This window comes from Pseudomonas sp. NFX5, assembly GCF_049132125.1.
Classification (GTDB): Bacteria; Pseudomonadota; Gammaproteobacteria; order Pseudomonadales; family Pseudomonadaceae; genus Aquipseudomonas; species Aquipseudomonas marginalis.
In genome coordinates this window covers 167,198-224,868 of sequence record NZ_JAFMZG010000032.1, presented here as the reverse complement: position 1 = coordinate 224,868, position 57,671 = coordinate 167,198, and the positions used below count along the sequence as shown (strand labels likewise).

Below are 57,671 nucleotides of genomic sequence, written 5' to 3'. Positions count from 1 at the left end.
TCGAGTCGGTGTGCCCTCATCCCTGATGGGTAAGCTGCGCGTACAATCAACCGGCGGCACGCTGTACCTGCGCGCGTCGGAAGCCATTGCACCGACTCGACTGCAACTGCAATCGGTCGCGACGGGCGAGATCATCCTGCTGGATATCGCGGCCACGCCTGGTGATCTACCGCTGGAGCCCGTGCGTATTCTCAAGAATGCTCCGGTGCAGGCTACCGAGACGGAATCTAGCACCGTCCCTGTTCCAGAACGTACGCCGGTCCCGGTCGCCTTGACGCGCTACGCCGCGCAAAGCCTGTACGCGCCGCTGCGCACTGTAGAATCCCTGCCCGGCGTCCGCCGCGTATCGCTCAAGCTGCGCACCGAACTGCCGAGTCTGCTGCCGACTGAACACGTGTCCAGCACACCCATCACCGCCTGGCGACTCGGTGATTACTGGGTGACGGCGGTGAAGTTGCGCAATCGTGGTTCAGAGACGGTGCAACTCGACCCGCGTCGGCTTCAGGCCAAGCTGTTCGCCGCGGCCTTCCAGCATGCTTTCCTCGGGCCTGTCGGCAGTGCTGAAGACACCACGATTGCCTACCTCGTCACCCGCGGTGCTGGCCTCGAGCAAGCCGTGCTGCTCCCGCCCGTTGCGCGAGGTGCTGACGATGAAAGCTAACGCCTTGCTCAAATGGCTGGTACCGGCTGCGCTGCTGGCCGTGGTGTTGATCATCCTGAAAACCTGGGTCGCGGGGAGTAACACTCCCTCTCCAGAACACCCGGTTGATCAGGGCAGCCTTCAGTTATCCGCCGAGCAAGCCCAGTCGCTCGGCATTGCTGGCGACACTCCACGCGACACGGTCGCCACCCTGGTCGGTCAGGTGAAGGCGATGCGCAGCGACATGCTCGGCTTGAAGAAACACAACGATTCGCTGCAGACGGAGAACAATCGCCTGCGCGAGCGGGAAAACAGTGTCGATTCGCGCATCCAGACGGTGCTTGGCAGCGTGACCCAGCAGGTCGACGAAGGCCGCCGACAAGCCAACGAGGCCCGACTCAAAGCAGAACAAGACAGTCGCCAGGCCCGTGGTCTGCTGACGCAATTGCAGGACCAGTTGTCGGGGCTGACCGGCAAAGGCAAGGACATGCCGATCGGATTGGGGCTTGAGCCGGGCGACGGGACCCAGTTCGAAGGGCAGCATTCCGCCAATGATGCGCTGCAGTGGATTGAGCCCTCGGATGCTCCACCCACCGACACCCGAGGCAAAACCAAGACCGCCTCCGCCCTGAGTCTGCCTACCGCCTTCAACTCACTGGAGGGCTTGAACGATAACGCGATTGATCGCAGCCAGAAACAACTGCGAGCCGTCACCCAGGGTGAGCGCGACCTGACGCGATCCGTTGATCGTACCGAAGGCGCGAAGCCGGTCTACACGATTCCCGAAAACGCCACACTGATGGGCTCGGTCGCGATGACCGCGCTGATCGGTCGAGTCCCGGTGGACGGCACCGTGAATGATCCCTACCCCTTCAAGGTGCTGGTCGGCCCGGAGAACCTGACGGCCAACGGCATCGACCTGCCGGACGTCGCGGGTGCCGTGATGAGCGGCACGGCGTCCGGTGACTGGACCCTGTCTTGCGTGCGCGGACAGGTCGAGTCGATCACCTTTGTGTTTACCGATGGCACCATCCGCACGGTGCCTCAGCCGAAGGCGGTGGCCAGCCGCAATGCTTCCACCACCCAGAGCTCAAACACCGACAAGATCCGTGGCGGACTCGGTTACCTGTCCGATCCGTATGGCATTCCTTGCATTGCCGGCGAGCGCCGCTCGAACGCCCAGCAGTACCTCGGCAGCCAGAGCCTGATCACTGCGGCCGGCGCGGGTGTCGCCGCCTTACTTGGGGATGAGCAGAACAACAGCAGCGTGATCAGTTCGGGCGGCAGTACGCTCGGGGTCACCAGCAGCAGTGGCAATAGCGCACTGAACTCAATTCTCAGCGGTGGGGTCAGCGACATCCGCGAGTGGGTCAACAAACTGTATGGCGAAGCTTTTGCCGCCGTATACGTGCCACCGGCCGCCCAAGTTGCACTGCACCTCGACCAAGAAATTACCATCGACTACGAGCCCAAGGGCCGGAGCGTTCGCTATGAAAAAGACCCTGCCTCTCTGCCTGACCTGGATTAGCGTGTTCTGCTGGGTTTTGACGGGCTGTTCCACCGACAAGGACACGCTGCTGCCCCATGGCGAGCAAACCACGCTGGACATCTGGAACGGCGCCGGTTCGCAAGGTACTCAGCAGCAACTGCTGGATGCTCGACAGCAGTTACGCCGCCCGCTGGCTCTGGCAGATGTCTCCGCGGCTCTCCAGGAACCGTACACGCGCACAGCGGCGAACGAGATCCGCAATCTGTTCCCGCGCCTGCCCAATCCCGATCTGGTGCTGTACGTGTATCCGCATTTGAGTGGTACCGAGCAGGCACCGGTTCCTGGTTACTCGACCGTCTTTCCGTTCTACCAACGGGTGCAGTACGCATTACCCGGTGAACGTCAGGAAGACTTGTAGTGCGTACCAGCGATGCGGGCAACCGCACTTCTGCATGGAAAGCCTGGCGCCCCCCATTGCGTCCTCGTGCCACCTTGGCCGATGAAGCTGCACTGTATGCGCACAGCCCCAGCTTCACCGATCATCTACCTTGGGTCGAATACCTCGACACCGAGCAGTGCTTTCTACTGGATGACAATCGCTCGGTGGGTGCGGCGTTCGAGTTGCTGCCCATTGGCACTGAAGGGCGCGAACCCGATTGGTTGATGGCGGCCCGCGATGCCCTTGAGGATGCCCTGCAGGACAGCTTTGACGAGCTGGATCAAGCGCCTTGGGTGGCGCAGTTTTTCTGCCAGGACGACAACGACTTCACCCCCTACCTGACCCGGCTCACCGATTATATTCAGGACAGCGCGCGAGGTACGGTGTTCACCGAAGCGTACCTGGAACTTACTCGCCGACATCTGAAGGCCATCGCCAAGCCCGGCGGTCTGTTCGAGGACAAGGCAGTCACGCGCCTGCCCTGGCGCGGAAACAACCGCCGGGTGCGCCTGGTGGTCTATCGCTGGCTTGAGTCTGACGGCGAGGAGACGAGACTCACCCCGGTGCAATCCCTGCAACAAGCTTGTGAACGTATCGCGGCTTCGTTGCAGGCGTGCGGAGTGCAATCGACGCGAGTCGATGGCCGAGGTTTGTATGCCTGGTTGTTGCCCTGGTTCAATCCTGCGCCCAAGCTCACCGATGAAGCGCCCGAGGAGTTCTACCGCCGCGTGGCCTATCCGGAGTCAGGTGATGGCGAGTCGCTGGAACTGCCCTTCGATCATGACTTTGCCGAACGGCTGTTCTTCAACGAACCGCGTTCGGATGTGCAGCATGGGCTCTGGTTTTTCGACGATCAGCCCCACCGGGTAATGGTGGTGGACAAGCTGCGCCGGGCGCCCTTGATTGGTCAACTCACCGGAGAAACCCGCAAGGGCGACGCGGTGAATGCCCTGTTCGACCAGTTACCCGAAGGTACGGTGATGAGTCTGACCTTGGTGGTCAAACCGCAGGATGTACTTGAGGATCAGTTGAACCGCCTGGCCCGCAAAGCCATCGGTGAAAACCTGGCCTCGACCCAGACCCGTCAGGATGTCGAAGAAGCCCGCTCGATCATCGGCCGCCAGCACAAGCTGTACCGCGGCACGCTGGCGTTCTACGTGCGCGGTCACGATGAGCAGCAATTGCACCAGCGCTCGGTCAGCCTGGCCAACGCGCTGCTGGGTGCGGGGCTGCAACCGGTACGCGAAGGCGATGAAGTCGCCGCCTGCAACAGTTACCTGCGTTGGCTACCGATGGCTTACAACCCGGCCCGCGACACACGCAACTGGTACACGCGGCTGATGTTCGCCCAGCACCTGGCGAACCTGGTTCCGGTGTGGGGTCGCAGCACCGGCACCAGCCACCCGGGCATCACCCTGTTCAACCGCGGCGGTTCGCCACTGAGCTTCGACCCTCTGTCACGGCTGGACCGGGCCATGAACGGCCATCTGCTGTTGTTCGGCCCCACCGGTGCCGGCAAGTCGGCCACCCTAGTCACCCTGCTGATGCAGATCATGGCGGTGTACCGCCCACGCTTATTTATCGTCGAGGCTGGCAACTCATTCGGCTTGCAGGGCGACTACTTCGCGACACAGGGCCTGTCGGTCAATAAGGTCCAATTGAAACCTGGCGCTTCGGTCAGTCTCGCCCCCTTTGCCGATGCCTGGCGCCTGGTCGAGCAGCCGGATCAGGTGGCGAGTCTATCGATCGATGAGCTGGACGATGAGGCGGTAACCAGTCGCGAAGACCAGCGCGATGTTCTCGGCGAACTGGAAATCACCGCCCGGCTGATGATCACCGGCGGTGAGGCCAAGGAAGAAGCCCGACTGAGCCGAGCCGACCGCAGCCTGATCCGCGAGTGCATCCTGGATGCGGCACAGACCTGTGTCGCGGCGGGTCGCCAGGTACTGACCCGCGACGTGCGCGACGCTTTATTATGCGTCGCCGCTGACCCGCACTTACCGGAGAAACGTCGTGAACGTGCCCAGGAAATGGGCGAGTCCATCGACCTGTTTTGCCAGGGTTTCGAGGGTGAACTGTTCGATCGCGAGGGCACGCCTTGGCCCGAGAGCGATGTGACCATTGTCGACCTGGCCACTTACGCTCGCGAAGGCTACGAGGCACAGATGTCCATCAGCTACATCAGCCTGATGAACACCGTGAACAACCTTGCCGAGCGCGACCAGTACCTAGGTCGACCGATCATCATGGTCACCGACGAGGGCCATATCATCACCAAGAACCCGCTGCTGGCGCCATTCGTGGTCAAGGGGACCAAGATGTGGCGCAAGCTCGGCGCTTGGTTCTGGCTCGCCACGCAAAACCTTGCCGATTTTCCCACGGCTGCGCAGACCATGCTCAACATGATCGAATGGTGGATTTGTTTGAACATGCCACCGGCCGAAATCGAAGAGATTGCTCGTTTCAAGAAACTCACGCCGGCGCAGAAAGCCTTGTTGCTCTCCGCCAGCAAGGAACCAGGTAAATACACCGAAGGAGTCGTGCTGTCGAAGAAGCTCGAGACGCTGTTTCGAGCCGTTCCGCCCAGTCTTTACCTCGCCCTGGCCATGACGGAGCCCGAGGAAAAAGCCGAGCGCTGGACACTGATGCAGGAAAACGGCTGCTCGGAGTTGGAGGCGGCTTACCGGGTAGCTGAACGGATCGATAGAGCGCGAGGAATAGAATCAACATAGGAATAGCTATTCAGATATTGCTCTTCCAGAGAGTGAACTCTGCGATTGCATCGCAACTGACCAGACGTTTGCACGACAACTGAACAGTTGATTGCATTCGTATTCCACACTTAGCCGGGCGGTCTGTTGCTGGCCATCGCCCGCGCGGGGCCACTTCAAATATTTTTATATCCGCCAAATGCAACACCACTTTCTATTATTAATGATGCGACCCTAGTTGTGACCTTGCTTTAGCAGCCTTCTTCACTTCTGATTCCAAGCTGTTTATCAGATAACTCAAATCATGCTTCGAAATACGCTTCGGTCTGGCCACACGTACTGGGTCATTTATTCGCACCTTTGTTTCATCCGAAAGCGCGCGATCTAGACGAGTGGAAAATTCCATCTCATCGTCGAATATAGCTTCTACTTTTCGAGCCTCATCATGAATCAAAAGCGCCCTCAGAGGACAGCTCTTAATGGCTTTTAACAAACCATCATCAAGCGTAGTTACAACAGGAATCATGAATTGATTACCCTTCTTTTCTGTCATAAGCGTTTCGCAATGTCGAAACATATAAAGGTCCCACGCAAGCGCGGAAATCCTATTATTCGAATCCCCGTTCGGGTTCCGCAACGCTGGCTCGTCAAAGATAGGCATTCTATTCTGCTTATCAGCGAATCCGCTCAGGGCCTTCCATCCGAAGTAAAGTTCCTTTAGGGGCATGACGTCAAAATTATCAAGACAAAAATTCACCAAGCAGCGAATACCATCATCTACGCTTTTGCCATTCCAGCACTCCAGCATCGCGCGTAAAATTATGGACTGCATCATATCTCGCCGTTGGATACAGGCCCATGCCTCCCGATTGGTCAAGAATGCATCCCACATTTCCTCAGCTGCGGGTATGTAGTCCTGAATCTGTTCGGCATGCCCGTTCAGCACCCTCTCCCTAACTTCGGGGATATGCATCATGGCATCAAACATCTTTGCTGCCGCAACTTTCTGGTACGGCCAAGGGTTATTAGGTTTTACAACTTCACGTAGGTTTTCCAGTGCCGCAAACGTCCAATCAAAACCACGCCCGCCTTGATCTTCAATGAACTGCAAGGTCGCCCGCACCTTTTCGCGGTGCCTCGAATCCTCATGACGAAAAAAACCAGGTAACTCAGTAAGAAAGTTTGTATCGAGTAGTGAGAAAAAGGGAAACTCCAAAGGCGCACTACCGCTCCTCATCTGCCTCTCGATAGCATCGGAAAATGCAAAAATTCCCTTTCCAGCAAATAGAGGAACCACGGGCACGTTTGGATTATCTGACCGGCCCAAAGCTTGCAATGGAACCCCTCCCTCATCACTCGCGAACAACACACGAATGCCCGAGAACGCTTCACGATCAGAAGCGACGATGTCTGCGAGGGAATCACCTGGTGAGCGACGTAGAATGGCAGTCTTTACGCGTAGCATCTTTTTCATTTCGTGATGCAGATCGAGTTTGTTTACCATCGTGATGTGCCCTCTTGAAGATATGCTGGTGCGGTTGCCGACGCGGAAAATGAGAGAGATCGGTGGGTTGCTGCCACATATCTAGACTCCTTGCGCAACCTGATGCCCGCTCGCTTTCGTCGAGGGCAGCGCGAGTCGCAGAGCAAACATCGGGACAAAAACGCCGCACCTAAAAACCAAAAGTGATTTAGGACCGAAACCTGCTGGCCTGTGCCAATGCGATGGGCCAGGCTAAATGCAAACGGGTGGTCAAGTCGATACAGGTATCCGTGTACCGCGCTGAAGCCGCTGCTGAATCCTCAACAAGAATCCGGCTTCAAAAGCATCTTGGCAGTCACCGACAGGAAAGGTCTTGCGGGTTTGCGCCAGCGTCCACCACAGTGGAGTCTCCCCGGGCGTATCAAGCCAAGCCTGAGCACATTGCACGCCACGTTCGATCATCGAGGCAAACTCGCTGCCCCAAGGCGTCAGAAGACTAGAGCATCCATCCGCCGCCGGAATTGAAATGTAGTTTTCGTCCATATACACCCTAGATGTCTGAATTATTGTTAGATGTGGAATCCAACCTCGGAAAGCTTAACGACACCAAATGAACGCTCGATAACAGGCATGAACATCAAATGGCCTAGTTGGATGCTAATGTAGACTATATCCCGTGGATTGAGAGTCCCTCAAGGCGCAGTTTGCGCGCATGACTCAAAACTACGAACAGCTTCGTCTGCATCTGTCGGAAAACATCCGCTTGATGAGACGCGTGAAAAATCTGACCCAAGAGCAACTGGCGCTCATGGCCGAGGTGGATCGCACCTACGTCAGTCAAATCGAACGATGCACGGGCAATCCATCGCTGTTGGTCCTGTGCAAACTCGCCAATATTCTCGAAATCACCACAGATCAACTGCTTGCAGAACCCTACACCCTGCGCAGCGCCCTTCACGTCAAATAATAGTCTCACAGCTCACAAATCCGATAGATCCGCCTTCATAATTTCCACTGACAGTCTTCCGCCCGAAACCGAACCTGACCTGGCCATTTACCTTATTGAGCCTGGTTCATGCTTGCTGCCTGCTCGTCAATCACGCCCACAAAGCTACGGCCCTTGGCGCTGAGCATCCTGCTGGCGTGCGGCCCAAGCATGGCGCTGGATACCGGCAGAATCACCGCCTCTGTGCTTTCGCCAAATTGCCTCGCATACAAGGTCGTCGGTATTTGTTTCTGGCTCCTCTGCACGCCCTTCGGCTGCACAGTCAAAACCTCAACCAAGGTTCGTCATTTCATTCCTGAACTCGTGGTCTCGAGCTACGCCACCACCGGCAATAACCCCTGGACCGAAATGACCACCCTCTCTTCCCCCATCAGCGGCGCGGAGGGCGGCGGCAACCTGATCACGCCGAACACCCACCGCGACAACCTGCCCCGCTTCAAGAACGTCGATGGTATCGGCCACCCCGGTGGCTGGGCCGCAACGCAACTGGCGTCGCAGTCCGGCTACGCCTGCACCAGCGGCGCTACTGCGTTCATGCCCTACTACCTGAGCACCCTGGACTCACTGGCCTGGCGCCAGGGCATACCGGAAAGTTTTTACCCCGAGTCGCTCGTGCCGGGGATCCGTGAAGTCGGTGGTCAGGCCTCGGGAAACATGTGGGGCAACGTCTATCCCCGGCAGGGCTTTATCGTACAACCCGACGACTTCAAGGCGGCCGCAGTCATGGCGCAACGGGCTGGCGATGTGATTACCCGCAACGGGCAGCCGCATGTGTACTTACCCCTCACGCCCGCCAAACGCGACGGCTACTGGCCGCCTGGCCCGATCATTGAAAACGACGCTTCGACCCACAAATGGCAATTGCTCTACCCCCAGGTGCAGCCCACATGCGCCATCTTCCCCAGCGATCCGGTACAGAGCGCGGATGGCGGCTACGCCTGGTCGCTGTGGCGTCCCTATAGCTGCTGCAAACGTGAGGGGCAGACCTTCCTGTTCAGCATCGACTTCGAAGGCGGTGCTTCATGAGCCGGCTTCACGCGCGACCCTGGTTGGGCACGATGAGTCTGTTGCTCTATGGACTACTCGCCATGGCCACGTATGCCGACGCCGCCGAAGGCGATTACCGCCTGGGTACTCAGGGCGAAGTACTCGACGACCGAGTGATGTACACCGTCGGCGGCGGCTCGGCAGTCGGCTCACCGAGTTCGCTCTACCGACCCAGTGGTATCGGTGTCGGCGGGTCATGGCGAGCGAACATGATGTGCGGAAACATGAGCCTCACCAACACCCTGCAAAACCAACTGAATGGCGCCACCGAAGGTTTCCAGCAGATCATGGGCAGCATCGTGCAGAACGCGACCCAAGCGGTGATGTCGCTGCCGGCGTTGATCATCCAGCGCGCCAACCCCGGTCTCTATGAGTTGCTCAGTAACGGGGTGATGCAGGGGCGCATCGACTTCGACCGCTCCAAGCTGACCTGCCAGGCCATGGCCGAAAAGATGGCGGACAAGGTCGGTCAAGCCGGTTGGGGCGCGCTGGCCAAGAACCAAGAAATGCAAGGCAATCTGGAGCAAACCGGCGGTGATGCGGTGGCTGCGGTGAAAAACACCGAGGCCCGAAACGGCAACAATGGGGTGTCCTGGGTCGGCGGCTCAAAGGCCGGAGGGAACGGACAGACGCCCATTCACGTGACTGCCGACGTGGTGCGCGCGGGCTATAACCTGCTGCATAACCGGTCGGTGGATGACAGCACCTCGATCAGTAGCAGCGACTGCTTAGGCGGGGCTATTTGCCAGACCTGGGCTTCGCCCCAAGAGGAATCCGAATGGGCTGTTCGGGTGTTGGGCGAGACCGAAGTCTCGACCTGCGACACCTGCGAAACCCTGCGTGCTACCGCTGGCAGCGGATTGACGCCGCTGATCCAGGAGGCCTACAGCGAACGTCTCAAGACCCTGCAAGGGCTGCTGTCCGGCTCTCTGCCGCCTACCCCTGACAATCTGACTAAAGCCTCGAGCCCAATGCTGCCGGTGACCCGTGGTGTGATTGAAGCCCTGCGCGACGATCCCGACCAGGATCTGTTGGCACGGCGCCTGGCCAGTGAGACGGCCTTGTCCAGCGTACTCGACAAGGCACTGCTGCTACTGCGCACCCTGCTGGCGGGCAGTCACGAACCGAACATTGCCTCCGCCGAACCGGCCCAGATCGCCTTGACGAAAAACATCGACGCCTTGGAGCGCGAAATTCGCCTGCTGCAGACCGAGCTGCAGGTCAGGCAGATGCTGACGACCAATACCGCCAGCCTGGTGCTCGACCGGCATGCCGGTGGCGCTGATGCTTCGCGCACCGTCGAGCAAGGCGACCCCGAGCCCGGTCGACTTAATGACGCTGACGCCAGGCGCAAGTGAGCCATGAAACGCTCACCGCTATTCACTCTGCTTTCAGGTCTAGGGATTGCCGCGGTGATGATCCTCACCGCCGCACTGGTCGCCTGGATCGGCCGCACTGCGCTGGGTAGTTTCGAGGTCTGGCAGCAGGCATTCGAATCTGTACGGCCCTATCTGCTGTGGTGGCGTGCCCTGCTCTACGGGGCCCTCTTTGCGCTCTGGCGGGATCTGCTTCGACGCTACCGACATCGACCACAGGATCGACTGCGCGTGAAACGCATCGGGACATTAGGGCTCGTGCTCTTTATCTGCGTCGAACTCACCCGACTGTGAGGTCACCACCATGCTCATGAGCACCAACAGCTACCTGGAATTTTACCTCTCCCTGCTGGCCTGGATCATCAACAACGGCCTCTGGAGCGTCCTGTCCGATACTGGGCTGTTTGCCGCGCCCTTCGGTGCAATCATCTTGCAGGAATGGTTGTCTGCTCGTCAGCAAGGCGCGGATGAAGGCAACAAGGGACTGCTCTCGGTGCCACGGATCGAGAACCGGTTGTGGCTGGCCTACATCGTCGTCTTGTTCGGTTGCGCCCCCGTCTTTCCGTTGAGTCTTGCATCAATGGCGTTCGACGATGCGGCGAGCCAGCGCTGCGGCGTGAGTGTGGCCAAGCCTGCGGAAACCGCCTGGGGGACGACCTTCAATACCATCGGCGAACGCTCTGCCAACGTGCCGATCTGGTGGTTTCTGGTGCATGCCTTGAGCAAAGGTGTGACTGCGGCGGCCACCGCCTCCATCCCTTGCGCACCGGATATCCGGCAAATGCGCATGGAGATCGACAGCTCGCGCATCGACAGTCAGGTGCTGCTGCAGGAAGTCGCCGACTTCACTCGCGACTGCTACGGCTATTCCCGTTCTCGGTTGTTTACCAATCGCCCGCAACTGGACAAGTCACAAAGTCACGACGCATCCTGGATCGGCTCAAGCTATTTTCTCGACACACCCGGCTACTACGACACCGATCGCTCACGAACGCCGCGAGTCAGTTGGCCGTATGACGACAACCGCGATGTTTCCCTGCCGCGGCTGGAGAATGGCGCGGGCTACCCCACTTGCAAACAGTGGTGGAGCGACAGCGGTGTCGGGTTGCGCGAGCGCTTGATCGAGCAAGTCGATCCTTCGCTGCTAACTCAGCTAAAAGGTTGGTTGACTGGCCGATCGAGCAACGAGATCGAGGATGCCACCCTGCGTGAGCTGGTCAGTCCGCGCCAGCAATCGATGACCATGTCGCCCGGACAGGTGTACCAGGACTATGGCTCCAGCGCCCGTGGCGGCTCGATCAATCAGGGGCTCAATAATCTGGCCACCAATACCGGGTTAGCACTGGGCTCCTTCAGCAACTTCCCGGCGCTGAATGCGCTACGCGCCGCCCTACCGATGGTGCAGGCGTTCCTGATCATGGGCATCATCATCAGCTTGCCGCTGATTCTATTGGTCAGTACCTACCAGTTGAAGACCGTCATGACGGTGACGTTCGCACTGTTCACACTGCATATGCTGAGCTTCTGGTGGGAACTGGCCCGCTGGGTCGACTCCAGCATGCTCGATACCTTGTACAACCAGGTTTCGGCGTCCAATCAGATGCTGTTGTCGCTGCCCACATCCGGACTTATGGATGGGACGGTCACCGCGCAGGTGATCGAGTACGTGATGGGGGCAATGTTCGTCGTGCTTCCGATGTTGTTTTTGGCTGCAATGAGCTGGGCAGGATATAGCGTTGGCTCAATTGCCGACGGCATGCTTAGCAAAGGAGCAGCTCAAGCGCAGGACGCTGGTGCAAGGGGCGCTGGAGCTCTGATGTCTGCTGGAAAGGCCTTAAGGAAGGGGTGAAGAACTCGACTACAGGTCTTTTAAATCAGGCTGACCGGGCGCGCGGCCATACTCATACTCACCATATGGGTCGCCATATGCCTTGTACCGGAGAGCATCCTTAGGTTTGATAGGCGTTCCATTGGCGATGGCCCAACACAAGACAATAAGGATCATCACCGACACTGTGAACCATAAGCTAACTAGAAGGAGTCCGGCGGCTATTGCCAACTTGATAACTAGAAAACCCCCGCGAACAAGTAATTTACCTGCGGGCATTCCTGCCGTCTCCGCACCCTCAACCACGCGGGACTCAAGCGCTTTCAACTTACGGTAACCACGCTTCACCGACAGACCACAGGCGTACGCCCAGCGGTGGGCACGTGAACTTTGAACAGGTTGCTGAGTCGGCATGGTCTCGCCCTCTTCTGAGCGTTTTCATGGTTGAGGCAAGAGTATTAGCCTACTACTGAAAGCGGTCCATATCTGACCGTTTATCAGTTTGATCAGACGGCGCCGCGAGCGTTGATATGGGCTGCGCGTTGAAAACAGCCCCCATATCCTAATCCGCCAAGAATAGGACCCGTAAACGGCTAGTAACCTTTCGGTATGCGATAGGTCTTGCCCTTTTTTGTGCGGTCTTCGAAAAAGTCCGCATGCTCCGATTCGTCCGTGCGTATGCAATCGCGCGTCTGACCATTCCCAACATTGCATTTCGACCACTCAACCCGACTGCCTAATTCGTCCAGCCTCGCCACCTCGCCTCGACGCGCTTTTATTTCGTCTAACGACGGCACCCACAGATAGAGAGACACTACTACCAATGTAAGGATCGTAGCCTGCGCCGACAGGAAGTAGAGCCAACGCCTGCTATTCAATTTCTTTGCTGCCATGTTGTACAGTTCAGCAGCCCGCTGAGCGGCAGCATCTGCCTCCGTGAATCTCTTGCTCAACAGCTCAGCGGCTTGATTCGCAGTTGACTGTGCAGAACTCTCGATGCTCTGTTTGACGCCCGCCTCCAGTCGAACCAGCTTCTTTTCGACGCTATCCTGCAGCTCACGCAACGCATCAGTAGCCCGTCGAGACTTGCTCTCATCGATCTCTACAGCTTCGAGAACTTTGCGAGCCGCGCCAAAGAGGGCCTGAAAATTTCGATCGTGCGCTTGCTCTTGACTTGTTCCGGCCATCAATATCTTCCTAAAGTTGGACCTTTTAGATCGGGCATCTCGTGATCTGGTTGCTTCATCTCTCTCTGAAGGGAAAGATATCGCTCCTGGCTGTACTCGATCCATTGTTTGTGGGACAGGTTCAAATCCATCAAATCCTGTAAGGCGGCGAAATGCAGACCTCCACCGCTGCCGGCCACCAGCACCAATCCGCCTGTTCCGGTCTCCTCTGGCCCTTGAGCAAGCCGCACCAGATCGATGTAGTCGCGCTCAGCCCTTGTGATCTCAGCCGATCTGCGTTGCAGAATGCCAGCAGCCAGCTCCTCGATAAAATTTTGGAACCTCTCGCTTGACTTAGGCCGTTGCCTGGCGCCTTCGCCAAACGCATCGAGATAGGGCTCAATGCGTGCCGACAGTGCAGCGCTGGGAAGAGGCGCCGTTTCGATGTACCAATGCACCCGCCGCGAGGTACCTGGCAGGTCAGGCAATTCGTCCAATTTTTCGGAAAAAATTCTAGATAGAAACTGGTGACGACCAGCCTCTTTTTTTGACTTGTTAGCCTCAGTCTTAAACTCGATCAAACGTACTGTGCCAGGGAATGCCATCAGCAAATCCCCCAATCGTTTATCGTCTGGCGTTTGTTGAAGCAAGTTCACCATGCTTGGTAACTGACCGGATCTCAGCTGTGAACCAAGAGCGAACCCCAACCCGTAGAGAAAATTTCCGATAACCACATTTTCATACAACTTCATTGAACATCATCACCCTAGTATTACGCCCTTTAGAAGCTTGCCGGTAGCGCTCCAAGCCTAACCGTTTGTCAGTCAATCCGGTCGAAAAAACAAGGCTGGCTTTCAGTAGACTCAGTTCGTCTAACGCGTTGGTTTATCTCGTTGCTATTCACGAACAGCTCGGCTAAACCCGAGGTACGGATCGCTGTTATCGACAGCACTTTCCCAGGTAGCCAGAACCTTCAAGGCTACGTTACTTCGATGATGGTTCTCCCCAAGTGCGATTAGCGTTCGGTGGCTCGCACGGTGACCGTTGCTACGGTGATGAACGCCTACTGCTCTCATGAGCGCCTTTCGAGCTCTGTTCGTCAGGCAAACCTTCTTGTTTTTCTTCAACCCACCGCGGGGAAGTTCTTTCCCCCACGGGACAGGTTTCTTCGCGCTTTCAACGGAGGCACACCATGTCCGACTCACTTACACCGGAAGCACTGAACACCCTTCGGTTGCCCATCGTGTTCACTCCTGGCGCTTGGCAACGCGCAGTTCTGCTCGAACTCTCAGGTCCTCCTGAGAAGCTGCAGATCGATCGGCTGAGCCACGTATTGCGCGCAGCCTTCGAGGCTCACCTCGCCTCTCCACACGAGCCCTATGTACTGTTCAAGGTAGTAAACATTCAACCAACAGATCACTTACACCACGATCCGTTGCTGCAATTGAGTCTCAGCCTGCTCCAAGGGCCGGACCAGCCTGACGCCTTACTGATAGCGCTTGCAGGAGAGGCCAACGCTAAACGCACATAACCGTACTCGGCACTCAAAATCCACATTCGGACAGTATGCAAGTCCTGCATCAATCCAACCCATCACTTACCGGGGAACCCTCCCCGACGGGCAAGGCGTTCCCCCGTTTTCTCTCGAGGAAAATGCCATGCGCGATATCTACCAAGACGTGACTGACAAGATCGTTACCGCTTTGGAACAAGGCGTAGCCCCCTGGATCAAACCCTGGTCCTCAAGTGGCTCAGCTCACGTCGGTCATCATCACCCCTACCCCATTAACGCCATTACGCGGCGTCCCTATTCGGGCATCAATTTACCGCTGCTCTGGGCCGAGGCCAGGTTGCAGGGGTTCACTCAAGATCGTTGGCTGACCTTCAACCAGGCCAAAAAAGCCGGTGGGCACATCCGCAAGGGTGAGCACAGCACTCTGGCGGTGCTCTACAAGCCGATGGAGCGCGAGGAACAGACCGAGTCAGGCCAACCCGTACTCGATGAAAACGGTCAGCCCAAGGTCGCTCACTTTGGCATTCTCCGGACGCATTTTCTATTCAACCTCGAGCAAACGGAGGGGCTCGAAGCGCTCAATGAAACCCTGTTCGAGACGGAACCGAGTGATCCCTTCCAGGCCAACAGCTCTGCGGAAAGTCTACTGTTACGTTCGGGTGCACAAATCGTTCATCGGCCTACCGACGAAGCCTTTTACCTTCCGGTTGGGGATCTCATCCAACTGCCGACAAAAGCGCAATTTCACGATGAAGGTGGGTACTACGCCACCGCACTGCACGAGCTGACGCACTGGACCGGGCATCACACTCGGTTGCAGCGCGAAGGCGTGACGTCAGCCTGTCCGTTCGGCTCGCCAGGCTACGCGTTTGAGGAGTTGATCGCCGAAATGGGTGCTGCGTTTTTATGTGCCTACGCCGGTATACAGGGGGAGCTGCGGCACGAGGGCTACATCGACTCCTGGCTCGGCCTGCTCAAGGCTGACAAACGCGCGATCTTTCGCGCCAGTGGTCACGCCCGAAGCGCCTCGGAGTATGTACTCAACCTGGAGCAGCAACTGAAACAGACGGTAATGGATGACTCACGATGCATGAACGATGGAGTTTGATCATTATCTCACCGCTGCAAACGATTCACAGGGCCCAACGTGAGTTGAGCCCTTTTCTGAGCGCAGAAAAATCCCCATGCCTCTGAATTATGACGCGAAAAACCACGACAGGGCCAATGAACCAACTCCGTGGATACCTGGAAAAGGCAGCCCGCGATGACGATACTTATGAGCCGCCTGCCGCGCTGAGCACGGTCGATGCCGAGGGCGCGACGTCCGTGCGCGTGGCTTTGCTACGGGAGGTCACGGCGTATGCGCTATCCCAAACTGGGGCGCACAATCGATAACGCCTTGATGATTCTCTCCTCGAAATCAGACATATCAGCCGAATGAGTCACCTCGCCTCCCGCTCATAAACCAGTGCGTCGCACACGCCATGCCTTCCTGAAACCCGCGCACCCAGGATTATTTCGACACGCTCAAATCCAGCCGCTTCGGCCAGTTTCTGACTGGGGATGTTGGCCGATGATGTTATCAAACGCAGCGGATGACCTGAAAGCCTCGATACTAGCGCCGTCAATGCCTCTTTCATTAGCCCGCGGGCGGCGTGGTTTTGGCTCACCCAATAGCCAATTTCGAAACCATGGCTCTGGTCTGCGATTGGACTGACCCAAATACACCCCACCAGTGACTGATCGTCGTCTCGCTGCAGGAGGAAATATCGTTTCTTCGCATCGGCGGTGCAGAAGTCTTCAGACACGCGCTTGAGGCTTTCTCGTGCGTCCTCCAACGTAAAATGAGGCCTGCTCCACACCAGGAAGTCACGGTGCAGTTCGTAGCTGGCGTTCAGCGCATCTGCAAGCTTTTCAGCAAATCCGACATCGGGCGCCACCAGTTTTAACCGCGCGGTCTGTAGCGTCGTGGGTAAGCTTGCCTGTTGTTCTATGGTTTGCACCCATATAAACCCTTCGCTTTCTGTGGGAGGTTCAAGCAGGCCGAATACACTGTTCACCGCATCCTCTGGCACTCGTTTGTCAGCGCTGCGTCGGGCATTGCGTGACAACGCCAGGTTAAGAGAAGTCTTCACGAAGATAGCGATGACCGGCACGTGATGTTCGCGGGCAACGCCAAGCACCCGTTCCCTGTGGCGCCGCGCAGGTAATGCCGCATCGAAAACGATCGCGTGATGACCAAGCCTGCCCAGATTCTCCGACACCCAGCGCGATTTACCCGCGCCCTGCACGCCCATCACCAGATAAACATGCGCCCCTCGCGAGGCTTTCGACAGCTCGTCGCTCAACCGGGCATACGCCAGCTCCCACGCCTGGCGGTTGCGCTCGGCCGAAAACTCCCTGCCGAATTCGGTTTCCAGATAGTCGTCCGGGTTGATCACCAAAGGCGAGCCCACAGCATCGCTATCTGCGTGCTTATGCAGCAGGTGAACATCGCAGCTGTTCTCATGCAGTCCTAGATCCTGCCATCCGCTGTGGCGATAAAAGCTCCATGCCGACACGTTGGTGGGACTGGCGGACAACCGCAAGGACTGGCAACCCAACCGGCTCAGAAAGGACCAGGCGTAGGCTTCAAGCAACGCACCCAGTCCCTGCCCTCGCAGTTCGGGAATAAGATAGAAGAAGTTAACGTAACCAATCGAGGGGTCGCTCGCCACCCTGCCCATTTCGATCTGGCCAATGATTTCGTCATTACGCCATACATGCACCAGGCAACCCGGCAGGTTTATCGCCATCTGCCGCAACCAGGCGGCGTAACCCTCGGCCCCGTAGTTGAGGCTGTGATACAGCCCTGCCGAACCGAAAGCGCAAGCATGCGCGTCGAGTCGAAAGCGCTGGCAAACGTCGAGATGGGCATCCAGATCAACAGGCGCGAACGCGAGGGACAGCATGTGGGAGGTTTTCATCATGGAAGTAGATTACCTGCTTGGCCTACATCTTTCGCTGAGACGCGGTTGATCAGGCCAGGAACCGTACCAATAACCTCGAACAACGAATCGCTGTCCAGACTCGAGTGCGCTTCGCCCCGGGCTGGTCGATTGCCGTTCAGAGCGGTGACGAAGCCCACGGCATTAAACAGAGGAATCGAAATACACCGCAGGCCACCTGACAAAAAGTGCATCGCTACCATCTATTTAATGCCTTGTCGAAGAGTCTGGCCATGAATCTTATTGCCTCTCCCTTCGAATCCATCAAACACGCCGTCGTCTGGCTGTTGATTATCTTCTTCCGCGCGACCTGGTCTGGGGCCTGCTCAAGGGCTCCTAAAGACCCGCCAATCTGATAATACGACCTTGCAAAAATCCTGCCAACCCAACAGGCGCGTTGCGTCAGGTCAGAAGCGGAGGGCTACCCCCGTGGTCACGTTAAACGCATCACCCACATAGAAGTTGGCCGAGTCCTGGCCCTTGGCGTCGTACGCGGTGTTGGTGGCCGTGGCGTAGCGTTTGTTGGTCAGGTTGCGCGCATCGACGAACACCTCCCACTTCTTGCTCGGGGCCTCGTAGCCCAACTTGGCCCCCCACAACGTATAGGACGGCGCACTCAAGGAGTTGGCAAAATCGACGTAATAGCTGGACGCCGCCCTGGCGTTGAGCTGCGCGTAGAAACCGCTGCCCTGGCGATACTCCAGCTCCGCCTGGTAGACCTGACTCGGCAAGCCCGGCAACTGGTTGTCGCCGAACACCCCATCATTGCGGTAGTGGAAGTCGTTAAAGGTGTAGGCCTGGCGCAGGGTCACGGTGTCGCCATTGCCGCCGTCCCACAGTTGCGCATTCAAGCCGGCTTCGATGCCCTGGTGAATGGTTGCGCTGCCATTGGAGGTGGCCACCAACTGGTCCTGGGTGGCGGTTGCCTGGCGCACCACCACCGACAACAGTTCTTTCTGCACCCACGACCGGTAGACCGTCAGGCTGCCGTCGAAAATGCCGTGGCCGCCACGAATACCAAACTCCACGGTGTTGGCTTTTTGCGGCCGCACATCGCGAATATAGGGCGTGCCGGTGCTGCCCAACTGCCAGGTAACGGGTGGATCCACCGAGCGGCTGACGTTGCCGAACACTTCGAATTCCGGAGTCAGCTGGTAGCGCAGGCCGATGCGCGGGGCGACGTCGGTCTCGTCGTATTCGACGCCACTGGGAAACGCGCTGGTATTGGTGCTGGTGCTGTATTCGATCTGAGCCTTGCGCTTGATATCAATCAGCGACAGCCCGGTGGACAGCCACGTACGGTCATTCAGTTGCAGTTCGTTGCCAAGGGAAAACACCGTGTCCCGAGAGCCGGTGTAGTTGGTTTTCTGCTGTGTGATGCCGGTTGCCTTGCTGTGGGATTTCACATCGGCCAGATACGCCAGCGTATTGCTGAAGGTCACGCTGCTGTCGCTGCGCAGGCCGAAGAAGGTGTCTGCGGTGCGCAGGTAGCGCAGGGTCAGGTTGACGTCCTGGGAGCGCCATTCCTGGGGTGTTGGCGAGTAACGCCAGCCGTTGTCCAGCGGGTAATCGTTGTAGCCCAGGCCGACTTCGAGCTTGGAATTGTCGTCGAAGGTGTAGGTGGTGGTGCTGCCCAGCAGGGTCGAACCGTCCTTCTTGCGCCCGATGGGCACGAGGTTGCTCGTGGGGTCGTGCTTGAGTTGGTATTTGGTCAGCGTGTTGCCCTGGCTCAGGGTCTCTTCCTTGTAGCGAATGTAGAAGCGCGTCTCCAGTTGCGGGCTGAACACGTGGCCGAAGTTGGCGACGATCCCCTGCCCTTTGTTCGGCGTATTGTCCTGATAACCGTCGCGCTCGTTATGCTGGATGCTGACGTAGTAGTCGTTGTCCCCCTCTACACCACCGGTGCTCAGTTGCTGCTTGCGGTAGCCGAAGCTGCCGGCTTCGAAGCGTGCGTAGTTGCCCGGATCGGTGCGGCCGGTCTTGCTCACGAAGTTGATCGGCGCCGCCCAATGACAAGGCCGAATAACGGAAGGCGTTGGCGCCGTAGAGCACTTCGGTGTGGTCCACGGAGGCCATGTCCAGCATGTCTTCCTGGGTGCCGCCTGGGCCGGTCAACGGCAGGCCGTCGTAGAGGAATTTGATCCCCAGCACATAGCCTTGATAGAAGGTGTTGAGGCCCGAACCACGGATCGAAATCTTGTTGGCGCCCGAGCCGCTGGTGGCCTGGGCGAATACTCCCGGTTGCAACGCCAGCACGTCCTCGGCATTCGCCGCCCGGCCCTGCTCGATTTTGCGGTTGTCGATCACCGCGGTTTTGCCGGGCACCTTGGCCAGTTGCTTCTCGGCCTTTTGCGCTTCGGTGGCTTCGGCACCGGTGACCACCACCGTGGCCAGGGTCGGGTCGGTCTGGGCCGCAAAAGCCGCGCCGTGTATCACCATCAACAGCACGCCAAGGCTGGACGCCGTAGCCAGTGACTCAAAACGACGAGCGCGTGGTTCAAACAGTTGCCGCATGGATTAAATACTCCTGGGGTCTCTAATTAGTTGGAGCATCTATTTGTATAGTCGCGCTCTGAATCCAACTTTGCAGGGTTCGTGCCACTTCAAAACATCAACAAACCCGGGACCACAACCGTATTTAATCGGCACAGGCGCAACACTTTGCTGGCGAAATGTTCGATTCCCAACAACCGTTAAAAAGACAAATTACTTATATGCTTAACCGATAAAAGCATAACCGGCGCCAGGCCACGCGGGCCTTGGCACAACTGTCCGAAACCCAACACCTGCGCAACAAAAGTGTGCTTTTGATAATAGTCGGCCCGGCCCGTAAACAAGGATCCGCAAGTTTCCAGCGTATTTTTACTTGGTATGGCTCTTGCTCTATCAACGGTTGAATAAACCCACTCAAACACGCTCGACTATTAAGCAACGAGGTATTCACGCGTGACGGTCAACTTACTCTGCACCCGCAGGACGCCGCTGGAGATTGCCCGTGACCTGGCGAGCGAATTCGCCCGCACCGCCGTCGACCGCGATGCCTGCGGCGGCACACCCAAAGCCGAACGCGACAAGCTGCGCAGCAGCGGCCTGTTGTCCCTGAGCCTTCCCGGGCAATTCGGCGGGATGGATGCCAACTGGTCGGAAACCTTCGAAGTGGTGCGCGAATTCGCCCGGGTCGACAGCTCCATCGCCCACGTATTCGGCTTTCATCACCTGATGCTCGCCACCGTCCGGTTGTTCGCCACGCCCGCACAATGGCAAACCTGGTTCAGCCTGACGGCCAGCAACAACTGGTTTTGGGGTAACACCCTGAACCCGCTGGACACCCGCACGGTGGTCAAGCGCCAAAGTGGCTGGCGGGAATTCTCGGGGCAGAAGAACTTCTGCTCCGGCGCCAACGACTCGGAGATGCTGATCGCCTCGGCCATCGATGAAACAGCTGGCGGCAAGTTGCTGATCGCGGCGATTCCCAGCGCCCGCAGCGGGATCATCCTGCACAACGACTGGAACAATATGGGCCAGCGCCTGACTGACAGCGGCAGCGTGACTTTCAAGCGCGTACGCGTGGAAGAGTCCGCTGATTGCGCAACTGCACTTCGCGAATATCTTCCTCGGCATCGCCGAGGGCGCATTCGAAGAGGCGCGTCAATACACCCTGGAAGAAGCCCGCCCGTGGTTCCACTCCAGCGCCAGCGACGCCACCCAGGATCCCTACATCCTCAGCCACTACGGCGATTTCTGGGTGGCCCTGCAAAGCACCCGCCTGTTGGTGGAGCGCGCAGGTGAGGTATTGGACGCGGCATGGGCCAAGGGTTCCGCGCTGACCAGCGAGGAACGCGGCACCGCTGCCATTGCCATCGCCACCGCCAAAGTCGCCGCCAGCCGCAACGGCCTGGAGCTGTGTAGCAAGGTCTTCGAGGTCACCGGCGCACGGGCGACCAACGCCTCGGTGGCCCTCGACAGGCACTGGCGCAACTTGCGCACCCAGAGCCTTCATGACCCGCTGGACTACAAGCTTCATGAACTGGGCGAATGGGCGCTGAACGGTACCCCGCCCATCCCGACGTTTTATTCGTAGAGACTGCCATGCAACTGCTGACCCTACCGCCCTCGCCCGCCCTTGCCACCTCCATCCGCGCCACCGCGCAGGTGTTTGAAGACCCCAGGTCCAAAGCCTTGCTCAAGCATGTGCAACAAGTCGCCCCGAGCGAAGCCAGCGTGCTGATCATCGGCGAAACCGGCACCGGCAAAGAGCTGGTGGCTCGGCATATCCACAACCTCAGTGGCCGCAAGGCACAGCCGTTCGTGGCGGTGAATTGCGGCGCGTTCTCCGAATCATTGGTGGAAGCCGAGCTGTTCGGCCACGAGAAAGGCGCGTTCACCGGCGCCCTCAGCGCCAAGGCTGGCTGGTTTGAAGAAGCCAACGGCGGCACGCTGTTCCTCGATGAAATCGGCGACCTGCCGATGTCGATCCAGGTCAAGTTGCTGCGGGTATTACAGGAGCGTGAAGTGGTGCGCCTGGGGTCGCGCAAAACTATTCCGATCAATGTGCGGGTGCTGGCGGCGACCAACGTGCAGTTGGAAAAAGCCATCAACGCCGGGCATTTTCGCGAGGACCTGTTCTACCGCCTGAACGTGGTCAACCTCGAACTCAGCCCGCTTCGTGATCGCCCCGGCGATATCCTTCCGCTGGTGCAGTATTTCATCGACACCTACACCCGCCGCCTCGGCTATGGCGAGGTCATCCTGAGCAAGGACGCCGAGCAACGGCTGGCCACCTACAGTTGGCCGGGGAATATCCGCGAACTGGAAAACGTCATCCACCACACCTTGCTGATCTGCCGTGACGGCGTGATCCAGGCCGATGACTTGCGCATGTCCAACCTGCGTATCGAACGCCAGGAAGACAGCACCACCGCCCATGACCTGCTCGACTTGGCCTTCCAGCGCCTGTTCGAGGAACAGATCGACAACCTCCACGAACAGGTGGAACGCAGCCTACTCACTGCCGCCTACCGCCTGTGCCACCACAACCAGGTGCACACCGCCGAATTGCTGGGGCTGAGCCGCAACGCGACCCGCACCTTGCTGATCAACCTGGGTGAGCTGAAGGTCAACAAGCGCCGCCCGCTGGCCGGCGCCAAAGACGAGCGGGTGCTGCACCTGTCGATCTGAACCGCATCGCTGAACTGGCGACTCCACAAGCGTGCATATTGCCCACCCTGACGCAGCAGCTGTTCGTGGCTGCCGTCCTCGATCACCCGGCCATTGTCGAACACCAGGATTCGGTCCAGATGGACCACGGTGGACAGCCGATGCGCCACCACCAACACGGTCTTGTCCTCCATGATTTCGTCGAGCTTGTCCTGGATAAAGCGCTCGGTGATCGAGTCCAGGCTGGAAGTGGCTTCGTCCATCACCAGGATCGGTGCGTTCTTCAGCAACACCCGGGCGATCGCAATGCGCTGGCGCTGCCCCCCGGACAACTTGACCCCACGCTCGCCCACCAGCGATTCGTAGCCGTGCTCCATGCTGTCGATAAACTCACTGGCGCCGGCGCGGTGGATCGCCTCGGCGACTTCATCCATCGAGGCATCCAGGCGGCCGTAATGGATGTTTTCGCGAATGCTGCGGTGGAACAGGCCGGGCTCCTGGGGAATCAGGCCGATCTGCTGGTGCAGCGAATGCTGGGTGACGTCGCGCACGTCCTTGCCATCCACCAGCACCTGGCCTTGCTGCACGTCGTAAAGGCGCAGCAGCAGGCTCAGCAACGTCGACTTGCCGGAACCCGAGGCGCCCACCAGGCCGACTTTCTGGCCGGCGGGAATCACGATATTCAGGTGTTCGAAAATCGGCCGGCCGGCGCCGTAACTGAAGCCTACGTCGCGAAACTCGATATCCCCGCGCTTGACCTGTAGCGCCTTGGCACCGGGTTGGTCGATGACTTCATGGGGGCGAATCAAGGTGCGCACGCCATTGGCGATATTGCCGGTGGCTTCGAAAAATTCGAGAAAGCGTCGCGACAGGTTTTCGACATCGCTGATGATCAACAACGAAAGGCTGGTGGACATGACAAACGCAGCAATGTCGATACGATGACTGCGCCACAGGTAGAGCGCCAGCAACAACAGACCCAGCTTGAGCACCACGCCACAGCTGGCCTGGAACCAGCGAATTTTCTCCATGTACCCCAGGGATCGATAGGCAGCCGCCACCTCCTTGTCGAGGAAGGTGCCGAGGTAACTGTGCTCGAACGCATGTCGCGCAAACAGACGGATATTGGCCAGGTTGGAGACCGCATCCACCACCTTGCCGGTACTGATGCTGCGCGCTGCCGAATACTGTTGGGCCAGAGGATGGCTGCGGCGTGCGAGCACGTAACAGATGGCGATGAACGCCACCGACCAACCCGCCATGAACAACGCCAACAGTGGTGATGCGGTCCATAGCAAGGCCGTGGCCAGGCTCAGCGTCACCAGCAGCGGGATCAGATCGAACAACAAGATGCTCAGGGTCTGATTCACCCCCAGGGTAATTTCCGCAACCCGATGCGCCAGGGCCCCGGCGAACTCATTGCTGATGAAACGATGGGAATGCTGTTGCAGATAAGCGAACACCACATGTGTCACCGTGCGCCGCTGCAACGGCAAAACGTGGATATGGCAGCCTGCGGATGCACGGGTAAACAGTACCTGGCACACCAGTAGCGCGCTTAGCAATGTCAGTGGCCATTGCAGCACTTCAAAGGCACGCTCCGCTTCTAGCCCGTTGCTGACGGTACGCGTAATCTGCCCCAGTCCCCAGGGCGTCAGAATCGAACACACCACCGCAGCAATCTGCAGCAGCAGGATCGCCAGGTACCACCCTTTGAAATGACCGATGAAATGCCGCACAAAAGCCGCCGGCGTCGACGGCAAGTGTTGGACATTCCAGGTGCGAAACAATGAAAAAGACGAGCTCATGGCCAATGACATTCCTGAATGACGCCTGTGGCCGCGCAGCTTTCAGGCAAAAAAGATCGTTCCCACGCTGATCATTCCCACGCTCTGCGTGGGAATGCATCCGATGACGCTCTGCGTCACGATTTTAAGAGCGGACGCGGAGCGTCCAGAGCGGCATTCCCACGCAGAGCGTGGGGACGATCTCAGTTCGCTCCTACATAGCGAATTTCCTCCAACTCACAACCGCCCCGGGTGAGGGTCCGGCTTGACTCGGCCTGCGCTATCCATCCTACGTTTTGGTAAAAGCGTATTGCCCGGCGGTTTCCGGCGAGCACCCACAACGTCGCCGTCTCCAGGCCCAGGCTGGCGAGATGTTCCAACCCCCTGAGCCACAGCGCCCTGCCCACACCGGTTCCCCAATGCTCGGCAAGCACATACAGAGCCTGTACTTCACCGGTTTCATCTGGATTGGCATCCTCATCACGGCTCGGGCTGACGACAATCCAGCCCACCACACGCCCATCGACCTGCGCGACAAACACGGCTTCGTTTCCCTGCTCGATCGACTGCCGCCAAAAGGCTTCGCGCCGAGGCTGCGTTGCCTCCAGCGAAGCCAGGTAATCCGCGGGCATCAGCTCACGACAAGCCTGTTGCCAACTGCGAATATGCACCCAGGCAATGTCACCTGCGTCCTCGAGACGTGCCGTGCGAATCATCCAATACCCTCTGCGCGTTTTGCATAAATCGCTGAGCCCGCCTGCGGCGACAGCCTGCGATAAACCAGCCCGGATAATCCACACAGCAATCCGGCACCCGCCATGATCCAGGCAATATCACTCTGCTCGACCGTGGCATGCCCGCGCACGGCCATGATCAAACCGAGCAACGCCGCCGCGATGCCCACCGACAAACTCAAGGTCAGTTGAATGGTCATCGCCGACAGGCTGCTGGCACGGCTGGATTGCTCCGGCGGCACGTCGGCATAGGTCAATGCCCCCAGGGTGCTGAATTGCAGCGAGCGAATGATCCCGCTACCAAATAACACCAGTACCACAATCCAGTAAGGCGTTGACACCTCGAACAGGCTGCACGCCAGGATGGTTGCACCGGTGAGCACGGCATTGCTGATCAAGGTGCGCCGGAAACCAAAGCGGCTGACAATCCGCACCGCCAGCATCTTCATCAGGAACGCGCCCACACCACCGGCCACGCTCAGCAGCCCGGCCTGCAACGGGTTGAGCCCGAAACACAGCTGAAACAGCAGCACCAGCAAAAACGGCTGTGACGCACTGCCGATTCGCATCAGGTTGCCGCCCCAGAAGCTCACCGCGAAGGTCGGTATTTTCAACAATGAAAAATCGATCAACGGGTGCGCCGTCCGCCGCGCATGCCGGACATACAGCCAGGCGCTCAACAACCCGCCGCCAATCAGCAGCAACGCCCACTGGCGCGGCAACAGGCCGTGGCCCAGCACCTCGAAACCGAACACCAGCCCGCCCAGCGCCACACCGCTGAGCAACAGGCCGGGAACGTCCAGTGGCTGGCCGGGCGCCCCGGAATAATCCGGGATATAGCGCAACACCAGCATCACCCCGAGCACGCCGATGGGCAGGTTGATCAGGAAGATCCAGTGCCACGACAACACCGTCACCAGCAGCCCGCCCAACGGCGGCCCCAGCAGTGGCCCCACCAGCGCCGCCACTGTCAGGTAGGACATGGCGCGCAGCAGGTTTTCCCGCGCCGACCAGCGCAGCAGGACCACCTGCCCCACCGGCACCATCATGGCGCCCGCCGCGCCCTGGGCCAAACGCGCCAGGGACAACTGCAGCAGCGAGCCCGAGCAGGCACAGGCCACCGACGCCAAAGTGAACAGCACGATCGCACTGATAAATACCCGGCGCGGCCCGAACCGGTCGGCCGCCCAGCCGCTGACCGGCACGAACAGCGCCACCGCCAGCAGGTACAGCGACACCACCAGGTTCATGCGCACGCTCGGCTCGCCGAAGTCCTGGGCCATCTGCGGCAGCGCCGTGAGTACTGCCGTGGCGTCGATCAGTTCCATGAACAGCGCACAGCCGATGATCATCGGCACCCGGCGAGAATGACCGTCAGCCACCTCGCCCACGGCGTGCGACACGTTACGGTCTGGTGCTTTGTTCAAAACAGCCCCGAGGTCGGAGGCGGCGTGCCCTTGAGTTGCCAGGCGCCCACGGCCGCGGCTTTCCAGTGCCGGGGATTGTGGTTGGCCACGGTACGCGCGTTGCGCCAGTGCCGGTCCAGGTTGTGGGCACGGCCAGTGGTGGAGGCTCCACCTACGTCGAATACCAGCTCGGCGGCCTTGAGCGCCGATTCCGCCGCGATGTATTGCGCTTGGGCCACATCCACTGCCGCCTGGTCGACGGCCACCGCCTCAAGATCCGCAGCCCAGGCGCGGTCGATGGAGTCCGCCGCGTGCAGCACCACCGCTTCGGCGGTAAACGCCCGCGCCGAAACGTCGCCCACGCTCAGTTCCACGTATGGGTCGTCCACCGAGCGCGTGGCGCTGCTGTGCTTGATCGGCCGTGCATGTTCGCTGGCAAAGGTCACCGCATCGTTCAGCGCATTGCGCGCAATACCGGCCAGCACCGCCGCGAGGAATATTTGCAGGAACGGCGTGACAATCGTGCGCTTGCCCTCTTCGACGGTGCGGGTGCGGATCTCGCTCGCCAACACTTGCACATCATGCAGATGGGTGGTACCGCTGGCCGTCAGGCGCTGGCCCATGGCGTCGAAATCATCCAGCAACTCCAGGCCCTGGCGGTCGCGAGGCAGGATGAAGGAGACAGGCTGGTCATTCTCGTCCAGGGCCACCGCGCTGACCCAATCGGCATACAGCGAACCGGTGCTGTAGTACTTGCTGCCGGAAGCGCGAAAGTGCTCGCCGTCACGCACGATGCGCGCGCTGATGGAACCGTTGGCGCCGCCAACTTCCCAGCCGGCATTGCCGATCACGGCGCCTTGCCGGTAGCGCTCGAACCAGCGTTCACGCTCCTCCTCCGCCCCTTCGGCGCGGGACGCCAGCAGGCCTTCGACAAACCCGAAACCCGGGCGCAATGCCTGGGCCACGTTGGAGTCGGCCGAAGCGATGCGAATCAGCAAGGCAATCACGTCCTTGACCGAACCACCGGCGCCGCCAAACCGCTTGGGAATCCGCACGGTAAACAACCCGGCCTTGGCAATCTGCGCCACGGCCTCATAGGGCAGTTGGCGGTCGCGTTCGCGTTGCGCAGCGCCAGCGGCAATCTGCGGCAGGATGCGGTCGGCACGGGCGTTCAATTCGGCCACCGTCACAACCGGCGGCGTGGGTATAGCAGACAACTTGCTCATGGCACTTCCTTGATTCAGGTCTAGATGGCGATTTTCCACAGGCGCGACTCATCAAACAGCCAGCCGGGGTTTTCCGGCTCCAGGGCCGGCACCACCAGTTGCGTACCGCTGCCGGGCAGGCGCGGCACGGCGCCCAACAGGCGTTGGGTGTATTCGTGTCGAGGGGATTCAAACAACGTCTCGACGCTGGCGCTTTCCACTACCTGGCCGTGGCGCATCACCAACACCTCGTCGCTGACGTGGCGAATCACCCCGAGGTCGTGGGAGATAAACAGGTAGGCCAGGCCCAGCGAGGCTTGCAGGTCAGCTAGCAAATCGAGGACCTGGGCCTGCACCGACACGTCCAGCGCCGACACCGGCTCGTCACAGATAATCACTTTGGGGTTGCTGGCAATTGCCCGGGCAATTGCCACGCGCTGGCGTTGCCCGCCCGACAGTTGCAGCGGCCGGCGCTCGGCCAATTGCGGCGCCAGGCGTACCTGGTCGAGCAACTGCGCCACTCGCGCCGCCTGTTGCTCGAGAGCGATACCGGCGACGTCCAATGCATCACTGAGAATCTGCCCGACCGTCCAGCGCGGATCGAACGAACTCAGCGGGTCTTGATAGATCACGCTGATGTCGCGGCGATGCAGGCGTCGGGTTTTCTCCTCGACCCGTTCGGTGCCTGCCGCGGCCCATGGCTGGCCGAGAAAACGCACCTCGCCCGCATCCGGTTGCAGCAGCCCGAGGGCGATACGCGCCACCGTGGTTTTGCCCGAGCCGGATTCACCGACGATGCCCAACGTACGGCCAGCGCGCAGCTCGAAGCTGACGCCGTCCACTACCTGGCGTGACTGTTGATCGGGGCCGACATACCGTTTGCCCAGGCCGGAAGCCTTGAGCAGCACCGGCGAATCCGGGCCCGGCCGTGGTTGCGCGACCGCGTTGCTGCGCTCCGGCGACAAGCGTGTGCCACGGGCATGTTCGGCGGGCACCGCATCCAGCAGCGAGCGTGTGTAGGTGTGGCGGGGATTGAGCAGCACCTGATCCATCGGCCCCTGCTCCACCACTTCACCGTGGCGCAGCACCAGCACCTCATCGGCCAATTGCGCAACCACCGCCAGGTCATGGCTGATGATCAGCAGTGAATCGCCACGGGCCTTGATCTGCTGCAACACTTGCAGAATCTGCGCCTGCACCGTGGCATCCAGCGCGGTGGTCGGCTCATCGGCGATCACCAGGCCAGGGTTCAGCGCGAGCGCACTGGCTATCAGCGCACGCTGGCGCAGGCCGCCGGAGAGTTGATCGGGACGCTGGCGGGCACGCAGTTGCGGTTCGGGTACGCCCACCAGGTCCAGCAGCTCGATGACCCGTTCACCACGGCTGCGACGGTCGCCCCAGCGATGGGTCTCCAGCACCTCAAGAATCTCCTTGCCCACCGGCCGCAACGGGTCGAGGGACACCAGTGCGTCCTGCAATACAAAGCCGATACCATTGCCACGCAAACGACGCCAGCCACGCTCCGACAGGCTGAGCAAATCCACTCCGTCGTAACTCAAGGTGCGCGCCGTGACCTTTGCGCCCGCGCCGGCCAGGCCGATCAGGCTACGGGCAGTGACGCTTTTGCCGGAACCGGATTCTCCCACCAGCGCCAGGGTCTTGCCCGGCTCCAGGGTGAAAGACAAATTGCGTACGACAGACTGCCCGGCAAACTCGATGGACAGGCCTTCAACGATCAAGCGTTTCTGGTCGCTCATGAAAGACGGCCCTCCAGGCGTTGTTGCAGGTAACGGCCAGTGACCGTGGTCGACAGGGTGGTGAGGACGATGAACAGGCCGGGGAAGAACGTCAGCCACCAGGCGTTCGCGATGAAGTCGCGGCCCATGGACAACATGGTCCCCCACTCCGGCGCCGGCGGACGGGCGCCCAGCCCGAGAAAGCTCAGGGCCGAGGCCCAGACAATCGCCTGGCCCACGCCCATGGTCAGGGTCACGATCAGCGGACGCATGGCGTTCGGCAGCAACTGTCGCAGGATGATGCGCAGCGGCGGATGCCCGAGGGCCCGGGCAGCTTCGATGTAGCCCGCGTTACGCACCGCCAGCACCTGGCCACGGACCATGCGTGCGTAACCCGGCGCACTGCCAAGCCCGGTGGCGACGATCAGCGGGCCGATGCCGCTGCCAAAGATCGCCACGAACAGCAGCGCCAGGATCAGGCTCGGAAACGCAAACAGCACTTCCAGCAACCAACCCACGCCACGGTCCACCCGCGCGCCGCCAAGGCCGCCCAGCAGACCGAGAACGATGGCGATGCTCATGGCAATCGCCGTGGCCGCCAGACCGATAAACAACGACTGCCGGGTGCCGTAGATCACCCGTGAAAAGATATCCCGCCCCGACTGATCGGTGCCGAACCAGTGGGCCAGGCTCGGCGAATGAAACGCATCGCGGGGCACGATGGCCAGCGGGTCGCTGTAGGCGAACAACTGCGGCACCAGCGCCGCGACAATCACCAGCAGCAAAAAGGTAATCGCCAACAGCGGGCCGAGGCGCAGCGTGCGAGTGGTGCGCTGAATCCGCAGCGCGGGCAGCGGTGTTTCCAGGGTCAGGCCGCTCATGCTGGAAGCTCCTGTTGGCGAGGGTCGACCCACAGGTACAGCAGGTCGACCAGGATGTTGGCGAGCACGTAACCGGCGGCGACCACCAGGCTGATACCGATGGTCAGCGGCAGGTCCTGTGCCTGCACCGCCTGGTACAACTGGCGGCCGAGGCCCTTGCGGGAAAAGATCACTTCGATCACCACCGCGCCGCTGATCAGCGCGCCGATGGCCCAGCCCGACAGCGAGATGCCCGGCAATACGGCATGGCGCAACGCATGCTTGAAGCGCACGTTGAAGTCACTCAAGCCACGGGTGCGGGCGGTCAGGATGAAGGGTTGGTCGAGGGTCAGGTCCAGGGATTCGCGGGTGACCTGGGCAATAAACCCGGCCAGCGGAATCGCCAGGGCGAACGACGGCAACACCAGGGTGCGCCAGCCATCACTGCCCGCCGGCGGGAACAGCCGCAGGCCGAACGCAAACACAGCCAGCAGCAGAATCCCCAGCCAGAAGTGCGGCAACGCGGCGGCCAGGGTTTCGGCGAGCGAGGCCAGGCTGGCAACCCAGCGTCGGCGCCCGGCCGTCAATACCGTCAGCGCCAGCACCAGAACCCAGGCCAGCGCGAGAGAGGTCAGGGTCAGTTCAAAAGTCGGCCAGGATTGCTCCGCGAGGACCCGGGTTACCGGCAGATGCTGGGAATAGGAAACCCCCAAGTCACCTTGCACCAACCGCCCGAGGTACAGCGCATATTGCATCGCCAGAGGCTTGTCGAGGCCGTATTCGCGGGTGGCTTCAGCGATGGTTTCAGCGGTGGGGTTGCCACTCGGGCCGCCGAGGATCGCCAGCACCGGATCACCAGGCATCAGGCGCAAGGCAAAGAAAGTCAGCGTGGCCACCGCCCAGAGCACCAGCACGCCGCCGGCAAGGCGCCACAACGCACGTTTGCCGAGCCGGGCCAGGCGCTCGTGGCGTGGGTTGGCAAGTGATGGACTGCTCATTTGTTCACCCATGCGTCATAGAGATAAGTCACCGCCAGCGACGGCTCCAGCCGCACGCCCTGGGTGGTCTTGTAGATACCCAGCCGCGTGCTTTGCGGGTAGGTGGTCAGTTGCAGGTACTGGCTGGAAGCGATTTTCTGCGCCTGGTAATACAGGGCCCGGCGCTGCTCGCTGTCCTGGGTGGTGAGGGCCTGCTGGATCAGCGTGTCGAAGGCTGGATCACTGAAGCCTGCGGTGTTCTGGTGGTAACCACCGACGCCTGCCGGACGGATGAACTCGCTGCCAAAGATGATCCGCAGTACGTCCGCGGTGTTGGTGTTCCAGTAGCCGAGGCGAATGTCGTAGTCCCAGTCGGCCTGGCGTTTGGTGGCCTGCACGTCACTCATCTGGTCGACGATCAGCTCGAAGCCGACCTGCCGGGTGGTGGCCTGCACCTGCTCCCACAAGGTGTATTCCGACGGTGGCGTGCGGTTGCCCATCACCACGTGGACTTGCAGGCGCTTGCCGTCCTTGGTGCGGTAGCCCTCGCTGTCGCGCTGGGTCCAGCCGGCCTGGTCGAGCAACTGCGCGGCACGGGCCGGGTCGTAATCCTGGGCGTGCTGGAACTCCGGGCTGTAGAAGCGCGTGGCCGGGCTCAACGGCCCACCGGCGCGGGGGAATTCGTTGAAGTACACGCTCTTCAACGCGCCCTCGATGTCGGAGCTGCGCACGAAGGCTTCGCGCACCCGCAAGTCATCGAACGGCGCACGGGTGATGTTCAGCGTGCCGTTGGTGGGGTTGCCGGGGCGCTGGGCGATCACCAGGGTCAGGTCCGGGTTGCGTCGCGCGGCCTCGTGGGATTCGGGGGGCAAGGCTTCGATCACGTCGACCTCACCGGCCTGCAAGGAGGCGAAGCGTACGGAAGGTTCCTGGATGAACTTCCAGACGATCCGGTCGAGCCAGGCCGGGCCTTGGTGTTTGGCGGTGGGTGGGGCCCAGTTGTAGTCGGGGTTGCGCACCAGTTCGACTTGGCTTTGGCGGTCCCAGCGCACGACCTTGAACGGCCCGCTGCCGACCGGGCTTTCGCAGTTCACGTCGCGGGAGCGCAGCAGTGCGGTGGGGGACTCGATGCCGAGGAAGCCTTGGGCGAGGACTTCAAGAAATGCGGCGTAAGGCGTGGCCAGGTGCACCACTGCGGTGTATTCGTCGAGCACGTCGGTGCTGCGGTATTGGCGGATGTAGCCGCCTGCGGTGCTGGATTGGGTCTTGGGGTTGGCCATGTGGTCGAGATTGGCCTTAACCGCGGCGGCGTTGAACGGGGTGCCGTCGGTGAAGTGCACGTCGTGACGCAGGTGGAAGGTGTAGGTCAGGCCGTCGGGGGAGACTTCCCAGGTCTTGGCGAGCCAGGGGCCGATGCGGCCGTCAGCGTCCATCGAGACCAAGGAGTCCAGGTATTGCTGGGCGACGAATACTTGGGGCATGTCGCCGGCCACGTGGGGGTCGAGACAGGTGGGTTCGCGGTCGGTGGCGTAGACCAGGGTGCCGCCCTTTACCGGCTGGTCACTGCGTGCAACGGTTTTGCCGCCTTGGCCACAGCCGAGCAGCAGGTAGCAGAGTGCGGCGGTGCCGGCTAGGAGTGAGTGCTTGAGCAACGGGCTGGATCGTCGCGGGTAAGGGGCGGGTTCTCGCATGATGACTGAGGCCTAAAGTCCGGGAATTGGGTTATTGCACAAGGCATGCCGGGTTTCAGGGTCCGTAAACACGGGATATTGGGAGGGCGGGAGATTGGGGAAAACGACAATGTGTGTGGCAACTGTTGGTCAGGCAACAGCTAGGTCGTGCGGGGACGTGTGGGGGCCGAGCTTGGTCACCACCTTGGTTATGCTCAGGGCGCGGAGCGCCCTGAGCAGTCGACCAATCAGCGCAATGGCAAGAGTGGCAAAACGGTTCTGACCGACGACGGCCCGCTTCGTCTGGATATCCCCAGAGACCGCGATGGTAGCTTCGCCCCGATCCTGATCCCCAAGCACGAACGCCGCTTTACAGGCTTCGACGACAAAATAATTGCCGCCCGGGGCATTACGGTGCGTGAGATCCGCGCTTTTCTGTCCGAGCAGTATGGAACCGACGTGTCCCATGACTTCATCAGCTCAGTCACCGATGCAGTCATGGAAGAAGTCGGCGCCTGGCAGCAGCGTCCCTTGGAGCCTATGTATCCGGTCATCTTCTTTGATGCGCTACGGGTCAAAATCCGGGACGAGGGGTTAGTGCGCAACAAGGCTATTTATCTGGCGCTGGGCGTATTACCCGATGGCACACGCGACATTCTGGGGATCTGGATCGAGAGCACCGAGGGCGCCAAGTTTCGGATGAAGGTCTTCAACGACCTCAAAACCCGTGGGGTAGAAGATGTTTTGATCGCCGTCACAGATGGCCTCAAAGGAATACCGGAGGCTTTGGGAGCGGTTTTTCCTGCCACGACGCTGCAAACCTGCATCGTGCATCTGATCCGCAACAGCTTGGACTATGCCGCTTGGGATAAGCGTCGGGCACTGGCCAAAGCGCTCAAGCCGATCTACCAGGCAATCAATGCCGATGTGGCCGAGCAAGAGCTTAACGCCTTTGAAGCGGAGCCTTGGGGTAAGCAGTATCCGACTGTAGTTGCTGCATGGCGTCGCGCCTGGGATCGGGTTATACCTTTTTTGTCTTCCCGGCAGGTATCCGAAAAGTGGTCTACACAACCAATGCCATCGAAAGCATCAATGCCCAGTTACGCAAGATCATCAAGACTCGAGGGCACTTCCCGACTGATGAGGCCGCGACGAAACTGATATGGCTTGGGTTGCGCAACATCATAGCCAACTGGGGCCACGCGGCACACGACTGGAAAGTGGCAATGAATCAATTTGCGATCCTGTACGGAGACCGATTTACCAGACCGAGCTGGTAAACCAACGGCCTGCCTGGCGGCAGGCCCTAACCAGCCCGAACACAAAAAAACTGATACTCCCACCTCATCCCACAGAAACCACCAAAGGCACCCGATAGCGCACCAACGGCAACGGCTCATCATGTTCCACCACAGTCTTTTCAGTATGCGGTTCAGCCACAAATCCAAGCGCGTGATAGAAACCCAGAGCACGCCGATTCCTCTGCACCACCCAAACGGTCGCACTCGTATACCCAGCCTCGACCAACTGCTCCCGAACCCGCCCCCAAAGCCGCGTGCCAATCCCCTGCCCCCAAATCCCGGGCAACAGATTGAGCGCACGCAATTCTCCAGTGGCCGACGACGCATCCACATCCCGACTGCTGCCAAAGGACGCCCACGCCACCAGCTCCCCATCCAGCTCCACCACCCACACCGACAATGTGCCACCGGCTATGGCCTGGGCCAGAAAGGCCGTGCGCTGGGACACACCGTTGTTCAGATCAGCGAGAAAACGCTCGGACAAAATCTCCCGATACGCCGCCTGCCACGTCTGCAAATGGATGTGCGCCAACCGCGGCGCGTCTTCCACCCGGGCAGCCCTGAAATGCAGTGAGCCTTCAGGTACCCCACTCACGATGGAAACCGCAACGGCGACGTCGGCTGAAGCAACGCCGCAGGATCCCGATAACGCGCGCCAAAATGGTCATGCGGCAACCGCGCCTGCCCAGCCCCAAACAACCGCTCCCGCAGAGTCTCCCCCTCGTTATAACGCTCACGAAACCGTCCACGACGACGCAATTCCGGCACCACCAACTCAATAAAATCCCGCGCCGTCTCAAACGACAGGTACTGCCGAAGATTAATCCCGTCGACCCCATCCTCATCCAGCCATTTCTCAATCGCATCCGCCACCACCGTCGGCGTACCCGCAACAAAAAAACGCTCGCGGTTGAAGCCACCCAACTGCGCCAATACCGCCCCCACAGTGGAGCCCGCTTTGTAACGGCTCAAGCTCTCCCACCCCTTGACCTGACGACTCACCAGATCACTGATCAAGGTATCGCGAGGATACGCCGTCAAGTCGATCGCCGATTGCCCATGAGCCAGGGAGGCCTCGACACTCACCAGCTTGCGGTAGCTGTCGAGCTTGGCACTGACCTCCTCATCAGTCCGTCCGACGATCACCCCGGCCATGACGATAAACTTCAACCCCGCCGGATCGCGATCATGCTCCACCGCCTTCTGCCGCATGGCCTGGATATTCGCTCGCACCGCCGGCGCATCGTTACCACCGGTGAACACCACTTCAGCATGCCGCCCGGCAAACTCGATACCCGCCGGTGAACCGGTGGCCTGGAACAACACCGGCGTACGTTGCCGCGAAGGCTGGCACAGGTGGGGGCCGGCGACCTTGAAGTGCTCACCGACGTGGTTGATGTAGCGCACCTTGCCCGGGTCGGTGTAGATCCGGCGCTCGCGGTCGACGATTACCGCGTCGTCGTCCCACGAGCCTTCCCAAAGTTTGTACAACACGTCCAGATATTCATCGGCGATCTCGTAGCGGTGATCATGGACCACCTCATTGTCGTGCCCGAAGTTGCGCGCCGCATTCGGCAAATACGAGGTGACGATGTTCCAACCCACCCGCCCCTTGGTCAGGTGATCGAGGGTGCTCATGCGGCGGGCGAAGGCAAACGGCGGTTCGTAGGTGGTGGAAAAGGTCGCGCCGAAGCCAAGGTTTTTAGTCACCCCGGCCATCGCCGGAATCACCAGCAGCGGGTCGTTGCTGGGGATCTGCATGCCTTCACGCAACGAGGTTTCAGGGCCATCACGAAAACGGTCGTAGGTGCCAATCACGTCGGCCAGGAACACACCGTCAAAGGTGCCGTATTCCAGCAATTGCGCCAGCTCGGTCCAGTAGTCGAGGTCGTTGAAGCGGTGTCGGTTGTTGTCCGGGTGCACCCACAAACCATGGACGATGTGACTGACGCAGTTCATTTCAAACAAATTCACGTGCAGTTGCTTGGGCACCTGAAGCACTCCTTTCGTAGATAAGTTTTCCAATACGTCAGATCGCGACGTTCAGATAGAACGCGACTGGCGTGTAGTCGGTTTCAAGGGTCGGGATCGCGTCGATCAGCGCGCGGGTATAGGCATGGGCCGGGCGGTCGAACACGGCGCGTACCGAGCCGGACTCCACCACTTCGCCGGCCTTCATCACCAGTACGCGTTCACTGACGTGATTGATCACCCCCAGGTCGTGGGAGATGAACAGGCAGGCCAGGCCGAGGCGGCGCTTGAGGTCGTCGAGCAGCTCCAGAATCTGTGCCTGTACCGACACGTCCAGCGCCGAGACCGGTTCATCGCAGATAAGGATTTGGGGCTCGGAAGCCAACGCCCGGGCAATCGCGATGCGCTGACGTTGGCCGCCGGAGAGTTCGATGGGTCGGCGGGACAAGGCGCTGGCATCGAGGCGCACCAGTTCCAGCAGTTCCAGTGCGCGGTCGCGCCGTGCGTGACGCGGTACACCGGCCACCACCAGCGCTGCGAACAGCACACGCTGCACGGTGTAGCGCGGGTCGAAGGAGCTGAGGGGGTCCTGGAACACCACTTGCACCGCACGCCGGGCTTCGCGTTTTTGCCGGGTGTCGAGGTCGGACCAGCGCTGGCCCTTGATCCATACCTCGCCGGCATCGGCGGTTTCCAGGCCGAGTATCAGGCGGGTCAAGGTGGTCTTGCCGCAGCCCGATTCGCCCACTACCCCCAGGGTTTCGCCGCGACGCAGCTGCAACGACACCTGGTTCAACACCGTGCGGGTTTTGGCGTCGGGACCAACAAAGGTTTTGGAGAGATCACGCGCTTCGAGCAGCACCTCGCCTTCGGGAGCAGGCCCCGGTTCAACTGCCGTAAGCAACCGGCGTGTGGGCTGGAAGTGCACGGCCTTGGCCGCCCGCAGCAGCAGTTGCGTATACGGATGACGCGGGTCTTGCAGGACCTGCTCGGTGCTGCCCTCCTCCACGATCACCCCATGGCGCATCACGGCCACGCGATCGGCCAGGCGCGAGACCACCGACAGGTCATGGCTGACCATCAGCAGCGCGTTGTCTTTGCCCCGCAGGCTTTCCAGCAGCGCGATGACCTGGGCCTGCACCGTTGCATCCAGTGCCGTGGTGGGTTCATCGGCAATGATCAGCCGTGGGTTGCAGGCGATGGCCGAGGCGATCAACGCACGCTGGCGCAAACCGCCGGAAAGTTGCCAGGGGTATTGGCTGGCGCGCAGTTCCGGTTCCGGCACGCCAACATCCCGCAGCAGCTCCAGCACCCGCAAGCGGCGCGCTTCCAGACCCAACGTGGTGTGCAGGTGCAACGGCTCCTCGATCTCGGCACCGACGCGGCGTAGCGGGTCCAGCGCGCCGAGGGCGTCCTGCATCACAAAGCCGATGCTCGCGCCGCGCAGTTGCTGCCAGGCCCGCTCATTGAGCTGGCGCAGGTCGACGCCCTGGAAGGCCAGCTTGGCGGCCTGGACATGAGCGTCCTTGCCGGTGAGGCCGGCCAGGGTGCGGGCAGTGACGCTTTTGCCGGAGCCCGACTCCCCCACCAGCGCCAGGCATTCACCGCGATGAAACTGCAGGCTGACGCCGTGCAACACCGGCTCGGCCTGGCCGAAACGGACCGTCAGGTCGCGGATATCGACCAGCGGGCCGAGGGTATGGATGTTCATCGTCATAGGGGCTTTCCTTCGCTGCGGCGCAAGAGTTCGCGGCCGATGGCACTGATGGAGACAACGGTCAGGGTGATGATCAGGGCGGGCCAGGCCACCAGCCACGGCGCATTGGCCAGGAAGCTGCGCCCGATGGACATCATCCCGCCCCACTCCGGCGCGGGCGGCGGTGCGCCGAAGCCGAGGAAGCTCAAGGCGGCGCCGGCGGTGAGCGCGCCGCCGACGCCGATGGTGGCGAGGATCAGCACCGGCTTGAAGGCATTCGGCAGGATGTGCCGCAGCACCACCGCCAGATGGGATTGGCCGAGGGTGACAGCGGATTCGACGTAGCCGGCGTTGCGTACGCTGAGGGTTTGCGCCCGCACCAGCCGCGCATAACGCGGCACGCCGGCGATGCCAATCGCGAGTATCAGGTTGGCCGTGCCCTGGCCGAAAAACGTGATGATCACCAGCGCCAGCAACAGGTCGGGAAACGACAGCAGCACGTCGATCCCGCGCATCAGGGCGCCATCCAGCCAACGCGGACCAAGGCCGGCGATCAACCCGAGCACGGTGCCCCAGGCCAATCCCAGCGCGGTGGCAGCGAGGCCCATGAACAGCGACGAGCGCACGCCATAAATCAACCGGCTGAGCACGTCGCGCCCGTTCTCATCGGTGCCCAGCCAATACACGTTGCTCGGCGCCTGGAACGCCAGGCGCGCCGACGCCTCCAGCGGGTCATAGGGGGCCAGCCATTGCGGAACAACGGCGGCCAACAGCAGCAGGGCAACAAACACCCCGGCGAGCAATAGGCCCGGCCGCAGCCGGGTCAGCCCGGCAAGACGCAACGGGCGAATGCCGCTCAACGTATCAATGGTCTGCGTCATGCCAGGCTCCTCGTTCTAGGGCGCAGGGTTGGGAATGCGCTGGTGGATGGCCTGGATCTGCGCCTTGATCTCGTCGCTGAGGCTCACGTCCAGCGCGCCGAGGTTGTCGCGCAATTGCGCCAGGCTGGTTTGCCCGGTGAGCGCGCTGGTGACGAAGGGTTTGTCGATGATGAAGGCCAGGGCCAACTGGGCCGGCGTCAGGCCATGCTGCCGGGCAATTTCCACGTAGCCGGTGATGGCTTCCTGGGCCGAGGCGCTGTCGTAGCGGTTGAAGGTGCGGTACACCGCCGACAGTCGCGAGCCCTCGGGACGTGCGCCGCCCAGGTATTTGCCGGTGAGCGCACCGAAGGCCAGCGGCGAGTACGCCAGCAGGCCGACGCCTTCGCGGTGGGTGAACTCCGAGAGGCCGCCCTCGTACAGGCGATTCAGCAGGCTGTAGGGGTTTTGCACACTGGCAATTCGCGGCAGGCCGAGGCGTTCGCTTTGCTTGAGAAACTCGGCGACGCCCCACGGGGTTTCGTTGGAAACGCCGATGTGACGCACCTTGCCGGCCTTCACCTGATCGGCCAGCACCGCCAGGGTTTCCTCGATGGCGACGCTCTGGGTGTCTTCCCGATACGGGTATTCGCGCTGGCCGAAGATGTTGGTGGTGCGGTCCGGCCAGTGCAGCTGGTAGAGGTCGAGGTAGTCGGTGTTCAGGCGTTTGAGGCTGCCGTCCAGGGCTTCGACGATGTTGCGCCGGTCGTGGTGGCTGAGGCCGTCGCGGATGTGTTGCTGGCTGCAGGGGTCACGGGCCGGGCCGGCGATTTTGCTCGCCAGGATCACCTCGTCCCGGCGACCACTGGCCGCCAGCCAACTACCGATGTAGCGCTCGGTGGTGCGCCAGGTTTCGGCCTTGGTGGGCGTGGGGTACATCTCGGCGGTGTCGATGAAGTTGATGCCTTCGGCCAGCGCCAAATCAATCTGCTGATGGGCATCGGCTTCGGTGTTCTGGTGGCCCCAGGTCATGGTGCCCAGGCCCAGCACGCTGACTTGGATATCGCTGTTGCCCAATTGGCGGTAACGCATGGGTGATCCTTTTTTATTCAAGGGTTGAAGGCTCATACCGCACTCGCTTCGTCGCGGGCGGCCTGCTGCTCGGCGTCGGCGGCTTGCAGGCTGCGCCAGGCGGCGTTGGGGGTGACGTCGTTGAGGTAGTAGTTGCCCAGGGCCCGTTCGCGAAAGATCGCCGGGTTATGGGAGGCCAGGGTGCGCGCGTTGCGCCAATGCCGGTCGAAACGTCGCGACTCGCTGGTGGCGGAGGCGCCGCCGACTTCGAACAGCAGCGTGGTGGCTTCCAGTACTTGTTCCAGCACGATCTGTTGCGCCTGAAAAGCGCGGATCTCCGCCTCGGTGTAATGCTCTTCGTTGGCGTAGCCGCCCTGCTCTGCTTCGTGCACCTCCTGAAGGACCTCGGCAACGGCCAGCACCTGGGTACGGGCGGCATAGGCCAGGCTCGACAGGCGACCGATCACCCGCTGCACCAGCGGATCGTCCTTGGGGCTCGATTGCCCCGGCACGCCAAACGCGCGGGTGCGGCCTTTGACGAATTCGGTGGCGTCGCGCAGCACGGCGTTGGCGATGCCGGCCAGGGTCGCCAGGTGGAACAGCTGGTAGAACGCGCTCAGGTAGGACTCGGCGCGCAGTTCGTCTTTCTTGAAGCGCCGTACGATGTGCTGCGCCGGTACGTCGACCGCCTTGAAGCGCGTGGTACCGCTGCCGGTGAGGCGCTGGCCGAAGCCGTCCCAGTCATCCTCGACGGTGACACCCGGCGCGTCGGTACGCACCGCGAGGCTGACAAAATCCTCGCCATCCAGGGCAACGGCGGCGATCCAGTTGGCGTACAGCGTGCCGGTGCAGTAGTACTTCTCGCCGTCCAGCTGCCAGCCGGAATCGACGGCGCTGAGGGTCACCGAGTTGCGGGTGGTGTCGGTGCGTTCGGCCATGGCCGCGCCCCACAGCTCGCCGTCGACGACTTTGGCGAACCAGTAATTTTGGGACTCGCCGTCACGGCTGGAAATCCGGCCCTCAACAAACCCGAAATGCGCGCGCACGATCTGCGGCAGGTTTGAATCCGCCTCCCCCAGTTCAATCAACAGGCGAAACAACTGCGGCAAACTCGCACCCAGGCCGCCCAATGCCTGCGGCACACGCAGGGCGCCAAAGCCGGCCTCCCGCAGCCACGCCACCGCATCATGGGCCAGCTCGCGTTGCTGCTCGCGGGCGACGGCGGTGTCGGCTATCCGTGCAAATACGTCGGCGAAACGCTGGTGCAAGTCGGCATAACTCACCGCAGCGGGGATCGAAGCACTCATGGTTTTTCCTTCTTCAAAGACACTCACGCTTGATTGGCCCGGGGGTCAATCCAGCGGTTGATCAAATCGACGGCCAGGTTCACCAGCACGTACACCGTGGCCGCGAGCAGGGTCACCCCCAGCACCATCGGCACGTCTTTGTTGCTGGTGGCATCGAGCATCAAGCGCCCGATGCCCTGGCGTGCGAACAGCAATTCCACCACCACCGCGCCCCCCAGCAGGCTGGCGAACACGAACCCGGCCAGGGTCACCAACGGCACCAGCGCGTGGCGCAACGCATGGCGCAGGCGCACAGCGGTTTCGGACAGGCCGCGTGCGCGGGCCATGGCGATAAAGGGTTGTTCGAGGGTGTCTTCCAGGGACTGACGCAGCAGTTGGGTCAGCACCGCGGCTACCGGCAAGGCCAGCGCGACCGAGGGCAGGATCAACGAACGCCAGCCCACGGAACCGGACGGCGGCAACCAGTGCCAATGAAACGAAAACACCAGCAACAGCAGCATGCCGATCACAAACGAAGGCGCCGACGACAGCACCAGTTCGCTGCCGGAGGCGACTGAGCGCACCCAGCGCGAGCGGTTGGCGGTGAGGATTGCGCACACCAGGGCCAACACCACCGCCAGCAGCGCGGCGCTCAGGGACAGTTGAATGGTGGCGCCAATCTGCTCGGCAATCGCCTGCTGCACCGGGATACGCAAGCGGTAGGACTCGCCGAGGTCACCATGGGCCAGGCGTACCAGGTAATGGCCGTATTGCACGATCAGGGGCTGGTCCAGGCCGTATTCGGCACGCACCCGGGCCAACAGCTCCGGCGTGGGCATCGAATCCGGGCCGCCGAGGATCGCCAGCGCCGTATCTCCGCCGCTGAAATTGACCGCGAGAAAGGTCAGCGTCGCCGCGCCCCACAGCACACCGATGCCCGCCAGCAGGCGCCAGGCGATGGATTTGAACAGGCTCATGGTTGCCCCCGGCCCAGCCAGATGCTGGTGAAAAACGGTACGTTGTGGGAGGTATCAAAAATCACGCCCTGGACTTGCCGGCCATACGCGGTGAGCACCTGGCTTTCCACCGAAGGCACCGCCGGGACGGTTTCGGTCAGGCGCTTTTGCGCTTCGCCGTAGAGCGCCTGCAATTCAACCGGGTCGCGGGATTGGCGAGCGGCGCTGAGTACCCGATCCAGCTCGGCATCACGAAAGCGCCCGACGTTCTGGCCGATGATCTTGTTGGTGCTGATGGCCTGGCTGTGATAGAGCACGAACAGGCCGTCGGGTGTGTTGGTGTGCCAGTAACCGCCGGCCAGCGCCTGGAATTTCCCGGCGTAGCGTTTCTCGGTCACCCGGGTCAGCGGCAGCATTTCGATGAGCATCTCAAACCCGACTTTTTTCAGGTCGGCCTGGATGGCCACCGAAACGCTGGCGGGAAACGCCGGGTTGTCATAGGACAGCATCGTTGCCTTCAGGCGCTGACCGTCCTTGGTTCGATAGCCCTGGGCATCGCGCCCGGTCCAGCCAGCGTCGTCCAGCAGCGCATTGGCGGCTTTGACGTCGTAGGCCAGGGCGTCGTTGTTGGGTTGATAAAACCGGGTGTTAGCCGCCAGGAAATCCGCCTTGGCGATGTATTCGCCGAAGCCTGAAATCCATGCCAGCCCTTCGCGGTCGATGGCCTTGGCGACTGCGCGGCGCACGCGTACGTCGTCAAACGGTGGCTGTTCAACGTTGAAGGTCATGCTGCGGCTCGGGTTGCCTTTGCGGATCCGGCTGCGCATCACCAGGTTCGGGTTGGCACGAATGGCGGCGGCGTTCTGGGCCGGCGCGTCGAGGGCGAAATCCGACTGGCCGGACTCCAGCGCCGTGAAGCGGATCATGGCTTCGGGGACGTAGCTCAACTCGATACGGTCCAGGTAGGCCTCACCCTTGTGCCGCGTCACCGGTGGCGCCCAGTTGTAGCCGGGCCGCTTGATGAACACCGCACCCTGGTCACGGGTGTAGCTCTGCAACAGGAACGGGCCGCTGCCGATGGGATGTTCAGCGATGGTCTTGGGCGCTTCGCGAATCTGCTTGGGGGAGATCATGCTCAGCCAGGACTGCGCCAGCACGTCGAGGAAGGGTGTGTAGGGTTCGCGCAAGTGGGCTTCGAAGGTGTAGTCATCGATGACCTTGCCGCCCAGGTACGGCGCGATATAGGCCGCAGCCAGCGGGGACTTGGTCGCCGGATCGCGCATGTGCTCCAGGTTGGTTTGCAGCGCCTGGGCGTTGAATTTCTCGCCGTCGCTGAAGGTCACGTCATCGCGCAGGTGAAAGGTGTAGGTCTTGCCGTCCTCGGAGATGTCCCAGGAGCGGGCCAGCCATGGGCTGATATTGCCCTGCTCGTCCTGATACACCAGGCAATCGTAGAGAATTCGGCCCATCCATTGGATGTTGCCGTTGGATAAGGCGTGAACATCGAAACTGCCGGCGTCGGAGGCGGCGGACACTCGCAAAGTTCCACCGCTGCGACCCGGTGACGGCTCATAAAAGTCCGCCGCCGAATAAGTCACCACACCATTAGTGACGACCCCATCGGCCGCCGAAGTTTCATGTTGTGGTGCCGCAGCCGGTGAACAGGCATTGATCGCCAGGGACAGCGATATAACTGCCGACAGTTTCAGGATGGTTGTCAATGACGCGTCCTTAGAGGAACTCTATAAACACTGAAAGTTTGCAACTACAGGGTGTAATGCAGTGAGCATGCCAGTCTTTCAGAAACGCCACCCCATCCATAAAACAAGCGCGAACCCCTTAAAAAACGGGCGTAATCCTGCCAAACACTTATATGGTTATACCCGTTATACGACCTTGAGTTGTTGGTAGCATTACACACTGCTTATCAACTGTTGCGTTTGCGACAGTTGAAGTAAATCCGGCAATAAAGTTGACTGTTGAAAATTAAACACTGATTCAAAACAAAGTATCCCGCAGAACACTTACCTCCCACTAAGCGCCCGTAATCCTTGGCAAATAGCGTTGGCATAGAAACTGCTCAGAGCGAAACAGGCATGACTATTCGAATAGAAAGCTGGGGCTATCTTTATCTATTCACAAGGAACACGCTTAATGGATCCGATCTTTCGGGGAGAGTTGCAGAAGTTGACACTTGCCGTGCGGCAAGCCACTTGGCTGGCGATGCTGGGACTGGGCTCGGCCCTGGTGTTTTCCGCCAGCGCACAGGCAGAGGATGAGGTCACACCGACAACCGGTACACGGCTAAAGACCGTGACGGTGGAGGCACAAAAAATCACGCCCGTGGAGGCGGCAAAGAGTCAGTTGTCCGAGGTGCCCGGCGGCACCAGCGTGGTGGACAGCGAACAGGTGGCCAAGGGGCGCACCGCCACCTTGCAGGACACCCTCGCCTACCAGCCGGGTGTGTTCGTGCAGTCCACCGGTGGTAACGACGCGGCCAAGATCTCGATTCGGGGCTCGGGGGCCAACACCTCGCCGGGGTATTTCCGTGAGGGCATCAAGTTCCTGTTCGACGGCCTGCCGATCACCGGCCCGGGCGGCACACCCTACGAATTCCTCAACGGCTCGGGGGTGAACTACACCGAAATCCTGCGCGGTGCCAACGCCTTCCAGTACGGCGCACTGAGCCTTGGCGGCGCCATCAATTTCGTCAACCAGACCGGCTACACCGCACCCGGGCTACGGGTGCGCGCGGAAACCGGGAGCTACGGCTATAACAAGCAAAGCCTGAGTGTCGGCGGCGTCGAGGGCGCGTTCGATTACTACCTGAATGCCGACAACTACCGCAGCGATGGCTACCGCGATTACAGCCTGTCGAAAAGCCAGGGCGTGGTGGCGAACTTTGGCTACCGCTTCAGCCCGCAACTCGAAACCCGGGTGATGCTGCGTTACCGCGACGAGTTCCACAACGACCCGAGCGCCACCACCCTGGATGCGGTGAAGCACCACTCCGACCGCGCCAGTGCCACCGCCGAAAGCAGCGGCGCCGGCAGCCGTCGCCCCGGCAGCGTATGGTTGGGCAGCAAGACCACCTACACCTTTGAGGACGACGCCACCCTGTCGGTGGGCTTCGTCTACTACCAGTACGCCCACAACAACAGCCCGAACAGCCCGAGCAACCCCAGCTACTGGGACTGGCATGACCTGAGCGCGGTGATCAACTACGACCGCCGCGACACCCTGTACGGCCACGAAAGCCGCTCCAGCCTGGCCTTCACCTCCACCGAACACCTCAAGGGCCAGGTCGACTCCACCTTCGCCAACAAACAGACCCGCAAGTTCGTCGACTACAGCTCGTCTTTCGATCACGTGTTCTCCGTGGGCAACGACCTGGAACTGGTGGACGGCCTGTGGCTGACCAGTGGCGTCTCGGCGATCAACGTACGGCGCCATGCCGGCGTCAAGGAAGCCCTGGTGGCCAACACCACCACGTACCCGAGCGATGTGACCTACGACAACTGGAGCCTGGCACCGCGAATCGGCGTGCGTTACGAGTTCACCCCGCAACTGCAAGTGTTCGCCAACGTCAGCCGCTCCGTCGACCCACCGGCATCGTGGGAATACTCCGGCTCCGGGCCGACCTCGCCGTACGTACGGCCGCTGGTGGAGCAGAAAGCCAATACCGTGGAAGTCGGGATCAAGGGTTCGTCAGGCATCTTCGACGGCAGCCTGGCGCTCTACCGCTCATGGGTGAAAAATGAATTGCTCAACGTGCAGATCATTCCGGCCACCTCCACCGCAGCGGCGGTAACCGGTGCATTCAACGCCACACCGACGATCCACCAAGGGATCGAGGCCGGCTTGAATACACGCCTGTGGGAAAACACCTCGGGTGAAAAAATCACCCTGCGCCAGGTGTACACCTACAACGACTTCTACTACCGGCACGACCCGACCTTTGGCGACAACCAGTTACCGGGGATTCCGAAGCATATCTATCAGGGCGAGGTGCAGTATCAGCACCCGGCGGGCTTCTATACCGGGGTGAACGTGCAATCGGCTTCGCGTACGGCGGTGGACTATGCGAACAGCTTCTATGCGCCCTCCTACACAATCTTCGGGGCGAATGTGGGGTATGAAACGCCGAGCAAGGACTGGAAGGTGTCGCTGGATGTGAAGAACCTGACCAATCAGAAGTACGTGACGGCGGTACAGCCGCTGTATGACGCGAAGGGGCAGGATACGGCGTCGTTGTATCCGGGGGAAGGGATCGGGGCTTATGTGGCGGTGGAAATGCGCTATTGAGTCGGCATCGACCGCCGGGGTTATCGCATAACCTTAGCTGTCGACGTTCTTATTCCTCTTGCGCTGACGGGGCTCAACTCGCATTGGGCAACGAATCAGGGATGGGCAAACACCCGCAGCCTGTCATTCCGCATCCAAGTTCTGCGCCAGAAAATCCACCAGCTCGAGCGGACTCCGACTGTCAATCACCTTGTAGATCAGATCGCGTTTACTGCGCGGCAACTTCTTGACCACGCTCTTCGCCGAGGCCCTAACGGCTTCGTCGGTCCCATGGATACGTGCCGCGAGCAGCAGCACGAGCGTGGCGTCAGTGAGGTTCATGGCAAGACCCAAAAAATAGGCACCGCAGTGTACCGACTCTTGTCTTTTTCGTACTAGCCCCCTTACAAAACGATGTCTAGCAGTATCCATATTTCGATTGCCGCACAAAAGGACACGCGCCAAAAGGATGGGTAAGGGTTGGAAGGGAATGGGGAGTCAAGGGTAAGAGCCCTATCCGAAAAGGCTAAAAGGCCACTGACCCAACCATTTCCCGGAGGTCACGATGCTCAGTCTGTTTCGCCACAAAAGGCAGAAGCCCCCTCCGTCACCGACCGTGAGCATCGCCGAAGGTTACTTGCCCATCGAGTCGGCCCACAGCTTGTTAGCAGCGGAGCACCGCCGCCAGTTACTCGATCGCATCTGGCAGTACACCGCCCTCTCCCATGCGCAGTTCGTCCAACTCTATGTAAATCCGATCCATCGCTACGCCGAACAGGTCCAGCAACTCCCGGCCAGCGAGACGCACCACCATGCGTATCTCGGCGGCATGCTCGACCATGGACTGGAACTGGTCGCGTGCAGTCTGAAACTGCGTCAATCCTATCTGCTGCCCACCGGCGCCGCGCCCGAAGACCAAGCCGCCCAGACTGATGCCTGGTCCGCCGGAATCGCCTATGGTGCCCTGCTGCATGACATCGGCAAGATCGCCGTGGACCTGCAGGTCGAACGTCAGGATGGTCGTCTTTGGCATCCTTGGCAGGGCCCCTTGGATCAGCCCTACCGCTTTCGCTACATCAAGGGTCGCGACTATCACCTGCACGGCGCTGCCGCAGGCTTGCTCTACACCCAGATTCTCGACCGACCTATCCTGGACTGGCTCAGTGGATTTCCGTCGCTGTGGGCCAGTTTGCTGTATGTCCTGGCCGGTCAGTACGAGCGTGCCGGCGTGCTCGGTGAGTTGGTGATTCAAGCCGACCGCGTCTCCACCGCGCAAAACATAGGCGGAAATCCAAGCAAGGCGCTACAAGCACCGATTCATTCGCTGCAACATCACTTGATCAGCGGACTGCGTCACCTGGTCCATCACGAGCTGAAACTCAACCAGCCGGGTGCCGCAGGATGGCTGACCCAGGACGCCCTATGGCTGGTCAGCAAGACCGTCACCGACAAGCTGCGAGCCTACCTGCTGTCGCAGTCGATTGAAGGTATTCCTTCATCCAACATCGCCGTGTTCGACGAACTGCAATCGCATGGACTGGTCGAGTCTACCCCCGAAGGCAAAGCCATCTGGACTGCGCTCGTTGCACAGGGAAACTGGCAGCAGAGTTTTACCTTTCTGCGCCTTCAACCGGCGCTGATTTGGGGAAGCGAAGACCGCCCCGAAGCTTTCAGTGGAACGGTGAGCATTGCACTCGATGACAATCAGCCCAACGCTCCCGTACCACCACTCTCCCCCAAGGCAGTCAATACAAGATCAGATCAAAGCTCTTCGTTGCCAGATCCCATGGCGATCGAAGATGCCGACTATCTCGGCACGCTACTGGATATGTTCGACTCGGGAGAACCTGGATTTCGTGAAGTAACGTCAGAAAGCGCTCCCGAAATCTCATATTCACATTCGAACAACCCAGGCCAGGCTTTCCTAAGTTGGGTCAGGGAAGGCATCCAAAGCCACAAGCTGATCATCAATGACAGCAAGGCCAAAATCCACACGGTATGTGGCGGCGTATTTCTGGTCACGCCTGGTCTCTTCCAACGTTATGTCCAGGAGTTTCCTGGTATCTCACATGGGGCCGATCAAGAAATTGAAGAATGGCATTGGGTACAGAAGCAGTTCGAAAAACTAAAGGTCCACAGGAAGCGAGACGACGGTTTGAACATCTGGACATGCCAAGTTGAAGGCCCACGGAGAAAGGCCAAACTCAAGGGCTACTTACTCGAAGATTACAAGCTACTCTTCGAATCACCGCCCCCAGAAAACCCTTACCTCATGCTTGAGGCCTAGAATTTCGTTACCGTGGATTTGCGATAGCTAGTGGTTCGGACAATTGTGAGTTAGATGAGCCTGCGACCGAAAGCCATCCCCTTCTAGGTTGGCCAACCCAAACCGTTGACATCGTCCCACGCGGTAAGGCTCCAAAGAAATACAGTCCGACAACGTATCGGTTAGACGCAGCTTTCACGTTCAGGTGGGTGATCAGCTAGCAAGCTTGTGCTTGCCGATTCACTGCGCTGGTCAAGGAACGACAATGCGATCTCCAAGCCGCTTTCGTACGGCTTCTCTCAACTGGACTTTGCCGAGATCGTCGAGAATTGAGGCTGAAAGAGGTTCGGAAGCCATCAACAATTGACGTCCAGGATGATCCGGTTCAAGCAGATCGAGGATTCGATCGGCAGTCGTACGATCACCCCTGGCCATAGCGTTGGCGCCAACCAGCAGCAGAGCGCGTCGCTTGTTCGAGTTGGCGACCCGCTCAAAGAGTTTAAGGGCATTTTCCGCGGAAGCATGGGCCCCGACGAGATGAGCCGCTGACGCGGCAAGGATTGGCGGCGTACTCAGCAGAAACGCGGATGTCAGATGCGCGACAATGCTAGGGTCTACGAAATCGGCGTCGGCCAGGGCTTCGATGGCGTCGAGACGTATCCAACGGGCTTCCGGAATATTGACGAGGTTCAATATTTTCTGCTGGATTCTCGCACTGCAGCAATTCGCTGCGACGATCAGGGCATTTCGGCTAAGCGCGCGGTCGAGCGTTGTGGTGGCAAGATCGAGAAGAGTATTGCCGATTGCATCGGATAAGGGACCGTTCACTGCAAGGGCAACGACCGCCTCTTGGGCAATATCAAAGCTCTCGGGCTCGTCGTAGTGCGGTTCGGCGCTCGACCAAGTGTCATGTATCAGAAACAACAGCGTTTTGAGGTGATCCGGGTGCGGCCGTTCTGCAAGCAGGGCGACTAAGGCGCGGCGAACGCGGCTTCCAGGATCGGATGCCATTGCGAGGATTGCAGGCGGCAAGGGGTCCGGGAATGTCGGCGCCAGATGTAACAGCGCCGTACGGCGCGCATCGGCGCGCTGGTGGCGAAGCGCAGCCTCAACAAGGACGGTATCGCCAATCGCAATCGCCGCCTCGGTCGCACTGACGGCATGCTCTGTACGGCTGGCAATGGTCAGCCACTGGATGATCGCTGGCGAGGCGTCGCCACCGCTTGCGATGATGACCGGCACGACAAGGTCGAGCGCATCCGCATCGAGTTGCGAGGCACAAGCCGTCAGGAATAAGAGCGTCTGACCCTGGACCTTACGAGCTTTCCGCTTCCTAGTCGGGAGCGCTTTGTAGATTTCCTTTAGTTCCCTTGGAAGCGCGTCCGTAATCAGACTTAGTGTGGCCGCGGGGCTGTCTTTTCCGAGTTGTCGGCAGGCGCGCTGCATGGCAGTTAGCAGGGTGACTTGTCGATCAGGCTGTCCACTATTCACCTGGAATGCGGCGACCAAGGAACTTGGTGCGACTTTCAAAGCTGTGGACGCAAGCTCGTCAAGCAGATCCACCTCGGAGGGGACTGAGCTAATCCGCGCCGTAAGCGTAGGTTCCAGCGCTTCGCGCCAGTGCTCTCGCGCTGCCGTCCAAACATTTGACTCCTCATCCATACCATTGCCCGCTACAAGAATGGCTCGAAGCTCGCCTTCACCCACCGGTCCGGGGGAGGCTGAGAGCGCCTGCGCCCAGGCACGGACCAATTCCGCTACGCGCGGATGGTTGGCAAGAACCAGCCAGCGACCCTCTACGCGAAGTTGGCGGATGTAGGCATCGATGAAGACACCGGATGTGTAACCGTCGCCTTCATGGCTCGACTGCGCGGCCTCTTCAGCGGCATGGTCACGTTCGCCATCCTCAATTGCACGCCATTCCTCTCGGCCACTCTTAGCGTATTGACGGTGGATGCTCGCACAGTCATCCAACGCAGCCTGCACTATCCTCTCGAATCCCGCTAGATCACGCACGGCGCCGGCCGCGACAGCGTTAGCGTTAAGCTCGAAGCCGTGGCCGACCATCTCGTGCGCGGCGTCGAGATAGGCGGTGGTCAGGTTGTGGGCGAAGCGATCGAGCCGCTTAGCGAAGTCCGCTCCGTAGTCCCCTCGGTCGAAGCCAAGCTCCTCACGAATAAATCGCGCGGCGACTTTGGACCCGATGGGGCTCGCGGACACAGTGTCGTACCAGGCATCGTCAAAGATCGGCGGCTGCCAGTTACGGGTGAAGAAGGAAGCCCCCCGCTGTGTACCTTTCAACAGCCATCGCGCCACGCGACTTGGTATCGAGGCATCGCTACCCACCTCGGACGCTAGCTCCAGCAATGGCGCGAACTTGGAGCCGGGGTCCATGAGGCTTTCGTCCAGCCAGGCATCGATCGCTTCCTGGCTGTCGGAGTCAATTGCGAAGGTTTGGTCAACGTCCTGTCGGCAAGCGAACGTGCGAGCAACTTCATAAACTCGTGCTGCCGTTTCCATGCCCCAGTTGCGATGCGTTGACGGCAGCTGAACGAGCGCGGCGATCAGGGTCTCGATCGCAAACTCGCTCTGCCCCCAGTTGCTGCTTGCGAAGGCCTCAAAGCCTTGGCGGACGCTCGGGTGAGCGAAGGCGATCGTGCGGGCCGGCTGCCGCAGATGGCGGGCCGCGACCATACGGTCTACGAGGCGATCCAGGCCATCGCCTAGTGCTCGATCAAGTCCACGTAGGGCGCGTTGAAGAGCGTGAAGTTGGCCGCGGTCGAACTGGCCACGCGCCGCCAGCAGCGCCCAAACGATGGCTGAGGTTCCGCAAGTGTCGATGGATGATAGAGCTCTGACGACGACACCTTCCACCGCATCGCGCTGCGCCAACTCGAGCAACCGGCGAAAGAAGATATGGTCTTCTTCCCCGGCATCGGGGCCGGTTTGCATGTGGGCGAAATACAGCTCTATCTCGAGCGGCGTACCAAGTTTGTCTAGCACTTGATTGCGAAACGCGTAAGCCGTGGTTTGCAGAGCGGCCGGTAGCTGATCCATGCGATTGTCATGAATGTCGCGGAGTTGACCATCCCGATACTGGCCGGCATCCAACTCGACTGACCAGGTGTTGAGACTCACCCCGACCTTGGCGCTCTGCATCATGTCGCTGCGGGACGTGATAACGAACTGGTGATCCGGCGTGGCCTTGGCGAGTAGGCGCGGTAGCTGCTCGGTCCATGCTTCGCTGCCCCCGCGAAGGCTAAATTGGCCCCACGGGTCATCGACATAGAAGAGTGTCGATCCGTTGTTAACGACCTTACGCGCGCTGGTCGGCGAATCGTCCGCGCCGATCGTAACGACTTCCAACGCACCATCGCGCCGTCGCGCGATATCGCATAGCTTGAGCGCCGCTTGCGTCTTGCCCGTACCTGAAGGGCCCATAATCACGACTGCATTCTTGTCGTTTAGGATTCTGAGCATCTCATCGAAGTTCGCAGGCGCCACGAAATGCTCGAGGCTGGCAGAGCTGGCCAGGAACCCGCCGTGCGTCCTTACCGTCGCGAGAAGATCGTCGCTCGTCCATAGACCAGGCGTGCTGCCTCGGGTCCTCCGCTTGGCTTCGAGACGCAGCTTTGCAATCAGATTTGGCTGCTCGACCTTCGGGACATGCAGCAGGTCCGACATCAGTTCCCGGATATCGGATGCCAGCTGCTTTTCGGTGAGCTTGCCCCAGATCGCGACGCGACCTTCGGGCGAAGCTTTCAGTGTGGCATGAAGGCTCGGAGGGAAGCTTACCTTGTCGGATACCTCTTCGAAGCCTTCGACCAGCAGGTTACGCGCGACACCCTTGGTGTCGGCATTGGTCACGAGCAGATAGCGGGTGTTCGGATCGTCGAGATGATGCAGTGCTTTTCGGCGTCCACCTTTTTTGTCGGAACCGTGCTTGAGCAAATCCTCGAAATCTTCGACCGACCAGGGCTCGCCGTTGTCCATTTTGACTTGGATAACAAGCTTATATCCGCCAGAGACAGCCGCACTGGGTTGTACGCGTCCTGGCACGTTGGGCTCCAGATCCGCCTCCAGATCTTCCTCGTTTGCCGGTTCCAGCACCAGGCGCGTAGCCGCTTTGGAAATGAGGAGGAGTTGCAGGGCTGCGAGGATCGAGACGTCTAGCTGATAGTCGAAGCCGGCTTGAGCGGCGGCCGCGCCCCGCAGGGGACGCCTTGCATCCGCGCTATAGGAGAAGGATGTGTCCGACGCGTCGGACTGCGGTTGCTTGATGTCTCGACTATTATTTATCGACATCGTCGAACACCGAGCGCTTTGTCACTACGGGGGTGGAAGGCGGAGCTTCCTCCTTCTTTTGCGTCACGATGTGCGTCCAATCCGCTTCGTCTTCAGAGCTTTCATCATGCTGGCGCTTGCGCTCTTCAAGCGCCTCGACTGAGCGTTTCACGTGATCTCGCGCGTCGTCGATCAAAGCCGTGGCGTCCGCGTCGACACCAATCGTCTCAATGCGATCAAGCACGCCGAGAAGCTTTTTAAAATGGCTGTCAGGCTCTTCGTCCAAGTCAGCGTCGGCGGCGATCTCATCGATCCTCTCTTCGAGCGACGGCAGCACAGTTGTCCGCAGCGCCAAGCCCACACCGATAAGCCTTAGCGGCGGTATGATCGCTAGCATCTGTGGCTCGTCGAAGAAGGAGACGTCGAGACCGTTGAGCACGGCAGATTCCAGCCTGTCGGCTACCTCAGAGCGCAGATCGTTAGGCAAGACGCTGAGGTGATGAGCACGTGCATAGGTGGCGATCCGGGGATCGTTGCTAGTTAGATCAGATTGCCAGCAGGACCGTCGAAGTAGATTGGGAAATTGCTCGACGGCTTTGACGAACACGGCCTCGCTCGAACGATAGGAGAGGAAGTGGAACAGCATCCAATTGCGGTGCAATTCGTCGGGCGTGCGGCCAAGTCGTGCGACCAGAGCGTCGTCGAGGGCTGTCTGGATGACAAGCGCATCTCGAATGAGCGGCGAGCCCTCGCACGTGAAACTGCTGAGAATGGTGTCGATAGTCGCGCCTCGTATGAGCGCCGCCATCATATGGGGCTTCTGGCGCAGAATCTCCGTTAGGGCGTCGGAGATCGTCGGATGGGCGAAGGTCCATTTTGATCCGGAAAGCTTCAGGAACGAGCCCTTCAGCTCAGCGAAACAATCCTGAATCTTACTGAGAGTGTACCCAGTCAGCTCGGCGACCGCCTGTGCGGCCGAAGCGTCATGATCGTTAGGATCGAATCCGGCCTGATGGACATACACAAGGATGAGCGCGGCCTGCAGTTGATCATCTAAGGCGTTGACGGTATCAATCAGATGCTCTGTCGGCTCCTCCATAAAGCGTACGAGTGAGCTTTCGCGGGGCGCTAGGCCCTTGGTGAAGTTTGGGTCCCCGAGACGTTCGGCGATCCCTGGGAGAAAATCGCGAACCGCAGCGACAGCGGTTAGATGCGGTTTGATGCTCGATCGCCAGCTCTGGCTCTGCTCACCGAAATTCACATGATTATAGAGAATCTGCGTCTTCTCTTCGAACGTCAACTCGCCAACATCCACCACCGCGCTACCGTCTGCGAATTGGGCAAGGTTGCGCTGCCCGAGCCGGCGCCGCGCCGCTTCATAGATATGTTTTCGGGAAGTTAGAAGAAATCGATTGCCATGTTTGATCGCGGCCCGCAGCTTGGAGAAGGCAGACGTCCAATCCTGCACATAGTCGTCGCGTAGCACATTGGAGCCGAAGGCATCGTCGATCCAGAAGAAGCGTCCCGGATCATTAGGATTCCAACCCGCCTCAAAGTCGCGCGGGCTGGTCAAAGCAAGTACCGTGTTGTCTGGATTCTCCGACGCTATGGTCGACACGATGGCGCCAATCGCCGATTTACCGCTAGAGGGATTACCGAGTAGCAACACTACGCCGTGCTCAGCGATCGCGTTGACTGCATCGCGATGAGCCTGTGTAGGTACATAGGTGCGAAGCTTTGGAATCCAGCTGTCAAGCAACGCCCGGCTCTGCTCGCTGAGCCGCTCATCTACGATCGATGTGAGGTCGCCTAGGCCGTAGACCTGCGGAACGAGGGCCCGGAGGCGCGCGCTGCTCCTGATAACACGGACGATATACTGACGACCGAGAATGTGCGGCTTACGCACGCCAAGCGCGCGGAGTTTGGCACGCATTGCGGATGCGACGGGCGCATCTACGCTCATGTTCGTCATGAAGGCGTAGGTCTCTGCTTGACCGGCTTTGACCAGTTCCTCGACATGAGCAATCTCGGCGGTGAGATCACTGAGCTTCAACGCCTTTGCGGCATCGGACGTATGCTTGCATTGCACGGTTCCGATCAGCAGGGCGTCGTTTTCTGCAGAAATGAGGAAGACCGCATCCTGACCGCCGTCTTGAGCTTCGCGGAAGATTTCCACGGGCCGGCCAAGCACGACCTCGCATACCTGGGAGCATAGATCCTGAAATGCGCGCCAACCGATGGTGTGAAGCGCTAGATCGCTCCAAGGGCCGTTTGCTCTACGTTCGGCCAGCACAGAAGACTTGATTAACACAGTCTCGCCCTTCATGCAGTGGCAACAACACGTGGAACGCCGACCGGCGCAGGAGGGATCTTCGCATCTGTGAGGTCGCAATTTGCACCCAAATCAAGACGGTATTTGTATTTATAGAAGCAGCGCTTTGCCACCTCTGTAGCTGACGGCAGACAATAAGGAGGATCCATGGAAAGCCTAGCACCGCACATCAGTAGGAGGCTGGCGGCGTTCATTGAGGCTAGTAGTCGAGTGATTGTCTCAGGCGTCAAGCAAACCCCCACGGAGAAATATCTCGCCTACCTGATTCAGCTGCGATTTCGTCGATCCAGTTGATCCAATTAGTAGCACTCACCGTTGTTCCTCACTTTGGCTTTCTCAAAGCCCTTCTTCCCTGATCAGTGATCGAAGGAGTCATGCCGCAATGCGTCACTCCCTGGTCTCCTCAAATCTATCCTGTCCGACCTTGATCGCATAGCCTGACTTCGGACTGCTAATCAGCAGCCACCCGCTTCACGCTCAGAAAATCCGTTGAAGGTCGCCCGATTTGCGGCATGTAAGCTTCAGGCGCAGGGAGCGGAACGCAGACCTCTAGGGCATCTAATAAGTCCGCCCAGTATTGCATCATCCTACGTCTCGGCTCGACGTATTCTGCATGATTGTATGCAGCCCGAATTTGGTTGTTATCAGCGTGTGAAAGCTGCGCCTCAATCCACTCTTCTACAAAGCCAACCTCGTTGAGCGCCGTTGAGATGGTGGCCCTGATGCCATGACCGGTGAGCCTTCCTTTGTAACCCATCCGGCTGATCGCGGTGTTAAGGGTATTTTCACTGATCATTTCCTGCGGTTCGTATCGGTGAACCAGCAGATACCGCGCACCGCGCGCCCTTAACTGCACCAGCCGCCGCACAATTGCAATTGCTTGAATAGACAGTGGGATCACATAAGGTGGGATCTCATTCCCCTGTGTTCGAACACGACTCCGGAGTTGCTTCACACCCTCCGGCGGTACCAGCCAAATCCCCTTGTCGAGATCGAATTGGTCTGGGGTCGCCGCCCGCAGCTCTCCTGTACGCACCCCTGTCAGCAGCAATAGCCGAATACCAAGCCGTGTCGCTTCTGCACACCCATAGTGGGTAACGGTCCTGAGCAGTCCTGGAAGTTCATTTACCTGGAGGAAGGGATTATGGCGAACTGGCCGCGGCGTCTCGGCAACGATATCAAGATCTGCTGCTGGGTTCACATCAACGAGCCCTTCCGCCATGGCAAAACGAAAGATCTGGTTGAGCCAGGTGCGTACCTTTCGAGCAGAAACCAGCGCCCCTCTGCGCTCAATTCGCCTAATGAGCTCCAGCACGTCACCACGAGAAATATCTGAGATCGGAAGATTGCCCAAATACGGCAGCATGTCCTTCTTCAGGTATTTACTGGCTTGCCCTGCACTGCCCTTCTTACTTTTCGTCAGCTTTTTACTTCGGAACTCATGCCAGCGACCAGCAACCGCTTCAAACGTGTTGTTGGCGGCGTGAGAGGCTTTTTGGCGCTCGGCGCGACGATGTGAGCGGGGATCGATATTGTTGGCCACCAGCGCACGTGCAGCCTCTCTCCGCTGGCGAGCCTCCTTGAGGCTAACGTCAGGATAGGTGCCGAGGGAAATGCGCAATTGCTTGTCATGCCAATAGAAACGGAAATGCCAGCGTTTCGAACCCGTCGTAGGCACTTGCAGAGATAAGCCATCCCCATCAGTTAACGTATAAGGCTTGCTGGCGGGCTTGGCTTGCTTGATCGCTGTATCTGTCAGAGCCATCAGACACCTCCTTTTGGATCAAGGAGGGGAATACAACCCAGCGGTAGACGCACCAATACGAAAATTGATGCGCAAGGAATCGTAAAAGGCTGTGCCAGCGGTGTACTTAAATGTGTACTTAAAAACCGTGGCTGGAGATGGATTCCAGTGGAATTCAGAAAACGAAAAAAGCGGCTCAAGGCCGCTATTTCCGTAGCTTCCAGGCGTTCAGTGGGCCTTAGTGGAAGCAAATATGGCGCAGCGGACGGGACTCGAACCCGCGACCCCCGGCGTGACAGGCCGGTATTCTAACCGACTGAACTACCGCTGCGCGTAACACATGAAGCGAATGGTGGGTGATGACGGGATCGAACCGCCGACCCTCTGCTTGTAAGGCAGATGCTCT

General features: G+C 60.0%; 42 protein-coding genes, 2 tRNA genes and 4 pseudogenes (2 of these 48 running past the window's edge). 17 read left to right on the top strand and 31 right to left on the bottom strand.

All coding sequences use genetic code 11. The annotated features are described in order from the left end of the window. The 4 genes in view from J1N02_RS23595 to J1N02_RS23580 are tightly spaced (each overlapping or abutting the next) and all read left to right on the top strand, a layout consistent with a single transcriptional unit that may run on beyond the window. On the top strand, window positions 1-661 hold the 3' portion of the coding sequence (locus tag J1N02_RS23595; protein ID WP_421147816.1) for a TIGR03749 family integrating conjugative element protein. The gene continues 152 nt to the left of window position 1, outside the view; 661 of the gene's 813 nt are visible here — the last part of the coding sequence; the start codon falls outside the window, past its left edge; it ends in the stop codon at window positions 659-661. After that, a complete protein-coding gene (locus J1N02_RS23590) occupies window positions 651-2,168 on the top strand; it encodes a TIGR03752 family integrating conjugative element protein (RefSeq protein ID WP_421147815.1) in 1,518 nt (505 codons plus the stop codon). Before J1N02_RS23595 ends, J1N02_RS23590 begins: the two co-directional genes overlap by 11 nt. Then, window positions 2,131-2,547 (top strand): TIGR03751 family conjugal transfer lipoprotein, encoded by a 417-nt coding sequence (locus J1N02_RS23585; RefSeq protein WP_421147814.1) that lies wholly within the window; start codon window positions 2,131-2,133, stop codon window positions 2,545-2,547. Before J1N02_RS23590 ends, J1N02_RS23585 begins: the two co-directional genes overlap by 38 nt. Next, entirely contained in the window at window positions 2,547-5,300 is a 2,754-nt protein-coding gene (locus J1N02_RS23580) for a conjugative transfer ATPase (RefSeq protein WP_421147813.1), read from the top strand. Before J1N02_RS23585 ends, J1N02_RS23580 begins: the two co-directional genes overlap by 1 nt. A gap of 199 nt (window positions 5,301-5,499) precedes the next feature. Here the strand turns inward: J1N02_RS23580 and J1N02_RS23575 are convergent, their stop codons facing one another. Together J1N02_RS23575 and J1N02_RS23570 are read right to left on the bottom strand one after the other, a co-directional pair. Then, window positions 5,500-6,783: a hypothetical protein gene (locus J1N02_RS23575; RefSeq protein ID WP_421147812.1), complete on the bottom strand. Its 1,284-nt coding sequence runs from the start codon at window positions 6,781-6,783 to the stop codon at window positions 5,500-5,502. 249 nt (window positions 6,784-7,032) lie between these two features. After that, the gene (locus tag J1N02_RS23570) at window positions 7,033-7,305 is read right to left on the bottom strand and encodes a LasR-specific antiactivator QslA (RefSeq protein ID WP_421147811.1); all 273 of its coding nucleotides are present in this window, start codon (window positions 7,303-7,305) and stop codon (window positions 7,033-7,035) included. Between the two features lie 169 nt (window positions 7,306-7,474). On the opposite strand from J1N02_RS23570, the gene J1N02_RS23565 reads away from it, so the two are divergent. Then, window positions 7,475-7,729: a helix-turn-helix domain-containing protein gene (locus tag J1N02_RS23565; RefSeq protein WP_226439326.1), complete on the top strand. Its 255-nt coding sequence runs from the start codon at window positions 7,475-7,477 to the stop codon at window positions 7,727-7,729. Window positions 7,730-7,821: 92 nt separating this feature from the next. Here the strand turns inward: J1N02_RS23565 and J1N02_RS23560 are convergent, their stop codons facing one another. After that, a complete protein-coding gene (locus tag J1N02_RS23560) occupies window positions 7,822-8,046 on the bottom strand; it encodes a hypothetical protein (RefSeq protein WP_421147910.1) in 225 nt (74 codons plus the stop codon). Between J1N02_RS23560 and J1N02_RS23555 the strand changes: the two genes are divergently transcribed. Genes J1N02_RS23555 through J1N02_RS23540 form a run of 4 tightly spaced genes read left to right on the top strand, consistent with a single transcriptional unit; the run spans window position 7,952 to window position 12,040 of the window. Next, window positions 7,952-8,794: a TIGR03756 family integrating conjugative element protein gene (locus J1N02_RS23555; RefSeq protein WP_421147904.1), complete on the top strand. Its 843-nt coding sequence runs from the start codon at window positions 7,952-7,954 to the stop codon at window positions 8,792-8,794. The genes J1N02_RS23560 and J1N02_RS23555 overlap by 95 nt on opposite strands. Further along, complete coding sequence (locus J1N02_RS23550; RefSeq protein ID WP_421147810.1) at window positions 8,791-10,173, top strand: integrating conjugative element protein; 1,383 nt, start codon at window positions 8,791-8,793, stop codon at window positions 10,171-10,173. Before J1N02_RS23555 ends, J1N02_RS23550 begins: the two co-directional genes overlap by 4 nt. Window positions 10,174-10,176: 3 nt before the next feature. Beyond that, window positions 10,177-10,485: a hypothetical protein gene (locus tag J1N02_RS23545; protein WP_421147809.1), complete on the top strand. Its 309-nt coding sequence runs from the start codon at window positions 10,177-10,179 to the stop codon at window positions 10,483-10,485. Between the two features lie 10 nt (window positions 10,486-10,495). Continuing rightward, window positions 10,496-12,040, top strand: coding sequence for a conjugal transfer protein TraG N-terminal domain-containing protein (locus tag J1N02_RS23540; protein ID WP_011334426.1), 1,545 nt, complete (start codon window positions 10,496-10,498; stop codon window positions 12,038-12,040). Between the two features lie 9 nt (window positions 12,041-12,049). On the opposite strand, the gene J1N02_RS23535 is transcribed toward J1N02_RS23540, so the two are convergent. The 3 genes from J1N02_RS23535 to J1N02_RS23525 form a co-directional block, all read right to left on the bottom strand. Beyond that, window positions 12,050-12,433 (bottom strand): DUF3742 family protein, encoded by a 384-nt coding sequence (locus tag J1N02_RS23535; protein ID WP_041475299.1) that lies wholly within the window; start codon window positions 12,431-12,433, stop codon window positions 12,050-12,052. A 179-nt stretch (window positions 12,434-12,612) separates the two neighbouring features. Continuing rightward, window positions 12,613-13,206 (bottom strand): hypothetical protein, encoded by a 594-nt coding sequence (locus J1N02_RS23530; RefSeq protein ID WP_011334427.1) that lies wholly within the window; start codon window positions 13,204-13,206, stop codon window positions 12,613-12,615. Next, a complete protein-coding gene (locus J1N02_RS23525; protein WP_011334428.1) occupies window positions 13,206-13,937 on the bottom strand; it encodes a hypothetical protein in 732 nt (243 codons plus the stop codon). The genes J1N02_RS23530 and J1N02_RS23525 overlap by 1 nt, the downstream gene beginning before the upstream one ends. 440 nt (window positions 13,938-14,377) lie before the next feature. Between J1N02_RS23525 and J1N02_RS23520 the strand changes: the two genes are divergently transcribed. Together J1N02_RS23520 and J1N02_RS23515 are read left to right on the top strand one after the other, a co-directional pair. Continuing rightward, on the top strand, window positions 14,378-14,716 hold the full coding sequence (locus J1N02_RS23520; protein ID WP_011334429.1) for a hypothetical protein: 339 nt from the start codon (window positions 14,378-14,380) through the stop codon (window positions 14,714-14,716). 127 nt (window positions 14,717-14,843) lie between these two features. After that, entirely contained in the window at window positions 14,844-15,806 is a 963-nt protein-coding gene (locus J1N02_RS23515; protein WP_421147808.1) for an ArdC family protein, read from the top strand. Window positions 15,807-16,140: 334 nt separating this feature from the next. On the opposite strand, the gene J1N02_RS23510 is transcribed toward J1N02_RS23515, so the two are convergent. Further along, on the bottom strand, window positions 16,141-17,667 hold the full coding sequence (locus J1N02_RS23510; protein ID WP_421147807.1) for a GNAT family N-acetyltransferase: 1,527 nt from the start codon (window positions 17,665-17,667) through the stop codon (window positions 16,141-16,143). 251 nt (window positions 17,668-17,918) lie between these two features. Between J1N02_RS23510 and J1N02_RS23505 the strand changes: the two are divergent. Next, window positions 17,919-17,999: pseudogene (locus tag J1N02_RS23505) on the top strand (MotA/TolQ/ExbB proton channel family protein); the annotation flags it as partial. A gap of 93 nt (window positions 18,000-18,092) precedes the next feature. Here the strand turns inward: J1N02_RS23505 and J1N02_RS23500 are convergent. Beyond that, complete coding sequence (locus J1N02_RS23500) at window positions 18,093-19,472, bottom strand: TonB-dependent receptor domain-containing protein (RefSeq protein WP_421147903.1); 1,380 nt, start codon at window positions 19,470-19,472, stop codon at window positions 18,093-18,095. Between the two features lie 67 nt (window positions 19,473-19,539). Continuing rightward, window positions 19,540-20,199 (bottom strand): TonB-dependent receptor plug domain-containing protein, encoded by a 660-nt coding sequence (locus tag J1N02_RS23495; protein WP_421147806.1) that lies wholly within the window; start codon window positions 20,197-20,199, stop codon window positions 19,540-19,542. Between the two features lie 432 nt (window positions 20,200-20,631). Between J1N02_RS23495 and J1N02_RS23490 the strand changes: the two are divergent. Both J1N02_RS23490 and J1N02_RS23485 read left to right on the top strand, forming a co-directional pair. Then, window positions 20,632-21,766, top strand: a pseudogene (locus tag J1N02_RS23490) (acyl-CoA dehydrogenase family protein). 8 nt (window positions 21,767-21,774) lie between these two features. Further along, the gene (locus J1N02_RS23485; RefSeq protein WP_421147805.1) at window positions 21,775-22,863 is read left to right on the top strand and encodes a sigma-54 interaction domain-containing protein; all 1,089 of its coding nucleotides are present in this window, start codon (window positions 21,775-21,777) and stop codon (window positions 22,861-22,863) included. Here the strand turns inward: J1N02_RS23485 and J1N02_RS23480 are convergent. From J1N02_RS23480 to J1N02_RS23445, 8 genes and pseudogenes are all read right to left on the bottom strand, one after another. After that, window positions 22,863-24,650, bottom strand: a pseudogene (locus J1N02_RS23480) (ABC transporter ATP-binding protein); the annotation flags it as partial. The gene J1N02_RS23485 and the pseudogene J1N02_RS23480 sit on opposite strands and share 1 nt — an antisense overlap. 182 nt (window positions 24,651-24,832) lie before the next feature. After that, window positions 24,833-25,345 carry a GNAT family N-acetyltransferase gene (locus J1N02_RS23475; RefSeq protein ID WP_421147804.1) on the bottom strand — a complete coding sequence of 171 codons (513 nt, stop codon included), beginning with the start codon at window positions 25,343-25,345 and terminating at the stop codon, window positions 24,833-24,835. Further along, window positions 25,342-26,790: an MFS transporter gene (locus J1N02_RS23470; RefSeq protein WP_421147803.1), complete on the bottom strand. Its 1,449-nt coding sequence runs from the start codon at window positions 26,788-26,790 to the stop codon at window positions 25,342-25,344. Before J1N02_RS23470 ends, J1N02_RS23475 begins: the two co-directional genes overlap by 4 nt. Continuing rightward, window positions 26,787-27,995, bottom strand: a complete 1,209-nt coding sequence (locus tag J1N02_RS23465; RefSeq protein ID WP_421147802.1) for an acyl-CoA dehydrogenase family protein — start codon at window positions 27,993-27,995, stop codon at window positions 26,787-26,789. The genes J1N02_RS23470 and J1N02_RS23465 overlap by 4 nt, the downstream gene beginning before the upstream one ends. A 20-nt stretch (window positions 27,996-28,015) precedes the next feature. Next, window positions 28,016-29,731 (bottom strand): dipeptide ABC transporter ATP-binding protein, encoded by a 1,716-nt coding sequence (locus J1N02_RS23460; protein ID WP_421147801.1) that lies wholly within the window; start codon window positions 29,729-29,731, stop codon window positions 28,016-28,018. Further along, the gene (locus tag J1N02_RS23455) at window positions 29,728-30,591 is read right to left on the bottom strand and encodes an ABC transporter permease (RefSeq protein WP_076016009.1); all 864 of its coding nucleotides are present in this window, start codon (window positions 30,589-30,591) and stop codon (window positions 29,728-29,730) included. Before J1N02_RS23455 ends, J1N02_RS23460 begins: the two co-directional genes overlap by 4 nt. Continuing rightward, on the bottom strand, window positions 30,588-31,568 hold the full coding sequence (locus J1N02_RS23450) for an ABC transporter permease (RefSeq protein ID WP_421147800.1): 981 nt from the start codon (window positions 31,566-31,568) through the stop codon (window positions 30,588-30,590). Before J1N02_RS23450 ends, J1N02_RS23455 begins: the two co-directional genes overlap by 4 nt. After that, window positions 31,565-33,238 (bottom strand): ABC transporter substrate-binding protein, encoded by a 1,674-nt coding sequence (locus J1N02_RS23445; protein ID WP_421147799.1) that lies wholly within the window; start codon window positions 33,236-33,238, stop codon window positions 31,565-31,567. Before J1N02_RS23445 ends, J1N02_RS23450 begins: the two co-directional genes overlap by 4 nt. A gap of 159 nt (window positions 33,239-33,397) precedes the next feature. Between J1N02_RS23445 and J1N02_RS23440 the strand changes: the two are divergent. Continuing rightward, window positions 33,398-34,497, top strand: a pseudogene (locus J1N02_RS23440) (IS256 family transposase); the annotation flags it as partial. A 64-nt stretch (window positions 34,498-34,561) separates the two neighbouring features. Here J1N02_RS23440 and J1N02_RS23435 read toward each other — a convergent pair. From J1N02_RS23435 to J1N02_RS23400, 8 genes are read right to left on the bottom strand one after another with little or no spacing between them, the layout of a single operon-like run. Then, window positions 34,562-35,068, bottom strand: a complete 507-nt coding sequence (locus J1N02_RS23435; protein WP_421147798.1) for a GNAT family N-acetyltransferase — start codon at window positions 35,066-35,068, stop codon at window positions 34,562-34,564. Window positions 35,069-35,109: 41 nt separating this feature from the next. Then, window positions 35,110-36,510: an LLM class flavin-dependent oxidoreductase gene (locus tag J1N02_RS23430; protein ID WP_421147797.1), complete on the bottom strand. Its 1,401-nt coding sequence runs from the start codon at window positions 36,508-36,510 to the stop codon at window positions 35,110-35,112. A gap of 37 nt (window positions 36,511-36,547) precedes the next feature. Further along, window positions 36,548-38,206, bottom strand: a complete 1,659-nt coding sequence (locus J1N02_RS23425; protein ID WP_421147796.1) for a dipeptide ABC transporter ATP-binding protein — start codon at window positions 38,204-38,206, stop codon at window positions 36,548-36,550. Then, window positions 38,203-39,066 (bottom strand): ABC transporter permease, encoded by an 864-nt coding sequence (locus J1N02_RS23420; RefSeq protein WP_421147795.1) that lies wholly within the window; start codon window positions 39,064-39,066, stop codon window positions 38,203-38,205. Before J1N02_RS23420 ends, J1N02_RS23425 begins: the two co-directional genes overlap by 4 nt. A gap of 15 nt (window positions 39,067-39,081) precedes the next feature. Next, window positions 39,082-40,134 (bottom strand): NADP(H)-dependent aldo-keto reductase, encoded by a 1,053-nt coding sequence (locus J1N02_RS23415; protein ID WP_421147794.1) that lies wholly within the window; start codon window positions 40,132-40,134, stop codon window positions 39,082-39,084. A 32-nt stretch (window positions 40,135-40,166) separates the two neighbouring features. Beyond that, window positions 40,167-41,420, bottom strand: coding sequence for an acyl-CoA dehydrogenase family protein (locus J1N02_RS23410; RefSeq protein ID WP_421147793.1), 1,254 nt, complete (start codon window positions 41,418-41,420; stop codon window positions 40,167-40,169). A 23-nt stretch (window positions 41,421-41,443) separates the two neighbouring features. After that, a complete protein-coding gene (locus J1N02_RS23405) occupies window positions 41,444-42,376 on the bottom strand; it encodes an ABC transporter permease (RefSeq protein WP_421147792.1) in 933 nt (310 codons plus the stop codon). Beyond that, the gene (locus J1N02_RS23400; RefSeq protein ID WP_421147791.1) at window positions 42,373-43,890 is read right to left on the bottom strand and encodes an ABC transporter substrate-binding protein; all 1,518 of its coding nucleotides are present in this window, start codon (window positions 43,888-43,890) and stop codon (window positions 42,373-42,375) included. The genes J1N02_RS23405 and J1N02_RS23400 overlap by 4 nt, the downstream gene beginning before the upstream one ends. 619 nt (window positions 43,891-44,509) lie before the next feature. Between J1N02_RS23400 and J1N02_RS23395 the strand changes: the two genes are divergently transcribed. Next, window positions 44,510-46,660 (top strand): TonB-dependent receptor family protein, encoded by a 2,151-nt coding sequence (locus J1N02_RS23395; RefSeq protein WP_421147790.1) that lies wholly within the window; start codon window positions 44,510-44,512, stop codon window positions 46,658-46,660. Between the two features lie 123 nt (window positions 46,661-46,783). Here the strand turns inward: J1N02_RS23395 and J1N02_RS23390 are convergent, their stop codons facing one another. Next, the gene (locus J1N02_RS23390) at window positions 46,784-46,981 is read right to left on the bottom strand and encodes a hypothetical protein (protein ID WP_007901093.1); all 198 of its coding nucleotides are present in this window, start codon (window positions 46,979-46,981) and stop codon (window positions 46,784-46,786) included. Window positions 46,982-47,204: 223 nt separating this feature from the next. Between J1N02_RS23390 and mobH the strand changes: the two genes are divergently transcribed. Next, window positions 47,205-48,926 (top strand): MobH family relaxase, encoded by a 1,722-nt coding sequence (gene mobH / locus J1N02_RS23385; protein WP_421147789.1) that lies wholly within the window; start codon window positions 47,205-47,207, stop codon window positions 48,924-48,926. Between the two features lie 231 nt (window positions 48,927-49,157). On the opposite strand, the gene J1N02_RS23380 is transcribed toward mobH, so the two are convergent. The 5 genes from J1N02_RS23380 to J1N02_RS23360 all read right to left on the bottom strand — a co-directional run. Continuing rightward, entirely contained in the window at window positions 49,158-53,210 is a 4,053-nt protein-coding gene (locus tag J1N02_RS23380; protein ID WP_421147788.1) for a HEAT repeat domain-containing protein, read from the bottom strand. Continuing rightward, window positions 53,197-55,365, bottom strand: coding sequence for a hypothetical protein (locus tag J1N02_RS23375; protein ID WP_421147787.1), 2,169 nt, complete (start codon window positions 55,363-55,365; stop codon window positions 53,197-53,199). The genes J1N02_RS23380 and J1N02_RS23375 overlap by 14 nt, the downstream gene beginning before the upstream one ends. Before the next feature lie 607 nt (window positions 55,366-55,972). Then, the gene (locus J1N02_RS23370; protein ID WP_421147786.1) at window positions 55,973-57,286 is read right to left on the bottom strand and encodes a tyrosine-type recombinase/integrase; all 1,314 of its coding nucleotides are present in this window, start codon (window positions 57,284-57,286) and stop codon (window positions 55,973-55,975) included. A 233-nt stretch (window positions 57,287-57,519) separates the two neighbouring features. Beyond that, window positions 57,520-57,596, bottom strand: a tRNA-Asp gene (locus tag J1N02_RS23365). Between the two features lie 19 nt (window positions 57,597-57,615). Then, window positions 57,616-57,671, bottom strand: a tRNA-Val gene (locus J1N02_RS23360) (it continues 20 nt past the right edge of the window).

Coding starts and splice junctions, on each gene's coding strand:
- J1N02_RS23405 (WP_421147792.1), bottom strand. CDS start 42,376: ATGAGCCTGTTCAAATCCATCGCCTGGCGCCTGCTGGCGGGCATCGGT.
- J1N02_RS23390 (WP_007901093.1), bottom strand. CDS start 46,981: ATGAACCTCACTGACGCCACGCTCGTGCTGCTGCTCGCGGCACGTATC.
- J1N02_RS23425 (WP_421147796.1), bottom strand. CDS start 38,206: ATGACGATGAACATCCATACCCTCGGCCCGCTGGTCGATATCCGCGAC.
- J1N02_RS23515 (WP_421147808.1), top strand. CDS start 14,844: ATGCGCGATATCTACCAAGACGTGACTGACAAGATCGTTACCGCTTTG.
- J1N02_RS23530 (WP_011334427.1), bottom strand. CDS start 13,206: ATGGCCGGAACAAGTCAAGAGCAAGCGCACGATCGAAATTTTCAGGCC.
- J1N02_RS23455 (WP_076016009.1), bottom strand. CDS start 30,591: ATGAGCGGCCTGACCCTGGAAACACCGCTGCCCGCGCTGCGGATTCAG.
- J1N02_RS23520 (WP_011334429.1), top strand. CDS start 14,378: ATGTCCGACTCACTTACACCGGAAGCACTGAACACCCTTCGGTTGCCC.
- J1N02_RS23525 (WP_011334428.1), bottom strand. CDS start 13,937: ATGAAGTTGTATGAAAATGTGGTTATCGGAAATTTTCTCTACGGGTTG.
- J1N02_RS23545 (WP_421147809.1), top strand. CDS start 10,177: ATGAAACGCTCACCGCTATTCACTCTGCTTTCAGGTCTAGGGATTGCC.
- J1N02_RS23450 (WP_421147800.1), bottom strand. CDS start 31,568: ATGAGCAGTCCATCACTTGCCAACCCACGCCACGAGCGCCTGGCCCGG.
- J1N02_RS23535 (WP_041475299.1), bottom strand. CDS start 12,433: ATGCCGACTCAGCAACCTGTTCAAAGTTCACGTGCCCACCGCTGGGCG.
- J1N02_RS23590 (WP_421147815.1), top strand. CDS start 651: ATGAAAGCTAACGCCTTGCTCAAATGGCTGGTACCGGCTGCGCTGCTG.
- J1N02_RS23485 (WP_421147805.1), top strand. CDS start 21,775: ATGCAACTGCTGACCCTACCGCCCTCGCCCGCCCTTGCCACCTCCATC.
- J1N02_RS23570 (WP_421147811.1), bottom strand. CDS start 7,305: ATGGACGAAAACTACATTTCAATTCCGGCGGCGGATGGATGCTCTAGT.
- J1N02_RS23495 (WP_421147806.1), bottom strand. CDS start 20,199: ATGCGGCAACTGTTTGAACCACGCGCTCGTCGTTTTGAGTCACTGGCT.
- mobH (WP_421147789.1), top strand. CDS start 47,205: ATGCTCAGTCTGTTTCGCCACAAAAGGCAGAAGCCCCCTCCGTCACCG.
- J1N02_RS23370 (WP_421147786.1), bottom strand. CDS start 57,286: ATGGCTCTGACAGATACAGCGATCAAGCAAGCCAAGCCCGCCAGCAAG.
- J1N02_RS23460 (WP_421147801.1), bottom strand. CDS start 29,731: ATGAGCGACCAGAAACGCTTGATCGTTGAAGGCCTGTCCATCGAGTTT.
- J1N02_RS23395 (WP_421147790.1), top strand. CDS start 44,510: ATGGATCCGATCTTTCGGGGAGAGTTGCAGAAGTTGACACTTGCCGTG.
- J1N02_RS23465 (WP_421147802.1), bottom strand. CDS start 27,995: ATGAGCAAGTTGTCTGCTATACCCACGCCGCCGGTTGTGACGGTGGCC.
- J1N02_RS23540 (WP_011334426.1), top strand. CDS start 10,496: ATGCTCATGAGCACCAACAGCTACCTGGAATTTTACCTCTCCCTGCTG.
- J1N02_RS23550 (WP_421147810.1), top strand. CDS start 8,791: ATGAGCCGGCTTCACGCGCGACCCTGGTTGGGCACGATGAGTCTGTTG.
- J1N02_RS23475 (WP_421147804.1), bottom strand. CDS start 25,345: ATGATTCGCACGGCACGTCTCGAGGACGCAGGTGACATTGCCTGGGTG.
- J1N02_RS23445 (WP_421147799.1), bottom strand. CDS start 33,238: ATGCGAGAACCCGCCCCTTACCCGCGACGATCCAGCCCGTTGCTCAAG.
- J1N02_RS23415 (WP_421147794.1), bottom strand. CDS start 40,134: ATGCGTTACCGCCAATTGGGCAACAGCGATATCCAAGTCAGCGTGCTG.
- J1N02_RS23585 (WP_421147814.1), top strand. CDS start 2,131: ATGAAAAAGACCCTGCCTCTCTGCCTGACCTGGATTAGCGTGTTCTGC.
- J1N02_RS23420 (WP_421147795.1), bottom strand. CDS start 39,066: ATGACGCAGACCATTGATACGTTGAGCGGCATTCGCCCGTTGCGTCTT.
- J1N02_RS23575 (WP_421147812.1), bottom strand. CDS start 6,783: ATGGTAAACAAACTCGATCTGCATCACGAAATGAAAAAGATGCTACGC.
- J1N02_RS23510 (WP_421147807.1), bottom strand. CDS start 17,667: ATGATGAAAACCTCCCACATGCTGTCCCTCGCGTTCGCGCCTGTTGAT.
- J1N02_RS23565 (WP_226439326.1), top strand. CDS start 7,475: ATGACTCAAAACTACGAACAGCTTCGTCTGCATCTGTCGGAAAACATC.
- J1N02_RS23410 (WP_421147793.1), bottom strand. CDS start 41,420: ATGAGTGCTTCGATCCCCGCTGCGGTGAGTTATGCCGACTTGCACCAG.
- J1N02_RS23380 (WP_421147788.1), bottom strand. CDS start 53,210: ATGTCGATAAATAATAGTCGAGACATCAAGCAACCGCAGTCCGACGCG.